Here is a 55,186-nt window from a genome sequence, read left to right on the forward strand (position 1 = left end):
CAGGTGCATCCGTTCGTTCTCGGCCTCCTCCATCAGGGTGCGGATCCAGCCGTCGTCGTCTTTCATTCTGCGCAGGCAGGTCAGGTGCTGGATGGTCGCGCCGACCATCCCGGGCACGGCGGCGACTGTCTCCAGTACGATGGCGCGGTGGCCGTAGCGCTTGGCGAAGAAGGTGTCGGCCGAGAAGCGCAGAAGCTTGGTGAATCCCAGGGCGAACCTGTCCGAGAACCCATGTGGCGCGTGATGGATCGCGGGTTCAGCCTTCCGCTCTTCTTCGAGGGCCTGGGAATCGGGGGCGAGGATGGAGTTGACCATGGAGGTACTCGGTTCAGGACAGGGGAGAGGATCGGGGATCGCAGACGATCGACACCCGGGTTCCCGGGGCGGCGTCGGTGATGGCGATGGTGGCGCCGAGCTGGCCGGCGAGGGCCCGGATGATGCCGGTGCCCAGGCCTGGTTTGGCCTTCTCGAGATCTGCGGGCATGCCGACGCTGTCGTCCTGGACGCTCAGCGTCCAGCCGTCGCCCTGGGCGCGATAATCGACCGCGATGGTGCCGTCGCGGTCGCCCGGGAAGGCGTGCTTGAGGGCGTTGATGACCAGTTCGGTGACGATCAGCCCCAGGCTGACGGACTTGCCGGACGGGGCGATGCTGTCGTCGGCCGTGACGGTGAGACGGAGCTGGGTGTGATCCCGGATCATGGAATCGCCGATACTGCGGCACAGGTCGGTGAGATAGGTCCGCAGTTCGACGTCGCCCAGCGTCGATCCGGCCAGATGGCGCTGCACGGCGGCGACCGACAGGATGCGCTGGTGGGCGTCGCGCAGATGGTGCCGGCTCTCGTCGGAGCCGACCTTGCGGACGCCCTGCATCAGCACGCTGGCGATGATCTGCAGGCTGTTGGCGACACGGTGCTGGACCTCCTGAACCAGGATCGCCTTGTCGCGGATCAGCTCGTCCTTCTGGCGGTCGCTGGCGCGCAAGGCGGTGACGTCCGCGACGGTCAGCAGCAGGCGGACCCCGCGCTCGGGGTTATGGTGCAGCCTGCGGGCGTGAAGCACGAGGTGCCGGGCGGCCTTGCCCGACGGCTTGAGGTCCATCTCATAGGCCCGGATGTCCGCCTGGCCATACGCCGTGGCCTTCAGCAGCGACCAAAGCTGGGGCACGTTCCATTCCCCGCCGCCCAGGTCGGCCAGCCGACACCCCGGGACGTCGCCCGGATCGACGTCGAACTGTTCCAGAAAGGACTGGCTGGCCGCGACCACCTCGAGCTCGCCGTCTAGCAAAAGCACCGGCGCCACCGAAGCGGCGACCAGCGACAGCGCCAGATCGAGCGAAATATCGGGAACCGGGGCCGTCATGGTCGTCATTGCAGGCCGATCTCCAAGGGATGACGAACGCCGACCAGGCGGGTCAGAAAGCGTTGCTGCTCCAAACGATAGGGACGTGGCTGCTCCGCCGCCTTGATCCAGATCACCGATTCACGGGGTCGAAGATCCAGATGCGGTCCTTCAGAACAGGCGGGCTTCCGCTCCGGTCGCCAGGGGATCGGCGGCCATCGGACCCGCCGCGTCCCCCAGCGAGAAACACTCCGAGCGACTGCGGCTCTCATGAGCGCTGATGGCGCAGATCAGTTCGGGCTTGATCCGGAACACGGCCACCGAGTCAGTGGCCGGACAATAGACGCTGACGGCTGGCCAGCGCTTGAAGATCATCTGGTTGAGGCGTTCGATCTCTGCCGGATCGACGACTTCATGGGCATGGCCCGCCATAGACACGCCGACGGCGCCCTCGACGGCGGCGACGGTGTGGATGGACAGCGAGACGCGCGTGTCGGCCCTCAGGTTGGCCCGCTTCTGGCTTTCCTGTCCCGTCACGAAATACAGGTTCAGTCCCTCGTTGACATAGCCGACCGTGGTGACCTGGGGCCAGCCGTCGGGTCGGTTGACGCCGAGATTCATCAGCCGCTCTCGGGACATAAGCCCGACCACCGTTTCGACGGCGGAGCCGTGGATGGGGGGATAGGCCTGGCGGTCGCGGTCGGCGGTCATCGGTGTGATCTCCAGTCCATCTTCTGATAGGACCTCAGCGGCATCCCGACCTTGATCTGGCTCAAACGCGGACGGTCACACCTCGCCATCGGCATGGGCGCGAAGCAGGTCGGGTCGTTCGACGATCAGATCGCTCTGCGACGGCATGGAGATGATGCCTTTGGCCTTCATCCGGGTCAGGACGCGGCTGACGGTCTCGATCGTTAGTCCCAGGTAGTCGGCGATCTCGCCGCGCTTCATAGGCAGACGGACATGACCCGGGGCGGTCGGACGGGCGGGATCGTGGCCTGGCAAGTCGAGAAGGAAGGAGGCCAGCCGCTCGATGGCGGTCTTGCGCCCCAGCAGGAGCATCTGGTTCTGGGCGGCGGCGAGCTCGTGGGAGGTTCGGTGCAGAAGCATGTGTTCAAGAGGCGACGAACTTTCGACCAAGGCGCGGAAGGGCCCTTTGCGGAAGCGGCAGACCGTGGTGGGTTCAATGGCCTCGGCCGAGAAAACATAGTGTTCACCGATCGCTAGGCCGAGAAAGTCGCCAGCGAACAGAAAGCCCGTGATCTGGCGGCGTCCGTCGGGCAGAAGCTTGTAGACCCGCAGCGACCCGGAGGTGATGTTGAACACGTAGGGCGCGACATCGCCTTCGCGTGTCAGTACAGCACCGGCCTTCAGGGTGACGACTTCGGCGAGCGAGCCCAGGCGCACCAGATCGGCATCCGCCACGCTGCCGCATACGCTCAATGCCCGCGCGCCGCAGCTGTCGCAGTCGTTAGCCTTTGGCCGATCGGCACATCCCTGAGGAGGCGACCGCAACGCCAGTTCGGAGCTCTTGACAGCGATCATGCCGCAGGGGTGCGCTACCCGGGTCAGAAAAGCGAGTAAAATGATATTTTTGAATCAAATAGTAGCAGCAGAACCTCGCATGAAAATTTGTATATGGGTGAAAATAGATAGAGAATTCGAACGGCGGACTATTTATTGTGGCATGTGGCCGGTCTTATCGGCGTTGGTTTCATGAAGCTTTATTGCGGCAAAGCTTCGTGGGGCGGCTTTATATTCGCCTGACGTTTTTGTGGATGAGGCCGCCGTCGCGGGTGCAGGATGTCACGACGGACCTCGGACAGGATCGCCCTATCAGACGAGCCGATACAGGCTTTATCGGGCTTTCGACGCCTGAATAGACTTGAGATAGGCGATCAGATCGAGGTTCCCTGCCGGTGTCAGCTCGAACTGCGGCATACCAGGATCGGGGGTCACGATGCCCTCGGCGAAGGCTTCGGCGAACTGGTCCACGGGGTAGCGTCACCCGAGATCTCGCAGGCGCGGGGCCGTCGGCGACGGACTGTTTCCCGACGGGCCCGAGGCGTGACATCCCGAACATCGGGCCTGGACATAGGCCGCGCCGCGCAGAACGGATGCCGCATCGGGAGTGGCCAGCGATGACGGTCCTGACGGATCGGATGAGGCCCGGACCGTGTCCGGATGGGCGAAGGGCGCGCAGGCGGACAGAACCAGGACCAGGCCAAGAGCTGGGTTCGGGTTCACGGGCGGTCTCCGTCGCTATGGGCGACCATCCTGACGAGGCGATCGATGGCGACCTTTGATCCCGATCAATGCGCGCACGTCCTGCACGCGGTGAAATCGGCGTGAACAGGAGGCGATGCCATGACCCCCTTGCGACCCGGAAAGGATGTCGGATCTCCGCCTGCCGGTCGTCTCCCGACGTCACAGGTCCAGGGTCTGGTCCCGCGTCCTGACGTCCGGCGAGAGCGTCGTCCCGGCCTGCCCGACGTGGCCAGGGCGCTGTCGCTTGAACCCTTCGGCTTGAAGCGACGGGGTGCTGTCGTAGGGGTTGGCCCAAAGACCGACGCTGCGGGGTACGCGGTGCGGCTCGTCGATTCAGACGGTCGGGCGGGGGGCGAGATCGCGCTTCTGTCGATCGATGTCGCTGGCGCGCTGCGCGAAGTCTGCCTGCACTCTCCAGACCGCTCGGGCTTCGAGCTCTGGCAGGAGGGCAGGATGATCCTGAGATTCTATTGTCTGCCCGCCGAAGACGGGACGCCGGTGCAGCCCGTCTGAAACGCAGGAGACGGCCTTGAGGGACGATCCTTCCCAACCCCGGGATCGACCTGAACACCCTTGGACCTCGAAGTGTCTCAGGTCAGGGCGGGGGCGCGCACCCGACGAGGGCCGACAGGCCTCGGCGAAACCACGCCCCCCGGGTCTTTCGGGACGCCAATGGTCGCGTTGGGGGTCGCCAGGAGTGCGTCATACTCGACCAGATAGCGTCGGGCCATCGCCGTGGCTGAGAATCGCAGCTCGAACTGGGAGCGCACCGCCTTTCGATCCAGCCGCCAGGCCTGACGGGTCGCCGCGATGGCTTCGTCGAGGGTGTCGACGAGAAAGCCCGTCTTGCCGTCCTCGACGATCTCGCTGGTGGATCCGCAGCGGAAGGCGACCACGGGCGTCCCGCACGCCATCGCCTCGATCATCACCAGGCCGAAGGGCTCCGGCCAGTCGATCGGGAACAGCAAAGCCTCGGCGCCGCCCAGGAATTCGGACTTCTGGTGGTCGCCGATCTCGCCGATGAATTCGATCAGTGGATTGTTGTCGATCAGGGGCCTGATCGTGTCTTCGTAGTAGACGCGGTCGGCCGCATCCACCTTGGCCGCGATTTTCAGCCGCTTGCCCAGGCGGGTGGCGATCTCGATAGCGCGATCCGGGCGCTTCTCGGGCGAGATCCGCCCCAGAAAGGCGAGATAGCCGTCCGACCGGTCGGTCCAGTCATAGAGCTCCGCCGGCATGCCGTGGTGGACCGTGGCCTGCCAGTTGGCGGACGCCAGCGGGCGGCGCTGGTCGTCGGAGATCGACACCAGCCCATATTCCGGCCAGCGGCGGTAGACGTCCGCGAGATCCTTCATGTCCAGCCGGCCGTGCAGGGTCGTCAGCGTCTTGTGCGCCGAGGCTTGGAACATCGGGAACTGGATCATGTCGGTGTGGAAATGGATGACGTCGAACTCGTCGACGCGCTTCAGAACCTCCGACAGCATGGAAAGATGGGCCGCTAGATCCGACTTCAAGGGCGACGGATCCAGACGGATGGCCTGATCGCGCACCGGGACGAGCCTGGCGCGGGTTTGGGCGTCGGCGCTGGCGAACAGGGTCACGTCGTGGCCGAGGTCCACGAGGGCGTCGGTCAGGTGCGCGACCACGCGTTCGGTGCCCCCATAGAGACGAGGCGGCACGGCCTCATAAAGCGGCGTGACCTGGGCGATCCTCATCGGGCCGACCCTGCGTTCCGGGAGAAGGCGAGGCGCGCCCGCGTCTTGGCTGGCGGCTGGGCGGGGGGCAGGGATGTCATGACGCGCGGTTCCGTCGGTTGGGACGATCACCCTGCTCGCAGGATCGCGCCCGATCCTTGATCCCGATCAATGCGCGGCACTCGGCGAAGGGCCCAGGTGGCCCCGAACCGGAGCCCAGCCCATGACCTATGCGAGCCTGATGGTCTATGTCGACCAGGGAGAAGAGACCGAGGCGCGTGTCGCCCTGGCCTGCGATCTGGCCGAGAGGTTCGACGCGCGGGTGATCGGTATCTCCGCCAGTCAACTCGATGCGCCCCAGGTCGATCCGTATGCGGGCGGTGCCATGCTGGGCGAGATGCTCGGCCTGTTCCGCGATTTGGCCGAGTCCGACGTCAAACAGGCCGAGGCCACATTCTGGAAGGCTGCCGGAGCCCATGCCGGCCGCTGCGAATGGCGCGGGCGGGTCGGCTTTCCCTCCGATGTCGTGAGCCAGGAGGTCCGCGCCGCCGACCTACTGATCCTGGGCCGTCTCGATCCGGCGCGCGGCCCGCACCGGTCGATCGACCCCGGCGACGCCCTGATGGCCCTGGGGCGACCCGTACTGATCGTCCCGCCTACGCCTGTCAGGCTTCCGCAGGGAACGGCGGCGGTGGTGGCGTGGAAGGATTGCCGCGAGGCGCAGCGCGCGGTGGCCTGCGCCCTGCCGATGCTCAAGGCCTCGGCCCTGACCCATGTGATCGAGATCTGCGCCGCGGGCGGCATGGAGGAGGCCAGGGCCCGCACGAAGGACGTCGCCGCCTTCCTCGGACGCCATGACATCATCGCGAGCGCCCAGGTGCTCCAGGGCGACGGCGGCGGGCGGTCCAGCCAGATCCTGAAATTTGCCGACGACCATCAGGCGGGCCTGATCGTCGCCGGCGGCTACGGCCATGCCCGGATGCGCGAATGGGTGCTGGGCGGCGTCACCCATGGGCTGCTGGGCACGTCCCCCGTCTGCCTGTTGCTCAGTCATTGATGTTGGGGATCATGGAATTCCCCGACGCAGGCTCCCGATCAGCTGGTGTCCGATCGTGCAGCGGTGACCGCAGTCGCATTCCGGGCGGTTCAATGATGCCTCCAGCCCTTGGCGTGATCGATGAACGAGCCTGCGCACCTTGATCGACGACGTCACGGTGCCCACGGCCGGGCGCGGGGCTTGCGGCGTCTGTCGGCTCTACATCGGCGTCTGGCTGCGCTTCTTCGGCGAAGTGTCTTGGGAGGGACCGCAGGGCGAGTTCATCTACTGGCAGGGCCGCGTCGCGACCTGGGAAAGATCAGACCATGACTGACCACCGCATCGCCAGCGCCGGACACCGCGCCAAGGTCATGTCCGCCGAGGACGCCGCCCTGCTGATCGCGCCGGATACCACGGTGGGGCTCAGTGGCTTCACCGCCTCGGGTTATCCGACGGCCGTGCCGCTTGCGCTCGCGGCCCGGATCGAAGACGAGCACGCCGCCGGGCGGCCGTTCAAGCTGCGGATATGGACGGGCGCCTCGACCGGGCCCGAGCTGGACGGAGCGCTGGCCAAGGCCGACGGCATCGAGTTCCGGCTTCCTTACAACTCCGACCCCACCTGCCGCGACCGGATCAATCGCGGCGAGATGGCCTATTTCGACATGCATCTGAGCCAGGTCGCGCCGGTCGCCTGGCAGGGCTTCCTCGGCCCGCTCGACACAGCCATCATCCAGGTCACCGGCATCCGCGAGGACGGGGCGCTGATACCGGCCTCCTCGGTCGGCAACAACAAGACCTGGCTCGACAGGGCCGACCAGGTGATCCTGGAGGTCAACCGGTGGCAGAACCCCGAGCTTCTGGGGATGCACGACATCTATTACGGCACGGCCCTGCCGCCGAACCGAGTGCCGATCCCCCTGATCCGCGCCGGCGACCGCATCGGCGAGCCCTGCTTCCGCTGCGACCCGGACAAGATCGTGGCCATCGTCGAGACGGACCGGCCCGACCGCAACGCCGGTTTCACCGCGCCGGGTGCGGACGATCTGGCCATCGCCGGACATCTGCTGGAATTCCTCGAGCACGAGGTGTCGAAAGGCCGTCTGCCGCCGTCGCTGCTGCCGCTCCAGTCGGGCGTTGGCAATACGGCCAACGCCGTGCTGACCGGCCTGATCGACGCGCCCTTCGAGGACCTGAGCGCCTATACCGAGGTCATCCAGGACGGCATGATGGCGTTGATGGACAGCGGCAGGCTGCGCGTGGCCTCCTCGACCGCGCTCAGCCTCAGCCCCGAACTGACCGAGCGGGTCAATCGCGACATGGGCGCCTATCGCGACCGGATCATCCTCAGGCCACAGGAGATCAGCAACCACCCCGAGGTGATCCGACGCCTGGGCTGTATCGCCATGAACGGCATGATCGAGGCCGACATCTACGGCAATGTGAACTCGACCCACATCATGGGCTCGCGCATCCAGAGCGGCATCGGCGGCTCCGGCGACTTCGCCAGGAACGCCTATATCTCGATCTTCATGAGCGCCTCGACCGCCAAGGGCGGCAAGATCTCGACCCTGGTGCCCGCCGTCTCCCATGTCGATCACATCAATCAGGACGTCCAGGTCATCGTCACCGAACAGGGCCTGGCCGATCTTCGCGGCCTGTCGCCCAAACAGCGGGCGCGCGTCGTGATCGACACCTGCGCCCATCCGAGCTTCCGCCCGATGCTGGAGGACTATTACCAGCGCGCCTTCAAAGGCTCCTATGGCCTGCAGACGCCGATGCTGCTGGACGAGGCCCTGTCGTGGCACGCGCGCTTCGTTCGGACGGGGAGCATGGTCGCGAACTGACGGCCAGACCGCCTCAGGGCTTGGCGAGCGCCGTCAGGGCGGCCTCGATCCGCGCCATCTGGCCCTGGTTGAGCCTGAGACGGTCGTGCAGCCGCATGATCTCCAGCTCGGCGCGCAGATTGACCGTGTAGTCGTGCTCGGCCGCGAGACGGTCACGCACCGCCTGGCGCTTCTGGCTCATCATGATCACGGGGGCCTGCAGCGCCGCGACCGCCGATAGCATCAGGTTGAGGAAGATGAAGGGGTAGGGATCGAAGGCCGAGGCGAACCGCGCCAGGGCCAGGTTGAGGGCCGCCCAGCCGAGCAGGACGCCGCCGAACACGCCGATGAAGGTCCAGGACCCGCCGACGTCGGCGACGGTGTCGGCCAGCCGTTCCCAGAAGGTCCGGTCGTCGGTCTGCAGGGTGGGGCTGACGCCCGACGGCGCCTCGCTGATCATCAGGTCGACGACGCTCTTCTGGACCGGGCTCAGATCGGCGTAGGGCGTCCCGAGCAGGCCCTGGGAGAGCTCATCCTGGCGAATCTCGAGGGTCATGACGAGCGGGTCCGTTAGTGAAGGCGATCGGGCGTCGCCGTGGTGCTGAGAGCCGCTCCAGACACGGCGAGCGGCGCGCCGGCATTGATCTGGCGCAATCGGTCGCGCGGACGACCCGTCCCGGGCTAGGCGCGGTCGAGGTCCGGCTCGCGCCGGTCCGGCCCCATCCTGGCGGCCGCGACGGCGAGCACCCCGGCGACGCCTGCAGCGATCCACAGCCCGCCGACGCCGAGGCGGGAATAGCTCAGGGCACCCGCTAATCCGCCCGCGGCCAGTCCCATCCAGAGGAACAGATAGGGCGTCCAGCCGAACCGATCTCCGCCCAGCAGGGCGGCGGTGATCTTCTGACCCAGCTTGACCAGGGTGCCGGTCATATAGGTCAGGCCGATCCGGACCTCGCCGTTCAGTTCGAACACGGCGTTCTCGGCTCCCATGGCCAGGGCCATGGCGACCGCCGCCAGCAGCGGTTGGTCGGCCGCGCTCAGCCCGGCCGCGCAGGCGAGCAGCAGGGTGACCAGGACGAGGACGGCGGGCTGGCGGCGGGCAAGGCACAGATGGCCGGTGAGCGAGCCGAGGATGACGCCGACGACGAAGGTCACGAGCAGGTCCGCCGCCAGCGCCGCTTCCGGAGACCCTTCAGCCAGGCTGACCCCCAAACGGGTGGTGTTGCCGCTCATGAAGGAGACGAAGAACCCGCCCAGATGGATGTAGGCTATGGCGTCCACGAAGCCCGCGAGGGCCGAGAGACAGGTCGCCAGGGTCCGGGCGCGGGCGGTGTAGAGGTTCATCGGCCTGGTCCAAGCCGGCTCGCGGGTGCCAGGCAGGGCCGTTTATTGGTCCGGCCGCGGCGGGAGCCATCCTCTGGCCTCGCGATGCAGAAGAAGGGTTGGTCGGCATCGCCGGACCACAGCGGTTCCGTGGCGCGAACTCAGTCGATCTCTGGCTACGGTTTGCTCGTTCCACCGCCGGCCGCGCGCAAAGTATCGAGGTAAGCCGTCAGGTCGTGGATCTCATTGGCCCGGAACACATAGGGGGGCATGGCGGGATGGGTCGTGACCAGCCCCTGTTCGAAGGCGCGCGCCAGATCGTCGGAGCCCCGGCGCTGGACAATCTCCCTGAATGGTGGGGCGATGGCGCGCGGACTGTCGCCGGCGGGGTCGATGGCGTGGCAACTCGCGCATCCCAGCAGGGCGATGGCGCGGCCCCGCGACGCGGCCTCGAGATCCATGGCGGTCGACATGGCGGGCGCTGTCAGGGCCGCCTGGCCTGCGCCCGTATCCGGCGCGGTCGTGGCGACAGGGGTGCAGGCGCCCAGGAGGAGGACGCCGATGATCTTGAAAGCTCGCATGACAGGACTCCGGCGCTTGAATCTTCAGTTGACCGGCCCGGAGGGTTGCGGTCCTTGACTCAGGTCAAACGTCACCAGAGGGCGCTCGACCGGCGGCGGGGACCAGAACAGGCTGGGCAGAACGGCGACGTTGGTGGCGAGCACCTGGGCCGCCACTTCGAGGGACTGGCCCAGCGGCCGGATCAGACAAAGGGTCTCGCACCCCACGGCGACGGACAGACGCACGACCTCCGAAATCAGTTCGGACGCCACGCGGCGGGCGTCGAGCACATCGAAGCCGACCAGATGTTCGATCTGCAGGCTTCTGCGCCCGTCGGGCTGGTCGGTCAGGACATAGACCACGAGCCCACAAGGCCGGGCCTCGAGATCGCGCGCCAGAAGCACGCCGCCCGCGCGCGCCAGGCCTTCAGCGTCAGGCCGGCGTCGCACAGCCGGGCGAGGACATAGGCCTCGTCGATGTCGCTGCTCGACAGGAGCTGGATGGAGACGCAAGCCATGCGCTATTCAGGCGATCCTTCGCGATCGGGCCTTGATCTGGGTCAAGCGGCGAGCCGCGCGCTGAGACCAGGGAGCGGAACGCCCCCGATGGAAGGCATGGCGGAGCCGTCTATCGACGCGGTGCCAAGGGCCTGGGAAATGGTCGCATCCAGAGGCAGGTCGCGCGGGCGATCCCCGGCCGGAGCTGTGCGCAGCAAGTGCAAAGACGGACTCTACAGGCCGGCCACCATGAGCATCGCCGACGCGCCGCGTTCGGCGCCGTCCGATCCCCGTCGCATGAAGGCGAACAGCTCACGGCCCGTGCCGACCGCCTCGGCATGTGGGAGCTCCGGGCTTCGCGCTTGCCATTCGGCGGTCTCTACCAGAGCCGCCAACTCGCCGCGCACGGCGCAGATGCGGACATGATCACCGTCACGGAGCCGCCCGATCGGACCGCCGGTCTGGGCTTCGGGGGTTACGTGGATCGCCGATGGGACCTTGCCGGACGCGCCGGACATGCGTCCGTCCGTAAGAAGCGCGACCTGATGCCCTCGATCCTGCAACACGCCAAGAGAGGGCGTCAGCTTGTGCAGTTCAGGCATCCCGTTCGCCTGCGGCCCCTGGAACCGCACCACGATGATCACGTCACGGTTCAACTTGTCCGCCTTAAAGGCGGCAAGAACATCATCCTGATCCTGAAAGATCGCAACCGGGGCCTCGATCGTGAGCCTGGAAGTGTCTACCGCGCTGGTCTTGATGACCGCGCGGCCCAGATTACCCGTCAGCAGACGCATGCCGCCGTCCGGACTGAACGGCGCGCCGACAGGCCTCAGGATTGATTCGTCTCGCGAAGCCTCGTGAGGATCGATCCAGGTCAGGGCGTCGTTCTCAAGAGTCGGGGAGGTGGCGTAACGTGAGAGATCATCGCCCGCGACCGTCAGGACGTCCTGATGAAGCAGGCCTGCAGCAAGGAGTTCGCGAATGACGAAAGCCATGCCGCCGGCGGCGTGGAAATCGTTCACGTCACTCGAGCCGCTCGGATAGATGCGCGTGATCAGTGGGACGGCCTGGGACAGCGTGTCGAAATCCTCCCAGTCGATCGTGATGCCGGCCGCGCGGGCGATCGCCGGGAGGTGCAGGGTGTGATTGGTGGAACCACCGGTGGCGAGAAGACCCACTGCCGCGTTCACGATTGCTTTCTCATCAATGCAACGTCCGAGCGGACGGTAGTCGTCGCCGTCCCAACCGATGGCGACGACCCGGTGCGCCGCCGCCCGCGTCAGCTCCTGGCGCAGCCGCGTGCCCGGACTGACGAAGGCTGCGCCGGGCATGTGCAGCCCCATCACCTCCATCATCATCTGGTTGGAGTTGGCGGTACCGTAGAAGGTGCAGGTGCCGGGCGCGTGATAACTGGCGGCCTCCGCCTCCAGGAGTTCCGCCTTGTCCGCCTTGCCCTCCGAGTACAGTTGGCGGACCCGAGCCTTTTCCCTGTTCGGGAGACCCGAGGGCATCGGGCCCCCCGGCACCAGGATCATGGGCAGATGCCCGAAGCGGAGGGCTCCCATCAGCAGGCCGGGGACGATCTTGTCGCAAATTCCCAGAAGCAGGGCACCTTCGAACATCGCGTGGCTGAGCGCGACGGCCGTGCTCAGCGCGATGGTGTCCCGGCTGAACAGCGACAGTTCCATCCCGCTCTGGCCTTGGGTGACGCCATCGCACATCGCTGAAACGCCGCCCGCCACCTGGGCCGTCGCGCCGACCTCGCGGGCGGCGATCTTCAGGATTTCGGGATAGCGGCCGTAAGGCTGATGCGCCGACAGCATGTCGTTGTAGGCGGTGACGATACCGATATTGGGCGACCGACCGGCTCGGATAACGGGCTTGTCCTCGCCCGAAGCGGCGAAGGCGTGGGCGATGTTTCCGCAGGACAAGGCCTTGCGGTTCACTCCATGTTCGCGCTGAGCGGCGATGAGGGCGAGATAGGACGCCCGGCCCTTGCGGCTGCGGCCGATCACGCGGTCGGTCACTGCGGACACGGTGCGATTGAGTTGGTTCATCGTAGGGGGCGTCTGCTCCGGCATGGGGCGGCGTTTCGACTGAGAGTCCGCCGCAGGTACGAGCCTGTAGGCCCGCCCAAGGCCTGCGCCATTGATCCAGGTCAAGGGCGAGCGCCGGCGGGGCCTTGATCTCGGTCAAGGGCCGTGGCTTGCCCGCCTGACCCTTTACGCCGACCCTCGATTGTCAGGCTTCGGCCGCGCCGCGCATCAGTTCCCGCCTTCGCGACCGCCTACCGCCCTGAGAATATCCGCCAGTGGCTGTCCGCGTAGTCGGCATCGGGCGATCACCCGGTGATGATTGACGACCCGTCGGCTGTGCCCGCGCACTGCAGGACAGGTGAGCGAGGTGCCACGGTCAGGCGCACACGCCGCTCCGGTCGGTCCGGCCGGTCGCGCTTCGCAGTTCGAACGCTTTGTAATCCGCAAGCCGGACCTCGGTCCGAGTTCACGGATCCGTGCTCGGACCGACGCACAAGCTGTCGCCGTCCGCGACATAGTGGACCAGGCCGGTGAAGACCGTGCCGTCCCGTTGCGGAAGGGGGGCCTCGCAGGGGTCGGCCCAGGCGGTGGCCGGAGCGACGACGAGCCCGGACAGGAGGAGGAGCCAATTCATCGATCCAAAATGAAGCAGGCTGGTCGGGTCGTCAAACATAGGGGCCGATCCTGAAGCGGGAAAGGAAGGGCGCGGGCGGTCGATCGCTCCACGGAGGAGCGGAACCCCCGGAGGCTGCCATGAGATCGATACCCACCTATTCGCCGCAAGAGACCCGCCTTTCGCAGGAGCCTTTCCGACCGAAGCCTACGGCGTCGACCCTGGACGCCCTGGACGATCACACCTTGCTCGGCCTGTTGCTCGATCGCGTGCTGGAGGCTCCGGACGCGGAAAGGATTGCGTCAGATCTCCTCGACCGGTTCGGCAGCCTGGGCGACATCGCGGCGGCGGATGTCCCGGAACTCGGTAAGGTGACGGGCGTGCGCCCGGCGGTGATCATGGAGCTGAAGCTGCTTCGTCAGCTGAGCATCCGACTTGCGCGGAGCGCGGCGTGCTGCCGTCCCGTCCTGTCGTCCTGGGAGGCCCTGCGGACCTATGCGGTCACTGCCCTGGCCCATCTGCCGAGGGAGCAGTTTCGCGCGCTGTACCTTGACCGACGCAACATCCTTCTCCGTGACGAAACCGTCGCTGACGGGAGTGTCGATCACGCCCCCGTCTATCCGCGGGAAGTCATCCGGCGGGCGCTCGAAGTCTCCGCCTCGGCCATGATCCTGATCCACAACCATCCGTCCGGCGATCCGACCCCATCCCAGGCCGACATCACCGTGACGCGTCAGATCGTGGACGCGGCCAAGGTCTTCGGCCTGCCCGTGCATGATCATCTGATCGTCGGCCGGGAAGGCACGGCGAGCCTGCGGGCCCTGGGCCTGATGTGAGGCCGTCATGACCTTGCACAAGCTTGTCGCCGCGCTGGGTGGCGACCTCTATGCTGGCGGGTACCGGGCCAACGTCCCGGCACCGGGCCACAGAGGCATGGACCGGTCAGTGTCGCTCCTGCTGACGGAGGGACGTGTCGTCATACATGGCTTCGGGGGCGCGGACTGGCGCAGCGTCAGGGATTGGCTGCGCGATCAGGGCTTCATCGACGCCCAGGGTCGGCTGGCCGATGGCGGCCAAGGCCCTCCGGAGCGGACCAGACCGGATTGTACGCTGCGACACGAGACGGCCTCGCGGCTCTGGGAGGGTGGCCTTGCGTTGCAGCAGGGAACGCTCGCCCGACGACACCTTGCCCTGCGCGCGGTGGCGGGTGGGGCGAAAATGCATAATCTGCGACATCATCCAGCCGCCCCGACCTCGGTCTATCAGCCCGGCCGTCACACCCGTCCGGCGCTCATGGCCCGGATCAGCGACGACGCGGACCGGCTGACGGCCGTAGAGCTGACCTATCTCGATCCGAACGGGAGGCGCGCGTCAGGGCTTCGTCTGTCGCGCAAGACGGTCGGTCATGTTCCGGTCGGAGCCGCTGTCCGGCTCGCCCCAGCCGCGCCCCAGATGCTCGTCGGGGAGGGCGTGGTCACGACCCTGGCGGCGATGCAGCACTTCGACCTGCCGGGCTGGTCGCTTCGATCGGCCAACAATCTGGCGGCCTGGACGCCCCCCGACGGCGTCCGCCATGTGTTGATCGCCGCAGACAACGGACCCGTCGGGATCGGCGCTGCGGCCCGACTGAGGATGCGTCTGACGCGCGCGGGCGTGTCCGCCAGAGTTGGCGCACCCGATCATCCGTTCGCGGACTGGAGCGAGGCTGCCGTCGCGGTGGCCGAGGCCGGGAGAGTGGAGGAAGGGCGCTGAGGGGTGCCGGAGCGGCGGGGATGGCCCCGTCGGCCGGCGGGAGATCTTCCATGACCGACCTCGTTCCCGTCATCACCCCCGCCGTCGTCGTCGCGCGCGACGAACGAACGGTGCCCCTGCGCAGTCTCGGGATCGCGCGCGAGAACCTGCGCTTCAATCAACCGCCGGACGACGACATTCCTGTCCTCGCAGCGACCTTGAAGGCCGCCGGACAGCTGGAACGGCTCACCGTGCGTCCCGGACGCGGTCGCAAGGAGCAGGGCTTCATGGCGCTGAACGGTCGTCGTCGCCTGTTGGCGCTGGGATTGCTGCTGGAGGCTGGAGAGATCGACGGCGATCATCCGGTCGAGGTCTATGTCGAGACCGATACGGCGCGCCAGGCCGCCGCCGTCCTGCTGACCAACACCGCGGTTCCCGTCCATGTCGCTGACATCATCATCGCCATTGGCCGAATGCTGAAAGCCAAGCTGACCATCGAGACCATGGCCCGAGCGCTCGGCTATGCGGAGATCGAGATCCGCCGCCTGGCCGCTCTGTCCGGACTGCCCTCGGCCGCGCTTGAGGCCCTCAAAACGGGACGACTGACCCTCAAACAGGCACGGTCCCTGGCGCGGCTCACGAACCGCAAGGAACAGGTCGAACTCGCCGAGGCCGCCCTGGCCGGATACGGCTTCCAGGACTGGCGGATCACCGAGCGTCTCGGCGCGGGCAGGGTCACGATCCGCGACCGGCGGTGCGCCCTGGTGTCCCCTGAGCAGTATGCGGACGCGGGCGGTCGGATCGAGACCGACCTGTTCGACGAACTGCCGGCGGTGCTGCTGGATCCCGACACCTTGTCGCAGCTCTGGCTCGCGCGCGTCCGCGCCATCGCGATGACGTTCGAGGCCGAGGGTATCGATGTCCACGTCACCGCCGGGGCCGAGCCGGAGATGCCCGAGGACCTGGAGCCGCTCGGTTATCGCAGCAACGGGCTCGATGAGGGGGAACTGGTGGCCTGGCGCGAGGCCCGGGACCGGTATCTTGAGGCGGTCGATGGGGCGCGTGACGCCGACATCACCACCGACCAGACGGACGACCTTCTGGTCGGCCTGATCCGGGCCAAGATCGCCCTCGACCAGGCCGGTGTCGGAGGACGCGCGGTGTCGGCGGCGATCGTCTGGCCGGCCGCATCCTGCGGCATCGATCTGCGGTGCTACGCACCGGTGGAACCGGAGCCGGCAATCGATCCGGACGTGGACGCCAGGGAGGGGGACGCGATGACCCTGACGGTCCGATCGTCCCATTATGAGGCTCCGCGCGTCGAAGCTCCGGTGCCCGAGACCGACGGCGTCACCCACGCCCTGCATGCTGTCCGGACCGATGTCGCGACGCGCGGTCTGATCCGGGCCCTGGCGGACGATCCGGGGGCGGCGCTCGCCGTTCTGATCGCGCGCCTGTTTTCGGTGCTGGTGGCGGGGGTGAATGCCGCCCGATCCGACTCGATCTCGACGGTCACGGCCACGCCGTTCGGATCGCGGACCGACCCTGCGATCGAGACGCTCGACGGGGTCGTGCGCGAGCGGCTCGATGCGCGCCGGGCGGCCTGGCAGGCCTCTGGCCAGACCGTCCTCGGCTGGGTGGGCGCTCTGCCCCACGGCGAGAAGATGGCGTTCCTGGCCGAACTGACCGCCATCAGCCTGGATGGGCGGGAGGCGCGAACGGACCTGATCCGCAATCGGGCCAGGGCCGAGGCCGCGGAGGTCGCCGATCTGGTGGGGGCCGACATCGCCCACTACTGGACCCCCGACGTCCGTTTCCTGCGCCCCCATTCCAAGACTCTGCTCCTGGGCATGCTGGTCGAAATGCAGGTCGAGGACGTCCGGGCCGGGTCGCTGAAGAAGGACGAACTGGTCGATTGGGTCGCCGAACAGGCCGCCTCGCACGCCTGGGCGCCCTCCAACCTGTCGTGGTCGCTTGGAGCCGACGAGCCCGGTCTGGATCCGAGCGCTGAGGACGAGACCGTCGCGACCGGCAACGGCGGGTCTGACCTCCCGGTCGACGGTCCGGACGACGACCTGGGCGACGGATCCGGAGCCTTCGTCGTCACGCCTGCGGGCGAGGCGGTGTTGGAGACCGCCGCCGCCTGATCGATCTCCGATCGCGTTGCGTGTGAACGCCGCCTCGGCTGTCGCCGGGGCGGCTTTCTGTCGTGGCACGGCCGCGCCTGGGAGGCGGAGGAAGGGCGAACGAGGACGAGCCTGAAGGACCGTGAGGGAGGTGCCCTCCGCTGCAGGCGCCCGGAGCCCTCGCCATGTCCTCGATCCGCAGCCTGTCCCTGTTCGCCGAACCCGTCGCCTCGGACGCGCCCGCCAACCGCCTCGCGGCGGCCCGCGCCCTGGCGATCCCGCTGGCGCGCTCGCGACCGCTTGACCGTCGTCTCGTCGCGCAGGTGATGACCACCGCCTTCGGCGCGTCGGACGTCGACGGGGCCTGGTCGTGGCGCGACGCCTATGACGCCATCGAGGCGGCGACCGTGATGCAGATCCGTCGTCTGGCGGCGCAGGTCGGGCGGCTGGAGGACGCGCCGGCCGAGATCGCGGCGCTGCTGGCCGGGGTGTCCGCGCTCGGCCTGACGCACAGCCGGCGCAGCGAGGAACAGGTGGCGCTGGACCAGTTCTCGACACCCCCGGAACTGGCCGCGCTCGTGGTCCTCGCCGCGCAGGTGCGGCCCGGCGACATCGTGCTGGAGCCCTCGGCCGGGACCGGGCTGATGGCGGTGGTCGCCGAGGCGTGCGGGGCGGTCCTGACGCTGAACGAGATCGCGCCTGGCCGGGCGAGCCTGCTCGACGGCCTGTTCCCGGCCGCGACCCGGACGCGGCATGATGGGCGGCACCTCGCGGATGTTCTGGCCGAAGCGGGCCGGTTCGACGTCGTGGTCTGCAATCCCCCCTTTTCCGACCTGCAGAGCCATCTGATCGCCGGCCTGAAGGCGCTGGCCGACGGCGGCCGGATGGCGGCGGTGGTGCCCCTGACGGCGCTGATCGACACCGGGCTGAGAATTGCCCTCGAGGCGCAGGGCACCATCGTCGCCGCGATGGCCTTTCCGTCTCGGGCCTTCGCCCGGCACGGCACGTCGGTGGAGACCGGACTCCTGGTGGTGGACAGGGGACCGGCCAAGGACTGGGATGGAAGCGTCCATCAGCCGGAGGATCTGCCGGCGGCGGCCCTGATCCTTTCGGGAATCGCGCCGAGGCCGACGGCGCGACCGCGCGTTCGGCTGGCGCTGGAGGCCGGGGCCTGGCTCGCGCCGCGCGCGCGCAGTCTCGCCCTGCCGTCCGGCCGACTGGCCTTCCTCGCCGGGGCGACGGCGCTGAACTACCAGACCCGCGCCTGGACCGGAGAGGGGCGCGACGTGGGCCTTTATCAGGCCCACGCCCTGGCGCGGATCGTCCTGTCGGAGCCACGCCCTCACCCGTCGCCGCTGGTGGAGTCCGGCCCCATGGCGTCGGTCCCGCCGCCGGCGCCGACCTACCGTCCGTTCCTGCCCGCGCCCCTTCGCGATGAAGGACGGATTTCCGATGCCCAGACCGAGACGGTCATCTACGCCGGCGAAGCTCACGGCGGGCACCTGCCCGGAGCGTGGCTGCCGGATCAGGCCTCCCACCAGCTGGTACTTGTGCCGGACGATAGGGAGGGCGCGGTTCGACTGCGTCGTGGGTTCTTCCTCGGCGACGGAACGGGCTGCGGCAAGGGTCGCCAGATCGCAGCCGTCATCGCCGACAACATGGCCCAGGGTCGTGTGCGGGCCGTCTGGCTGTCCCGCAACGACGCCCTGCTCGAAGACGCGCGGCGCGACTGGGCGGCGATCGGCGGTGGCGCGCACGACCTCGTGCCGCTCGGCCGCTGGAAGCAGGCGGACGCCATCCGGCTCGACCGCGGCATCCTGTTCACGACCTACGCCACCCTGCGCCAGTCGGCGCGAGGCGGTCGGCCGTCCCGGCTCGACCAGATCGTCGCCTGGCTGGGGGCCGAATTCGACGGCGTGGTCGCCTTCGACGAGGCCCATGCGATGGCCAATGCGGCGGGCGGCGGCAAGGGCGCGCGGGGCGCGAAGAAGGCGTCGCTTCAAGGCATGGCGGGACTGGCGCTCCAGAACCGGCTGCCGGACGCGCGGGTGCTGTATGTCTCAGCGACCGGGGCGACGACGGCCGAGAACCTGGCCTATGCGTCGCGCCTCGGCCTGTGGGGCGGACCCGACGCGCCGTTCATGTCCCGCGCTGACTTCCTGGACGCCATGGACCGGGGCGGGGTGGCGGCGATGGAATTGGTCGCGCGCGAGCTCAAGGCGCTCGGTCTCTATGTGGCCCGCAGCCTGTCGTTCGAGGGCGTGGAGTACGAGCCTCTGATCCACCCACTCGCGGAAGACGACATCGGAATCTGGGACGCCTGGGCCGATGCGTTCCAGCTGATCCACGCCAATCTGGCCGAGGCGCTGAAGGCCGTCGGGATCAGCGATGACGAGGGCAAGCCGAGGAGCCCGCAGGCGGCGGGCGCGGTTCACTCCGCATTCGAGGGGGCCAAGTTGCGGTTCTTCGGTCATCTGCTGGCTGGCCTGAAGGCCCCCAGCCTGATCGCCGCGATCCGCTACGATCTCGCCCATGAGCGATCCTCGGTGGTCCAGATCGTCTCGACCAATGAGGCGGTGATGGAGCGCAGGCTGGCCTCGGTCCCGCCCGAGGAGTGGAACAACCTGTCGATCGACCTCACACCTCGCGAATACGTCCTCGACTATCTGCGCGAGGCCTTCCCCATCCAGCTGCTGGAGGCGATCGAGGGCGAGGACGGGGAGGTGACGATGGTTCCGGTCATGGACGATGGCCGGCCCGTGGTCAGCCAGGACGCCCTGGTCCGTCGCGAAGCCCTGATCGAGCGGATGGCCTGTCTTCCGGCCGTCCCGGGCGTGCTCGACGCCCTGCTGGAGGCGTTCGGTACCGATGCCGTGGCCGAGATCACGGGCCGGGCCCGCCGGGTGGTCGCGCGGGACGGACGCCGCGTGGTCGAGCGGCGCGGCGCGTCCGCCGCCCGCGCCGAAACCGACGCCTTCATGGGCATGCGCAAGCGGGTGCTGATCTTCTCGGACGCGGGCGGGACAGGGCGGAGCTATCACGCCGACCTGGCGGCGGCGAATCGGCAACGACGCGTCCACTACCTGGTCGAGCCCGGCTGGCGGGCCGACGCGGCCATCCAGGGCCTGGGTCGCAGTCACCGGACCCATCAGGCCTCCGCGCCGCTCTTTCGGCCCGTCACGACCGACATCCAGGGCGAGAAACGGTTCACCTCGACCATCGCGCGGCGGCTGGACTCCCTCGGCGCGCTGACGCGCGGGGAGCGCCGGACGGCCGGTGCCGGGTTGTTCCGGGCTGAGGACAATCTGGAAAGCCCTTGGGCTCGCCGGGCCCTGCTGGTCTTTTACGGAGCGCTGATGTTCGGAGAACTGGCCTCAATGACCCTGGAGACCTTCATGGCCAAGACCGGCCTGAAACTGCTCGATGCCGAGGGCGGCATGAAACCGTCCGACGACCTGCCGCCGATCCACACCTTCCTGAACCGGCTGCTGGCGCTGCGGATCGCCGACCAGAACGCCCTGTTCGATGACTTCGACCGCATCCTGACCGGCATCCTCGAGCGTGCCGCCGCGTCCGGAGAGCTGGACCGAGGGCTGGAGGACATCGAGGCCGAGGAACTGGAGGTGCTGGATCAGGTGATCATCCGGACCGACGTCGCCACCGGAGCCGAGACCGCGCTGGTCACCTTCAGGCTGAAGGTCCGGCGAGAGATCCTGACGTCGGACGACGCCCTGGCCTGGACCGGGACGGTCGCCCATTCCCTGGTCGTCAACGAGAAGTCCGGTCGAGCCGCCATCGCCGAACTGGGCCTGACCACGGCGACCGACGAAGACCGACTGGTCGCGGCCATCCGGCTCGTCCGGCCCGACGCGCACCAGACGATGCCGGAGAAGGTCTTCGCGGAATCCGCCTGGAAACCGGTCGTGACCGTCGACTGGCGCGCGGTCTGGGATGCGGAGGTCGCCGCCACCGACCCGTGGCGCACGCGCGACCTGACGCTGGCGACGGGGCTGCTTCTCCCGATCTGGGGCAAGCTGCCCGCGCGCGGCTGTTCGGTTCGGCGCGTGCGCGCGCCGGACGGTCGGCGCTGGCTCGGGCGGGTGCTGGACGAAACCCAGGTCCGGACGCTGAAGACGGCCCTGGGTCTGACCGCGATCGGCGCGGGCTGGGCCGACGGGGCGAAGACAGCCTCGACGCTGCTGGACCGGAATGTCCAGCTCTCACTGGAGGGCGGCCTGTGGTTGAAGCGGGCGCGGGTGATGGACCGTTGGCGGATCGAGGTGGTCGGCGGCCGGACGGACCGCGACGCCCTGATCGCGCTCGGCTGCTTCGTCGAGATCATCGCCTGGGCGCCGCGGGTGTTCGTGCCGGTCGATCGCCCGGAGATCGTGGAGGCGGTGCTGCGTCGCCATCCCGTCCAGATGGTCCTCGACGGCGCGGCGGCTTGAACGGTCCGGGGGGGGGGGCGGAGGCCCCGCCCGGTCGAGGGAGGTCGGGAGGAAGGGAGGCCCCGGGTGAAGCAGGATGGGAGATCGGCTCCCGGGCGCTTCAGATCCACAGGAGACGGATATGCAGACCATGGTGTTCACTGGCCGACTGGCGGCCGACCCTCAAATCAGCGAGGACTTCGCCAAGGCGGTGTTCCGGCTGATCGAGAAACGCGGCGTGGACGGAAACGGGAAGGACCGGCTCGTCGGCGTCAACTGCGTGAGCTGGTCCAAGGGCCTCAACGAGAAGGTCATCGCCCGCGGGCTGGCCCAAGGCTGCGAGGCCGTGGTCGTCGGGGCCTTCATCGACACCGCCTATACCGCCCGCGACGGCACCGAACGGACCGCCAAGGAGCTGGTGATCAACCGGCTGACCGTCCTGGACTGGGCCGAAGATCGCGACGCCGAGACCCAGGACGAAGGCGCGTCCGACCGCGCCGCCGCCTGACCCCTCAACCTCATCTCATCACAAGGAGACTGACCATGCAGACCCTCGTCCTGGAAGGCTATCTGGCCGCCGACCCCTCCATCCTATCCGCGCAGGCCACGGGCAAGAAGCGCGCGAGCTTTCGTGTTCTGGAGACCACCCGCTTCCGCCGCGCCGACGGCACGCCCGGCGAGCGCACCACCGGCTTCAACTGTATCTGCTTCAGCGAGGCCACAACCGAGAAATACATCGAGGCCTTCGCCCGGAAAGGCAGTCGCGTCGTGATCCAGGGCCATGTCGAGAATGACAGCTGGACCGGCAAGAACGGGGTCGAGCACTACGACCTGCGGGTCGTGGTGGCCGACATCCGGCTGAAGAACCGCCGCGATCGGACGACGACCGACGACGAAGCCGGTGATAAGCCTGTCGACCGGCAGGTCCAGGAGCCCGCCAGCGGCTATGATCTGAACGACGACATCCCGTTCTGATCATCGAGATCGACAGGCACGGTCCGGCGCTCGCGCGCCGGGCCGTTTCTGCGTGTGGTCCGGGAGCGAAGGCGGAGGGAGGGCGAACCGGGCGAGCCGATCAGGCTCGATCAGCCGGAGACAGACCCATGACCGCCTCACCCTGGACAGACGACAGGATCGACCGATTGAAAGCCCTGTGGCGGGAGGGCCGGACGGCTGAGGCCATCTCTCTGGACCTCGGCTCGGGGATCAGCCGGAACGCGGTGCTCGGGAAGGTCCATCGCCTCGGGCTGTCGGCCGGTGGCCATGGCGCCACGCCGGTCATCAAGACCCTGGTCTCAAAAAGACCGACGCGATCCGCCCCGAAGCCGACGGTGAAATCGCTATGTCTCGCACCCGTCGAACACCCTGAGTTCGACGTTCCCGCCGAGGGGCTCACCACGATCCTGTCCGTTCGACGCCTGGAGTGCCGTTGGCCATATGGCGAGCCGAAGGATCACGACTTCAAGCTCTGTGGACGACGTGTGGAGCGAGGCTCTTTCTGCGGCGCCCATGCCGGCATCGGATACCGACAGTCTCCGGGTGGACGGCAGGCGCTGATGGCGCTCGCGGGGCTGGCGTGATGACAGACCCCCGCACGAACCAAGGCCTCACGGCTCTGACGGCGATCTATGCTCAGGGTCGGGCGGCCCATCACGTCGGTCTTGCCTTCGAGACCTGCCCGCCTCGCTTTGAGGACCATGATCGAGCGGACTGGCAGCGCGGTTGGCTGGGTGGTGCCGCGGAATGGGCGGCAGCTTATCGGCAAAGCTGGCCGGACGACCTTGGACTTTGATCGATGCTTGGAAACGGACGCCCGACGATGGGCTGCCTGAGAAATGCGCGAACCACGGCGATCCAGATGGGATCGCCGTTTTTCTTTTGTGGCGCTGCGCGCGTGTCGGGAGGCTCTTTATCAGCAAAGCAGAACGGAGGCTGATCAGCCGACCGAAAATGCGGTGGTGCCTCGACCAGGCACGCAGGGCGATCGGTCATGTTGATGACGAAGTCTGGCAGCTCAGGCGCCGGTGTGGCGTCGGCGGCGTGGCCGCCGACGGTCGGACCGAAGATCGATGCCTCGCTGTTCGTATCGGCGCGACGGCGCCGAACGGTGTCCTCGCCCCGAAGGCGGGTCGAGGACTTGCCCCCACACAACGCCCTCCGATTTTGTCACGGCACCCCGGAAGTCAACGGCTGCGCCGTTCCCCTGCGCGGCCCGCGAAGGGCGGGCCGCTCCGGTGACTGCCGGGGACCCCGCCGTGGCCAAAACCGGGGTCGTTGCGCATGGGGCGCTCGACATTTCAGAATACGGAATGACACCATGCAAACCTACTCATCCCCCTTCTCCGCTAAATCCGACTCCGCCTTCGATGACCTGACCGGTTCGCTGGGCGATCATCGTCCGCATCCGACCGAGGACGCCCTGATCCAGCTCGGGCGAGCGCTCATGACCGAGCTTCTGGACGTGATCGGCGACACCGCGCTGGAGGATTATCAGACGATCCTGGGTGAGGGACTGATCGGTGCCTTTCACTCGATCGCGAACCGGATCGAACGCGACGCGGACCGGGCGCGGGACACGATGCGTTCGCTCGACCGCGACTTCGACGGATCGGAGGCTGCGGACACCGAGCTTCAGGAGGCGACGGCCAAGGCGCGAGCCGGCGACGCGGCGACGCAGGCAGCCGAGCTTATCCGGGACGCGGCGGCCGAAACCTGGACGGTCGCGACCGGGGAGGTCTGGACGGCCTGGCGGGGATCGCGGCGGGGCACGCATCTGACGGCGGCCCAGCTGGAGGCGAAGACGGCGATCCGGGCGATCCGGAAACGACGGGACGGAGAAGCCGATCCGGGTGGAACGATCGTCGCCTTCCGAGGCGCGCCGACGGCAGACACCCAGGGCGACGCGGGCCGGATTTTCGATGCCTTGAACTGGGCCCTGAAGCAGTGGCCGGACATGGCGCTCGCGACGACCGGGGCGAAGGGCTCCGAGAAGCTGGCGATCAAATGGGCCGGTCAGAAGGGGGTGAAGCTGATCCTCGCCCGGGCGGATTTCGAAACGCACGGCAAGGCCGCTCCCTTCCGGGCGAACGACGAACTGATCGCGCTCGAGCCAGCCTGCTGCCTCACCCTGGTGCATTCGGTGGATCGGGCGAGGTCGGAAGACCAACGGCCGTTCGGACCGGCGGCGAACTTCGGTCAGAAGGCGATGGAGTCCGGGCTTCGGCACGTGCCGATCAAGGCGAAGGCGGCCTGATCGATCGAGACTGGATGACAGACCCGCTCGGCTTCGGCCGGGCGGGTTTTCGTTCGTCGTCCGGCGGCGTGCTGCAATCTGGTCGTCTAATTTCTTGGGCGGCCTGTTCGATTGAGCGCGTGTTGATGACTGTTGATCCGATGCGCGAGCATTTGCGGGCGACGTCTGGAAATCCGCGAAAAGGGCTGGAGGGCAAGATAAAAGGGTGTGTCGGGCGGGTCTCGTTTCTCTTATACTTTCAGCCTCTTGGGAGCCGTCGTTTTCGGTCGAGATGACTTGGAATGAGTTGTCGGCCGCCGGCGTCCGGGTGACGGGATTGGAGCCATCGTCATGCTCATTCGCGAGGCCATGGAGACCCGGTTGTCGGCGGGCGGCGACCATGCGCGGCAGGACGTCAACCTCCGGCTTCCCCTGCGCCTGAAGGTCGAGCGTGACCCCGTCCGCACCGGGATGATGAAGCGTCTGGCCAGCTCCCGGATGTTCGCCCTCGGAGATCGAACGGGGGTGCTCCGCGCGGCCCAGAACCGATCGGGCCGCGCCTTTCGCCTGGATGTCCGCCAGCGGGTCATCGTCAAGGCCATGGTGTCTCGCCACACGGGCAAGGGCGCCGACCGGGCGGCGGCCCTGGCCTCGCATGTCGCCTACCTGGGCCGAGCCGGCGCCGGGATCGAGGGTGAGAGGCCGCAGTTCTTCGACCGCGAAGGGGAGGGGTCGGAGCTGACCGCCGTCACGAAGGCATGGAACGGGGACCGGCACCATTTTCGCTTCATCGTTTCGCCAGAGCACGGGGACCGGATCGACGACATGAAAGCCTATGTGCGCGAGGTCATGGGGCGGGTGTCGGCCGATCTCGGCGAACCCGGACTGAACTGGATCGCGACCTGCCATTACGACACCGACCAGCCGCACGCCCATGTCCTGGTGCGCGGGCGGCGCGCCGACGGTCGCGACCTGGTCATTCCGCGCGACTACATGGGTTACGGCTTCCGGGCGCGGGCCCAGGAGGTCGCGCAGGAGCGGCTGGGCGACCTGTCGCGGGTGGACGCCGAGAAGCGGGTCTGGCGCGAGACCACGGCGGATCGGTTCACAGCCTTCGACCGCCGGCTGCTGGGGGCGATGGGCGCCGATAGTCTGGTCGATGACGGCGTCGGCGGGACGGACGCCTGGACGGCGCTCACGCGCGGTCGGCTGCGCCATCTCGAGGGGCTTGGGCTCGCCGTTCGGACTGGGCGGCGCTACCGGCTCGACGGGGAGATGGAGACGAAACTCCGGACGCTTCAGGTGCGGAGAGATGTCATCCGAACCCTGAACCAGCGGCAACTCGAGGGGGCCAAGGACGTGCGGCCGCTTGGGCATGCGCCGGTGAGGGGCAGGGTGGTCAAGACCGGCTTTCACGACGAAGCTGGCGCGATGCCGTTCGTGATCGTTCGGGACCGGGACGGGACCGAACACTATGGCCGCCTCAGGGCCGGCGCGGCCCGCGTCGAGGCCGGGCGAACGGTCGTCCTGGCTCCGACCGGCAACGGCCTGGCGCAGGTGGTCCAAGGGCGCGGCGCGGCTCTGGAGCGCTGATCGGGCCAGCTATCGTGGGGCCTGGTCGGCCTTCTTCGCCGGCCGGGGTCTGCGGGGCGCGGGGGCCTTCGACGTCGAGGGGGGAGACTGCGCCGGGGGCGTCGCGGCGCCTTCGGATTCAACGGCGGGTTTGGCTTCCGGGGCGGCGTCCCACTGTGTCTTGGGCGGTTCGTCGAGGCTGTGCCGGGCTTCGGCCTCCTTCGCCGCGACCAGCGCCTGTTCCAGCGCTTCCCGCTCGGCCTTGGTCATCCGGTCGATCTCGACCGGGGTGACGGCCGCCGCCGCCTTAGCGTCGAAATAGAGGGCGAGCGCGACGTTCTTCACGTTCTCGGCCTCCAGCACCATGAAGGGGATTGGATCCCGCCGGGGAACCTTGGTGCGCTTCACTTCTGTCGCCTGGAGATCGATCACGAAGGCCTGCACATCGCGCAGGGTCGCGGAGAGGAATTTGCCGGAGGCCTCCTGTCGCAGGTCCAGCAGGGTGCCCTCGTAGCCGAGCGAGAGATGATCGTGGGTGACATCGGTCACGACGAAGGCGTTGATCGCGTGGTAGCGCGTCGGGGCGCGATTCGTCAGCTCGTCGGTCCAGCCGTAGAAGAACGACTGGAAGGAACGATAACCGGACGCGACCTTCATGCCGCCCCAGCCCAGTCCGAACCCCAACAGAGCGACGAGCGCCAGGTGCAGCAGCGCGATCATGAGGGAGACGCCGGGCGCGCCCATGGCCGCTGTCGGGTCGATCAGGGTGACGTAGGGGTTCGGCTGGAAGACCACGGGAATGCAGCGGACTGCCGAGCAGACGCTTTCCTGGATCGCGTAGGGGATGGAGGACAGGCCGTGGGCCAGCAGGGCTCCGACGGTCACGAGCGCCAAGGCGAGGAGGGAGCCCGGCGCGGCAGGCGCGGGCCGGAAGGGGCGTCTCAGGCCGGTGAAATAGACCCCGGCGAAGGCCCCGAACCCGGGGGCCAGCAGGAAGAGGGCGGTTAGGAGGTTCAGACCCGCGTTCAAGCGGCCCGGTCTCGTCGCAGACGCTTCAGCGCTTCATCGACCGCCTTGTCGTCCATATCGACCACGAAGACACCGTCACGCGTCACGCGCGATTTTTCGCGGACGTTCGACCAGCTGCCATGGGAACGAACCAGCTTCTGGGCGGTCTCGAGCGATTCGGGCGAGTTCACCTTCATGACGCCAATATGGGTGATTTCCGCGATCTCGCCAAGGACCTCCATCTCAATGGCCGTCGGCGGTATCCTAGGATGCTAGGCGATCAATGTTTCCGTGGCAGTGTCATATGAAGTCTGAAAGCCGCAGCAATCCTTTCCCACCGGCATGGTCTCGGATTTACTCCCTGAGGAGATCGACCGCTCTCACACCGAGCGCTCCTGCTATCCGTTCAACGACCTTGAGGGTTGGATTGCGCTTCCCGCGCTGCAACTCACCTACGTAGCTGTACGAAAGTCCGACCTCATTGGCTAAGCCTTCTATGGTCATGCCCTTCTCCGCCCTTACGCGACGGACATTCTTCCCAAAGATTTGAGCTAACTTCATGAGCGCAACCGCGCGTGAAGCTCATTCGCGAACCAGTCACGATAGTAACCATTCGGCCAACATGCCCAGGTTCGTGCTCAGCGGAAGGTTCAACTGTGCTTGCAGGCCTAGCGATCCTTGTCGACTGACGAAGTTCGGGAAGTTAGATGAGCAACTCTGCAGGGGAGACGCCTAAAACCTCAGCGAACCGTCCAATGACGCGAAGGCTCGGATTCCGTTTGCCGCGCTCCAGCTCGCCTACGTAGCTGTAGGAGAGGCAGACTTCGTCTGCCAGCGTCTCAATCGTGAGGCCCTTTCCCTGGCGGATCAGACGCACGTTCCGACCGAAGGTTTGCGCCAGCTTCATTGAAGCAAGCGGCGTGAAATCGACAATTTGAACCAGTCACTATAGTGACCATTCGTCCTGTGGGTTACGCTGATTTGGCTGCATCGATTTGGTGGATGCAGCGGGCAGGAGCGGAAGGCGGAGTGTGGCTAACGGGGCGGATAGCTTTGCCGGAGGAAAATTCACCGGGATCAGCGCGCTGCACCGACGCTATGATCGCTGGCTGACGGCAGCCCTTCGCCGGCGATTTGGTTGCCAGGACAGTGACGACCTCGCGCAGGACACTTGGTTGCGTCTCGCTTCGATCGAAAACCCTGCTGAGCTTCGGCATCCGAAAGCGTTCTTATTGCGGGTCGCTATGAACCTAGCGGCAAATCGTCATCACAGACGCAGATTGAGGGTGAGAGCCGAGGGGCTGGCCGCCCCTCTAGATCGGTTCGAGGCGGACCAGGCTGACCGTGTATTGCTCACGCAGATTGTCCTCAGCTTGCCAGAACCCCTTCGCGATGTCTTCTTGTTGTCTCGCCTCGACGGTCTGACCAACGCCCAGATCGGCGAGAGACTGGGGATCTCCCCAAAGACCGTGGAGTGGCGCATGACCCGGGCCCTGGCCCACTGCGCCGCTCAGCTCCGGCGCTAGAATGGGGCGAGATATGTCCAACCCGAATGTGCGGGTTGAAGCGGCGGAGAAAGAGGCGGCCGACTGGCACGCCCGCCTCGGCACGACCGTCGTTGCGACCAAGACCATCGAGGACTTCTTCGAGTGGCGATCCAGGCCCGGCAACGCCGACGCCTACCGGCGCGTCGAGCTGGTCTGGAAGCAGGGCAGGGGCCTTGGCGCGGATCCAGACATCGCCGCCGCTCTCGAAGGCGCGCGCCAAAGGGGACATCGACGCCTGGCGCCAGGACGGCGATCCGTGATCTTCGGAGGGCTGGCCATCGCTACCGCCATCGCCCTGGTGATCGGCGGGGCCTTCTGGTGGAATGGGCGCGGCGTGTACGAAACCAGCGTGGGCGAACAGCGGGTGGTGCAACTCGCGGACGGATCCAGCGTCAGCCTCGACACCGATTCCCGGATACATGTCCGGTTCGAGAACGGTGAACGCAGGATCGATCTGGACCAGGGCCAGGCCCTGTTCGACGTCGCCCACGACGCGGGCAGACCATTCGTCGTCCACGCCGCCGGGACCCGGATCACCGCCGTCGGCACCGTCTTTGACGTCCGTCGCACCGGCCCGAGGGTCGATGTCACCCTCGTCTCCGGCGTGGTCGATGTGGTCGCGGCGGACGTCGCGGCTCCGCCGCGCCGCATGGCGGCCGGTCAGAAGACGCAGGTGTCCGCCCGTGGCGTCACGACGAGAGACGTGAACACCGCCGCCGAGACCAGCTGGACCACAGGACGGCTGATCTTCACGGACGTGCCCCTCGAGGAGGCCGTCTCTGAAGTGAACCGTTATCTGACCGCCAAGATCGAGATCGACGATCCCGCCATCCGCGCGGTCGCGGTCAACGGCGTGTTCCGGACAGGAGACCGCGACGCCTTCGTGGCCGCATCGTCCGATGTGATGGGATTGGACGCCGTTCCGAAGGCCGACGGGTCGATCGGTCTGTCGAGACGTGAAAATAATCCGGGTACGGCTCCGGGGTAACCCGGGGTCTCGACGGTCTCTTCCTTTGACGCCGCGGGGCGCCGAGGGGAAAACCGAACCAATGAGCCGTATCCACCTGCTATCCGGCGTCGCCGCCGTCGCCTGCTTTGCCGTCGTCAGCACGAGCGCGTGCGCCCAGTCGGCGCGGGAGTTCAACATCCCGGCCGGGCCGATGCGCGGCGCCCTGACCGCCTTCGCCACCCAGTCCGATCAGCAGATCTTCTTCACCTCCGAACTGGTCGAAGGCCTGCGGTCGCCGGGGGTGAGCGGGCGGCTTGAGCCGACGGCCGCGTTGGATCGGTTGCTTCAAGGATCCGGACTGACCTGGACGCAGAGCCGACCGCGCGTGTTCGCGCTTCAGCGGACCCGGTTGGCGGCAGGGGAGGGCGAGGCGACCGAGATCGACGACGTCGTGGTGACCGGGACGCTTCTGAGGTCGTCAGGCGACCTCGCATCGCCCGTCGTGATGCTCGATCGGGATGCGCTGGATCGTCGAGGCTTCGGCACCGTCGCCGAAGCGCTCACCACCCTGCCGCAAAACTACGCCGGGTCGGCCACGCCCATCGTCCAGACGATGAACTCGGACCTCGGCGCCTCGAACAACGTCTATGCCACGGGGGTGAACCTCCGCGGGCTGGGTCCCGCTTCCACCCTTGTGCTCGTCAACGGTCGGCGTCTCGCAGGGACCGGGTCGCGGGCCGAGTTCACGGACGTCTCGGCCCTGCCGTCCGCTGCGGTCGAGCGGGTGGACGTTCTGCTCGACGGCGCCTCCGCCCTCTATGGAGCGGATGCAATCGCCGGGGTGGTCAACGTGATCATGCGGCGGTCGTTCGATGGGCATGAGACCCGCCTGCGCGCGTCCGCAGCCAGGGGAGGGGCCGAGGATCTGATCGTGTCCCATCTCGCGGGCCACAGTTGGTCCACGGGCTCGGCCTACCTCTCGTACGAATACCAGACCACGAATGGTCTGAACTCGGCCGATCGGCCGTACACCGCGGACGGCGATCTCCGCCCCTTCGGTGGAACCGACCGCCGGACATTCTACAGCGCGCCCGGGAACATTGTGGCGTTCGATGCGGCGACGGCGGCCTATGTCACGCGGTATGCCATCCGGCCAAACGCAAGCGGAACAGCTCAAGGCCCCGCGGATTTCGCCGCAGGGGACGTCAACCTCCAGTCCACCGCCTTGGGCGCCGATCTTCTGCCCTCGGTGGAGAGGCACAGTGTCTACGGTCGCCTCAGCCAAGGCTTGGGGGACCGTTTCGAGATAACCGGGGACATCCGGTACAATCATCGCAGCAACGAGCTCGCCACGGCGGCGAACGCCGGGATTTTCACGGTTGGCCGTGCGAACCCGTGGTTCGTGTCTCCGACGGGAGCGCCGTCCCACACCATCGCCTACTCCTTCTACCGCGACCTTGGCGCCTCACGCACCCAGGCGACGTCGGAGAGCCTCGGGGTCACGATCGGCGCCCGATACGATCTCTCCGCGGAGTGGACGTTGGAGGGGTACGTTTCCGGCGCGGAGGAGCGGGCGGATTTCGGCGCCACGAACCGGGTGAACAGCCGGTTCCTGGCCGAGGCGCTCGGCAACATCCCCGATGATCCGGCGACGTCCTTCCGGGCGGCCGTGGACGGCTACTTCAACATGTTCGGAAACGGAGCGGCGAACAGCCGCGCCGTTCTGGATTTCATCGGCGGCGGCTACAGCGAGGTCCACAATCGCAGCCGGGCCACCTCGGCGAACATCCTCGCCCAGGGTCCGGTGCTGCGTCTGCCGGGCGGGGATCTGGAGATCGCGATCGGGTCCCAGGCGCGAGACGAGAGCTTCGAGACCGAAGGGGTCCTCCTTCTGTCGACGGCGTCGCCGATCCGCATGTTCACCCCCAAGCGCGAGCGGTCGATCACGGCCGTGTTCGCGGAAGCCCGCATTCCCATCATTGGAGAGGCCAACGCCCGCCCGGGCATTCGCGCCCTGGACATATCCCTGGCCACGCGCTTCGAAGAGTACAGCGACTTCGGATCGACCACCAATCCCAAGATCGGGCTGATCTGGTCGCCGCTCGAGGGTCTCGGGGTTCGAGCCTCCTGGGGCACGTCGTTTCGGGCCGGAGCCCTGCCTCAGCTGTTCGACCAGGGCGGCGTCTCCCCGACTTTCCTGACCCGTGCTGACGGATCGCGGGCCCTGACGCTGTTCCTGTCCGGGGGCAACCCGGATCTTGCGCCCGAGACCGCGGAGACCTTGACGCTCGGCTTCGACTACCGCCCACGGCGCGGTGTCGCGTTCAGCTTCAACTATTTCGACACGCAGTTCTCCGACCGGATCGCCCGGCCCGTGAACGAGAACGCCTTCGCGGCCCTGACGGACCCGAACCTGTCGAGCTTCGTCCGGTTCATCAGTCCCGCCACCAACCCTGCGGACCTGGCGCTCATCGAGAGCTACGCTGATCGACCGGGCTTCTCGACCCTCTATCCGACCAACACCTACGCCGCCATCGTCGACTCACGATGGGTCAACACGGGCGCGGTGCGGATCCGGGGGCTGGACGTCTCGGCACGCCACGGCTGGCCCCTCTACGACGGCTTGCTGAGCCTTGACGCCTCGGCGTCCTACGTCCTGGACTACGAGACGCAATCGACGCCGACAGCGCCGGTGCGGTCTGTCGCCGGGCTGCTCGGCTATCCCGTGGAGCTTCGCGCGCGCACGGGGGCGGTATGGTCACGCGGCGCCTTCGACGTCGGCGTCCATTGGTCCCACGTGAATGGCTACGAGGATCGCCTCGGCACGCAGATCGAAGCCTGGGACACGCTCGACGCCCAACTTAACTGGTCGCCCGTCGCCTTCCCGGGACTGAGGGTGATGCTGAGCGCGGACAACCTGCTGGACGAGACGCCGCCCTTCTATGACGGGCCAACCGGTTATGGCTTCGATCCCGGCCAGGCCAGCCTCCTGGGTCGCGTCGTCTCCCTTCAGCTGACCCGCCGCTGGTGAGGCCGGATCATGCGAGGAACGATCCGAGCCCTTGTCGGGGCGTTGATGGCGCTCGCCTGTCTGGCGTCAGCCGCCCAGGCGGAAGACGCGGTTTCCGGTCGGCCGGTCACGATCGACGATATCGTCGAACTGGAGGCCTTCGGACGCGCCGCCATCTCTCCCGACGGCCGTTGGGCGGTCTATGAGAAACGGGGAGCTTACGACACAGCCACCCGCTTCGATCTCGCAGCACGGGCGCCATGGACCATCATGGACCTCTGGCTGGTCGATCTGTCCGCGCCCGACCAGGAGCCTCAGCGACTGCTGCCGGAAGAGGGGTTGGGTCTTCAGGTCGTCGCCTGGTCTCCCGACGGCGGTCGGCTGCTGATCTCACGGCTTCGCGGCGACGAGTACGAGTTCGGCGTGGTGACGATAGCCGACCGATCTGTGATCTGGACAGGCCTGACCCCGGAGACTCCCCCGGAGGGGGCGTCCGCCGAATGGGTTTCGGCGCACGAGGTTGTCGTCCTGACGCGACCGGACCGGTCCCTGCCGGTTCTGATCCGCCGGTTCAGCGGAGCACAGGCCCGAATGACCGAAGCCTGGCGACGGAGCGCGCTCGGGCGGGAACCCTCCAGGACCCTGATCGACGCCCGCGACGGCGTGGTTCGGCCGGAAACGCCGGACGAAGGGCAGGCTCTGGTAGAGCTGGACCTGGAGACTGGGCGACGGAGGCGGCTGGCGGAAGGTCGGATCAGCGATTTCGCAGTCGCGCCGGATGGCAGCGCTGTCGCCGTCGTGCAAGCGACCGACCGGCCCACCGTCCTAGGCGCCCCGCGGGTTCAGCTCGAGGGCGACGAGCGACAGACCCTGGTCCTCATCGGACTGGACGGCGATCGTCGGACAGAGGTCACCGGCGATTGGGATGTCGCCTCGAACCTCCTGCGCTGGTCCCCCGACTCCCGAGCGGTCCTGATCTGGGCGCGAAGAGATGGCGCGGACTGGACGGCCGGCCGGCTGCTCATCGCAGGCTTCGATGATGTGGCTGTTCCGGATCTCGGCGATCTGACGCCTGGAACCGCCGAGGCGATCGTCGCTGGCGTCCGCGCGGACTGGCTTGGCGACGCGCCCGTGATCTACGCCCGCCCAAGAGCCGGCGCCCGATTCGACTGGGCCGCGGTGGGAACCGGAGCGGCGCCGAGGGCCTTGACGGCGACGCTGGCGACTGCGCCGCCGCGCCTAGCCGCGACCTCGGCCGAGGCCCTGCTGGTCGTCGCCGACGGCGCCGTCTGGCGGGTCCAGAGGGACGGTACGCCGGAGCGGACGTCCGGGCGAACCGCCTTTCAGGAAGCGATTCCGAGCGACGCGGAGCGGGTCGGCCGGTTCCGCGGCAACGACGCGCCTCGGCGGAGCTGGGCGGCGGTGCTGGACGCTGACGGAGAGAGCTTCGTGGCGGAGAGGGGCGGGGTCCGCAGTATCGGCGCCGGCGCGGACGCCCGACCTCGTGTCCTGGCCGTCTCCGGCGACGCGGCCCTCGTACTCGAGCGGGTCGGGCTCGCGGAGACCTTGATGGTCCGCCAGGGCGGCGACGCTTGGGCGATCGATGCAGTCAACACCGACAAGCGGGACATCCGCCTGATCGAACCCATGGCCATCTCCCATCTCGACAACGAGGGTCGTGCGACACGAAGCTGGCTCTACCTGCCGCCGGGTCCGATCCGGGGACTGATCGTGCGCGTCTATCCTGGAGCGGCGGACAGCTTCGTCTGGTGGGATCCCCTGACCCTGACCTATGGGACGCGGTCCACCGTCCTCGCGGCCGCGGGATTTGCGGTGCTCAGTCCGTCCATGAACGTCGACGCCTCGCCGGGGGAGCGGGGCGACCTCTACGTCCGGGCCGTCGATCTGGCCGTCGACGCCGCCCTGGCGGCTCATCCCGAGCTCCCGTCCGGACGGATGGCGATCTATGGCCACAGCTTCGGCGGCTACGCGACGCTGGAAATCGCCACTCGCTCGAACCGCTACCAGTCCTACATCGCCTCCGCCTCGCTCTCGGACTTCCCGGGTCATTGGGGCGGGTTCGCGCCGACGGCCCGAATCCAGCCTGAAGACAGGATGTCGTTGCAGTCGGGTCAGGCCTTTACCGAGGCGGGACAGGGTGGCTTTGGCGTGCCGCCGTGGCTGGATCTCGATGCTTACCTCCAGTCCAGCCCGTATCTGCGGGCGGATCGCGTGACGGCGCCGGTCCTTCTATTGACGGCCGACCTCGATTTCGTGCCGCCGACCCAAGCCGAGCAGATGTTCAGCGCCCTGGCCCGGGAGGGCAAGACGGCCCGGATCGTCACCTTCTGGGGCGAACATCACCATGCTTGGAGCCCGGCAAACATCCGAGAGCGCTATCGGCTGATCTTCGACTGGCTCGATGAGACCCTGCCCAGCGATGGCGTCACAACGGCGGCTTCAGCCGGGCCTCCCACCGGCGCACCCAGCTCTCAAAAGCCGCCGCCACCATGATTGTCGAGTAGCGTCCGCCCCACACAAGCGCCTCGCGGGAGAGGGCACGGTCGGCAGCCTCGGGGTCGATCACCTTCAGCGCAGCCAGTCGGCCCTCGATCAGCCAGGGCCTCAGGACGTCTAGTCCGTCCAGGATCATCCGGCCATAGATGCGCGTCATGTCGCCCTTCGATCGACGGTCGATGATCTGGGCGGGCAAACGATCCCTGAACGCCCGGCGGGCCAGACCGCGCTCTCGCCCGCCTGCTGTGAGCAGCACTGTCGGCAAAGCGAGGCAGGCCTCGATGACAGGCTGGGCGCAGAGTGGGTGTCTCACGTCGATACGTGCGGTCAGCTCCGAAGGACCGTGGCGTGCGACGTTGTCGACGACGCCGGCGAGATGCATCGCCTTGGCCGGCCCGAACTCATCCCAGCCTTCGAGCCACGGGTGGCGCGGGCCGGCGCCGGAGAGCGCCGGCAGCATGGGGTGATCCCGGCGGGGCGCCGGATGCGGCGCGCGTCGGCGGCGGCGCGCGTCGGCGATCATCGTCCAGACGGAGATTTCGTTGGAGGCGGCCAGTTCGACGACATCCGGGGCGAACAGGTCGCGCCAGGGGCGAGCGCGCCAACGATCCACGAAGACATCCATCGTCGCGCGCTGAAACAGGACGGAGTCTCCGCCTGCGCCGGTCATCAGGCCGACGATCCCGGCGCCTTCCAGGCGGCGCGCCCAGTCCAGATCATGAGGGCGGTCAAGCGCGGTGAGGCCGGGACGGAAGCCCGGCGACAGCGCTTCCAGCCAGACCTGCGCTAGCGGCTCGGCCGCGTGAGGCACGCAGTGAGGCGCAATGCCGAGCGTATTCGCAAGGGCCTCGACGTAGGTCCGCTCGTCCGCCTCCGGCGCGGCGCCGAAGGCGTTGAGCCACATCGCCACCCCGTTCGGAGCACCGGTCACAAGGCTGGCGGCGACGATGCTGGAATCCAGACCGCCGGAGACCTCGGCTGCGAGAGGGGACGATACGCCCGCCAGGCCCGCCGTAGCTTCGTCGACCGCGGACCTGAGCTGGTCCGCCGCGTCATCCAGATTGGGGGCGCGACCCAGGCTGCGTCGGGCGAAGTCGGCGGGCGTCCAGAGCTCGTCTGGCGGCCGGTCGGACGACAGGTCCAGCACCGATCCGGGTTCAAGTGCAATCGGGCCGTCCAGCAAGAGGGCGCCTGTCGCCGGAACCGGGTCGCGCAAGGCCTCGGCGATCCGTCTGACGTTCAGCCGCCATGCGGGCCGGAGACGCCTCAGAACAAAGTCTTCGGCGGCGCCGCAAACGACCGCCAGGCCATCCTGGCGCCAGGTCACGCATTCCAGCGCGCCCGAGGGATCTCTAAGGACGGCGGCAAGCTGGTCGCCGGCTCCGAAGCGCACACCCACGTAGCGCCCCCAGCACCGAGCCATCAGCTTTCGCTCATAGTCCCAAGGATCGTCCAATCGAGGCGATGGAAGCACAGGCGATCGTCGATTGAAGACGTCGCCGATCAGTGTCCACCCCCCGACGTCGATCCGTCGAGGGACGCCCGGTCCCCGGACGGCAAGCCAGGCGTGGGCGTTGAGTTCGACAACAGAGAACCCAAGGCTGCGGGCGTCCTCTTCCAGTGCGCGGGACAGCGCCGCGGCCTGGTCATCGGTCTGACGGCGGCTGACGACAAGAAAGCGTCCCACTGTCAGGCCCTCATGATCGGGGTGTAGCGATTGACCCGGTCCAGCCGATCTCCGACCACGAGGTCGCCGATCTGCAGCCAGCAATGGGCGGAGAACGGCCACGTCCGAACCCCGAAGATCCAGTCGGTCCGCACACCGCGCCCCGCCAGGAAGGCGCGAAGAAGATAGGCGCGTTGCAGGCATTCGCCCTCATTCGGAACCCAGGGGCGCGCCGTCCGGGCAGCGCCCAGCAGCAATCCGAGCGCGGCGACGTCCGCGTCTTCCGACGCGTGCGCCGAGGAAGCCGGGGGATGCAGAAGTTCCGAGAAGGATTTGCGGCGGAAGGCGAGCGTGGCCGTGAGCAGGATGATCGCCGCCCTGAGAACGTCGGAGCGCGTCGGCGTGGCGGACGGCGTGACTTCGCGCCGCGCCGGGATGATGACGGGGCGGGTCAGTTTGCAGGGTGAGCGTGAGGCAAAGGATGCGCCAAGCAGGCTTTCAGCGACCTCTTCGTCGGCCGCCAGGATTGCGCCGGCCGGACCGACAGAGAGATGGGCGTTCGCTTCCAGCAGGCAGCTGTACCGATCCGCCGCGACGTCGAGCACGATGATGTCCTCGTCGAGCGCCGCGAGATGGATGTGCGATGGGCACCAAAGCCTGACCATCCGGCAGCTCCTGTGGCTCGATGCGGCCGGTGGAAACGCCGCAAATCCTGGTTTCGCAGTGAGGCTCCGATCCCCGCCCGTCGGCAAGCGGACGACCGCTGCGCGGCCGCCCGCGAGGCCGTCAGCCTGCCGGCGGATACAGGCTGTCGGCGATATGCACTTCGTTGTAGTCGCCCGGGATGCCGTCGCGGGTCAGCGCCTTGGCGCTGCCGAAGCTGATGAGGCGAAGTTTGAGGTTTTTCATGACTTGATGTTCCTTGCCGTGGCCGAAATCCGGCCGGTGAAACGAGGCCTGCGAATGCGGCGGACGACCGCGGACGGCCTTCCGCGACGCCTTCAGCCGGCGGGCGGATAGAGGCTGTCGGCGATCTTCACCTCGTTGAACTCAGTGCCCATGCCGTCGCGGGTCAGCGCCTTGGCGCTGCCGAAGCTGACGAGGCGCAGTTTGGTCGTCTTCATCTCGGTCTCTCCTTGGTTGATCGCCACGGGCGTGGCCAAGGCAATGAGCGCTCGCGTGAAGCATTCGCCAAACTATATCCGAAGTATATTTCTCAGCGGCCGGGCTTCGGTCGAACGGACGACAGATCGGCGACGCCGCGTTTCAGCCATCGCGTCGCCAATTGCTGTTCATCACTATGGGCGACAAGATCGTCAAACATGTCGCAGACTGTTGCGATGACGGCCCGGGCCTCAAGGTGATAAATCCGGTCGCCCAGGACGTGATCGAACCTTTGGGAACCGACGGTCAGGATCGTGATCAGCTTGTTGTCGGCGCACCGTGGCGCCAGTTCGGGCGAGCCGATCGCGACCGCCATGATGATGGCGTAGGGATCGCTGTTCGTGGCGATGGCGAAGCGGTGGACGTAGTCGATATTGAGGCGACTGCCTCCGGCCTCGAACCGTTCGTAGGTTCGCAAGGCCATCCGCATGGCCGAGGCGACCTCGGCGGCGGTCATGCCGCGATGCCTGCGAACCAGCTTCAGGGCCAGAGAGAGCAGGTCGTTGTCGCGTTTGGCCTCCACGGGCGAGGAACTCACCGGCACAACCTTTCCGCCCTTTCAGGAAATTGAACCGCCAAGATGATCGGCGATAACGAATCCGGCCACCCCAAAAATTCTCCGGAACGCCTGAATTCTCGCGATTCCCGCCGCTTTGTGGCGGGTTGACCGTCGATTTCAGGCGGTTAGGGATCGGATCAACCTGCAACCTGTTGGCGAGCGATCAGGACTCGTCCACCGGTGAGTCTGTTGGACCCGGAGACCGTCATGGCCAAGAGTCGCGACCCGTTCTTCCTGGCCTTGGACCGCATCCGGGACCGGGTCCAGGCGGGCGGCTACGCCTCCGGACGGCCAATCGTGATTGTCGAGGAAGCCCGGGGGCTTGGCGTCTCCACCACGCCCGTGCGTGAGGCCCTGTCCTGGCTGTGCGGGGAGGGTCTGATCGAACGCGGCCCGTCTGGCGGCTTCCTCGCCGTTCAACTGGACGCCGGGGCGGTGCGCGACCGATACGGCTTTCGCCTGACATGCCTCCTGGCCGGGCTCGATCTGACGACCGGCTTGCCGACCTATGGGCGGACGCCTCGTCGGGATGGCGCGCCCGTCCTCGAGCTGCACGGCCTGTTCGACGGGCTGGTTCGCCGAACCGGCAACACCGCGCTGATGGACGCCTATGACCGGGTCGGCGGCCAGCTCCTCCAGCTTCGGGACGCCGAGCGCCGGTTGTTCGCGGACATCGACGCTGAGGCCGATCGCCTGTTGGCTGCCGCCTCCGCCAACGGAAACGGCGATCTGCGTGAAGCGCTTCGGGCCTATCATGACCGTCGCGCCGGGGCGGCGGCGATCCTGTCGCTGGAGGTCGCGCGTCAACTGACCACCGGTGGAGCGGGAGCGGATCACCCATGATCGCGCGGCTGGTCTTGCTCGGCCTGGGTCTGCTGGCCGGTCTCCAGATGGCCACCCAGGTGTTCGCGTGGACCTATGGGTTCGATCCCATTCTGGGGTCCGGTCTGCCGTTGCATGGGGAGGCCTGGGCCTATCCGCCCTGGCGCATTCTCGTCTGGCGCAGGGCGTTCGGCGAGGCGCAGCCCGAGGCCTTTTCCTCCAGCGCCCTGCTGATCATGCTGGGCGCGATGGCCGGGCTGGGGGTCGGCGCCCTGACGCGCGGTGATGCAGGTCGTCGTCGCATCCGCGGCTGGGGCGGCATGGCCGAGGCCCGCAAGGCCGGCCTGCGCGCCGGGGCCGGATGCGCGCTCGGTCTGATGGAGGGCAGACTTCTCGCCACAGTCGACATGCGTCCGACCCTGGTCACGGGCGGCACGCGGTCAGGAAAGGGCAGGGGCCATGTGACCCCGACGCTCCTGCTCTGGAGCGAGAGCGTCCTGGTCCATGATCCCAAGAAGGAGCTTTGGCGCGTGACGGCCGGCTGGCGGTCCCGCTTTTCCCACGCCCTGTATTTCGATCCGCGCGATCCCGCCTCGGCGCGCTGGAATCCCCTTTCGGAAATCCGGCCCGGCCCCGGCGAACTGGCCCAGGTCCAGAGGCTGGTCTCGATCCTGTCCGACCCGGGCGGCGTCCGCGACGACGAGGCCATCTGGGACAAGGCCGCGTCCGAGATCCTGGAGGCGGTGATCCTCCACGTCCTCTACACGGCTGACGACGCCGACAAGACCCTCCTGACGGTCCGCGAATTGCTCGCCGACCTCGACGACACGGCCGATGTGATGGTCAAGACCCTGCATCGCGCCGGCCCCGACGGGAAGGCAGAGACCCACCCCTTCGTCCGCACGGCGGTCAAGGGCTATGCGGCCATGCATGACCGCTTCCGCACCTCGGTCCAGGGCACGGCGCGGTCCTACCTCAAATGGCTGGCCGGCGACGACCTCGAACGGGCCCTCTCCACATCCGACTTCGCCTTGGGCGATCTGACGAGCGCGCAGGCCCCGGTGTCGCTCTATGTCCAGGTCGCGCCGGCGGACGCGGCGGCCCTGCGGCCGCTGGTGCGGCTGCTGTTCTACGCCGCCGCCCAGGCCCTGACCGTCCATGAGACCGAGGATGCCGTCGGACGGCCGAAGCGGCACCGCCTGCTGATGCTGATGGACGAGTTTCCTCTGCTGGGCCGCGTCAGCTTCTTCGAGAAATCCCTGCGGCTGCTGAGCGGTTATGGGGTCAAGGTGATGTTCGTGGCCCAGTCGCTGAACGACATCGTCGAGACCTACGGGCCCAACAGCACCATCCTCGACAACTGCGCAGTTTACACCGCCTTCTCGGCCCTCGATCCCCTGACGCAGGACAAGGTCTCCAAACTGACCGGGACCATCGGCGAGACCCGGGAAAGCCGCAGCACACCCGCCGGCTTCGCGTCGGGACGGAGCACTGTCTCGCGATCGCAAACCGATCGGCCCCTGCTCGAACCGGGCGAAGTGCGGGCGCTGCCCGACGATCTACAGCTGATCTTCGTCGCCGGCCAGCGACCCTTGCGCACCCGCAAGCTCCAGTACGATCGGCGCAGGCCCTTCCGCGAACGGGCGGATGCCCCGCCGCCGGATCAGGCGGTGCGGATCGACGCTCCGCCGCCGTCGCCCCATCCGTGGGCGGGGCGACGCAGTCTCGGCGAGGACTCCGAGGCCACCCTGCCGCTGTTCAAGGAGATCGTCGCGGCCATGGACGACAAGAAGGTCGCGGCCCGCGCCGCCGATATCTACGGGCGGGTCGCGCAGGAGATGGCCGCGCAGGACGCCGCTCTCGACCACTTGAAAGGACAGGCCGATGGCTAGACGCGCGTCCGTGCAGAGCTGCCGCGTGCAGGTCTATCTCAATGATCCCAAGGTCATCGCCAGTCTCGGGCGCGAGGCCCGGTCCGGCAAGGTCTCCGTCAGCCAGGCCGCCGGCCACGCCATCGCCCGTGGGCTGCAGAACAGTCCGCGCGCCGATCCGGAGGACCGGCTCCAGACGCTCGAGCAGTCCTTGAGGGGACATATGCGCTCGACGCGCCAGGACATGCAGATCATCCAGGAACTGGTGGTCGAGGTCGCCAGGGCGCTCTTCGTTCGACTGCCCGATGCGGTCCACGATCAGGATCCGACCGTACAGGCCGCCGTCGATCGTCGCATCGAGCGGATGCTCGACGATACGGCGGCGCGGATCGTGTCTGGGCGACCTGATCGCCTTGAGGCGCAGCGTGCGCCGGAAGACCGCTCGTTCGGTTCGGCGAACTGACATGGCCGCCCATCCGCTGATCGCCGAGCGCAAGCTCGAGGCCCTGCGGCACGCGCTCGGCGAGACCGTGCTGGCGGCGCTTGTCGATCCCGACGTCGTCGAAATCCTGGCCAATCCGGACGGCCGGGTGATCCTCGACCGGGTCGGCGCGGGACGCTGCGACACCGGGGCGACCCTGTCTGCGGAGGCGCGCGATCGGTCGGTGCGCCTGATCGCGGACTACGTCGGCGAGATCGTCACGCGCGATGATCCCCGCCTCGCGGGCGTTCTGCCGTCGACCGGAGAGCGCTTCCAGGGCCTGCTCCCGCCCGTGGCGTCGGCTCCGGCCTTCTCCATTCGCAAGCGGCCGAGCGTCATCTGGCGGCTGGCGGACTATGTGCGCGACGGGGTGATGACAGAGCGTCAGGCGGACGCGCTGGCGGAGGCGGCGTCCAGTCGCCGCAACATCCTTATCTCCGGCGGCACGGGTTCGGGAAAGACCACCCTGGCCAACGCCATCCTCGCCGAACCGGCTTTCGCCGAGGACCGGGTCTTCCTGATCGAGGACACGCCGGAGCTTCAATGCTCGGCCTGGGATACGGTCTCGGTCCTGACGCGTCGCGCGCCGGTGGCGATCGGCGTCGTCGAACTGGTCCGGGACGCGCTGCGCATGCGCCCCGACCGTATCGTGGTCGGCGAGATGCGCGACGGCGCCGCCGCCCTGGAGACGTTGAAGAGCTGGAACACCGGCCATCCGGGCGGGCTGTCGACCCTGCACGCCAACTCCGCGGAAGACGCGCTGCGCCGGATCGAGGACCTCGCCCTGGAGGTCGTCGCGGCTCCGCCGAGGCGAACGATAGGCCAGGCAGTCGATCTGATCGCCCATATCCGCCGGACGAAGGACGGGCGGCGGCTCGATGCGGTGATCGCCGTGAACGGCGTGTCGGGCGAGGGCTACGACGTCGTCGCCGTCGCCTGAGCCGCAATGGAATGGGTCGGCTTCGCGGCGAAGCGAATTTCGGAAAGCTTTTCAGAAGATTGTGATGCCGATGCGTGAGTTGTTCCGACTTCATTTTGGCTTCGATGGGCGACTTGCTTCAAGTCATCATCTGACTTGGTAAGAGTTGTAATGTAGTCGCCGATAAGTCGTGTATTTATTGGATATTTTACTGTTGACAAGACTGGGTTGGATTTGCTTGCAATGAGTCGCGGCGCGGTGAAACGCGCTGAACACAAAGGAAGCAAACCATGCGACGGAGACTTGGGCGCCGCCTGTTCGGCGCGATGACGACCTGCGGCCTGTTGTTGGCCGGACCCGCCCTGGCCGGGGGCTCGGGCATGCCCTGGGAAGGGCCGCTCCAGCAGGTCGTCCAATCCATCACCGGGCCCGTGGTCCAGGCCGCCGCGGTCGTGGCCGTGGTCATCTTCGGCGCCGGCATCGCCATGAGCGAGAACGGCTCGTCGATGCGCCGGGGCTTGGGCATCATGTTCGGCCTTTCGATCGCCTTCGCGGCCTCGACCTTCTTCCTGGACTTCTTCGGCTTTGCCGGCGGGGCGGAGATCGGGTGATGGCCGAGCTGCGTCCCGACGGCTGGGATCTCCCGGTCGCCCAGGCCCTGGCCGAACCGGTCCTGATGGCCGGCATGCCCCGCGACTATGCGATCGCCATGGGCACCATCGCCGTGGTGCTGGGCCTGGCGCTCAGAATCTGGTGGCTCGGCCTGCTGTGGTGGGCGGTCGCCCACGCGATCGGTCTGTGGGCCGCCCGGTCAGACCGTCGGTTCTTCGACGTCCTGCGCCGCCATCTGGCGACGCCCGGACACCTGGATGGGTGAGGGCGCGATGCGGTTCCTCGACGAACATCGCCGGCGTCCGGCCGCGCTCGCCGATCATCTCCCTTGGGCGGCCCTGGTCGCGCCGGGGGTCGTCCTCAACAAGGACGGCTCCTTCCTGACCGGATTCCGTTTCCGGGGACCGGACCTGGAGTCCTCGACCGATGACGAGCTGATGGCGGTGCGGGCGCGGCTCAACAATGCGCTTCGCCGTCTGGGCTCCGGCTGGTGCCTGCATGTGGAGGCGCGCCGGCGCGGGGCGTCGCCCTATCCGGAAAGCGACTTCGACATCGACGTGGCCTGGCTGCTGGATGAGGAGCGCCGCAGCCGCTTCGAGACCGCCGATCCGGCGTTCGAAACCGATTTCCGGCTGGCCCTGACCTGGCTGCCGCCGGCCGACGAGACGCGCCGGCTGGAGCGCTGGCTATTCGACGGTCTGCAGAAGGGCGGGCAGGATTGGCGCCTCGCCCTGGGCGCCTTCGCCCGGGAGGCCGACACCACCCTGGACCTTCTCGCCGACGGTCTCCCGGAGATCGAACGCCTCGATGATGGCGAGCTCCTGACCTGGCTCCATGACTGCGTGTCGCCGCGGCCCTTCGCGGTCCGACCGCCGGAGACGCCCATGTTCCTCGACGGCTGGCTGGCCGACGCCGCGCTGACGGGCGGCGTCGCCCCGCGGCTGGGCGACCGGTGGCTCAAGGTCGTCTCCGTGAGGGGATTGCCGTCGGTCACCCGGCCGGGATTGCTGGACGCCTTGGGGGCCCTGCCGTTCGACTATCGCTGGACCGCCCGCTGGCTGGGGCTCGACAAGCCCGAGGCCGAGCGGGAGATCGTCAAGCTGCGCAAGCGCTGGTTCGCCAAGCGCAAGGGCGTCGGCGTCCTGCTGCGCGAAGCCATCACCAAGGAAGAGGTCCCGCTCCTCGACACGGACGCGGCCTCCAAGACCGAGGAGTGCGACGGGGCCCTGGCCGCGCTCGGCGCCGAGGCCTGCGCATTCGGCTATCTGACCCTCACCGTCTCCGTTCTCGACAAGTCGGAGGATGGGGCGATGGCCAAGGCGCGGGCGATCGAGGCGGCCCTGAACGCCCAGGGGCTGATGGCCCGGATCGAGGATCTCAACGCGGTCGAGGCCTGGCTCGGCTCGATGCCGGGCGAGCCCTATGCGGACATCCGGCGGCCTCTGGTCTCGACCCTGAACCTGGCGGACCTGCTGCCCGTGTCGGCCGTCTGGGCCGGCCCCTCGGTGGATGCCTGCCTGGCCGGACCGCCTCTGGCCACCGCCCGGACGACCGGTTCCACCCCGTTCCGTCTGGCCCTGCACGTCGGCGACGTCGGCCACGCCATGGTCGTGGGGCCAACCGGATCGGGCAAGTCCGCCCTGCTGGCCTTCCTGTCGCTGCAGTGGTTCCGCTACCCCGACGCCCGGGTCGTCTTCTTCGACAAAGGGCGCTCGGCCCGGGCCGCGACCCTGGCGGCCGGCGGGCGCTGGCGCGCGATGGAGCCCGGCGCCGGTCTGTCGCTACAGCCGCTGGCGCGGATCGACCGCGATGATGAGCGGGCCTGGGCCTCGGAATGGATCGCCGAAACGGTCCGGCTGGCGGGCCTTGATCCCGTGCCGCGGGTCCGTGAGGAGATCTGGGCCGCTCTGACGGCCCTGGCCGAAGCGCCGACGGGCCAGCGCACCCTGACGGTCTTCTGCGCCCTGGTTCAGGACAAGGCGGTCGCAGCGGCGCTTGAGCCCCTGACGCTCAAGGGGCCGCATGGATCCCTGCTGGACGGGGAGGGGGCGACGCTGGCGATCAGCCGGTTCGACACCTTCGAGCTGGAGACCTTGATGGCGACGCCGTCGGCGGTGGCGCCGGTGCTGTCGGCCCTCTTCCATGAACTGGAGCAGAGCTTCGACGGACGGCCGACCCTGCTGGTGCTGGACGAGGCCTGGCTGTTCCTCGGGGAGACAGCGTTCGCGGCCAAGATCCGCGAATGGCTCAAGACCCTGCGCAAGAAGCGGGTGGCCGTGGTCTTCGCCACCCAGAGCCTCGACGATGTCGCCGCCTCCTCGATCGCCTCCAGCCTGATCGAGAGCTGCCCGACCCAGGTCTTCCTGCCCAACCCCCGAGCCATGGAGCCGTCTTCGGCGGAGCTTTATCGCGGCTTCGGCCTCAACCGGCGCCAGCTGGAGCTGATCGCCTTCGCCACGCCCAAGCGCGCCTACTACTGGCGTCAGCCCCGGGGGCGGCGGCTGTTCGACCTGCGCCTGACGGGCATCGCGCTGGCCCTGTGCGGCGCGGGCTCCCCCGAAGACCAGACCCTCATCGACGACGTCCTCGCCAGATCCGGCGAGGCCGGCTTCGCCCGCGAATTCCTCAAAGCCAAGGGAGTGCAGAATGTGGATTCCGTTTTCGACGCCTTCGCCCGTCCGCTTGCGGCGGCGTAGAGCTTTCATCCCCGCTGTCGTGGCGGCGGTCCTGCTCACGGCTGAGCCGGCCGGCGCCCAGCAGGTCGTGTTCGATCCGCGCAATCATCTGGAGAACGCCCTTCAGGCCGCGCGGCAGCTGGAAAGCCTCGCCAACGAGGCCCGCAGCCTGGCGGCCTCGCCCTACAGCCACCTGACCGGCAGCAGCCAGTCCCTGCGCGACATGGCTGAACTGGCGCGGACCGTTCGCGGCGTCGCCTCGTCCGTCAGCGGGCTGGAGCGCCAGTTCGAGAGCCTCTATCCCGACGATCTGACCGGGACCGACGCCTTGCGCCTGCTGGAGCAGAGCGAGGCGCGCACGGCCAACGCCCGGCGCACCGCCGAGGACCTGGCCCGGACCGCGGCCGAGCTCGAGCGTCTCGGGGGTGGTCGCGAGGGCCGCCTCGCGGGCGCGCTCGACGCCAGCCAGGCGGCCCAGGGTCAGACGGCGGCCGTCCAGTCGACCAACCAGATGCTGGCCGTACTCGCCGAGGATCTGGCGGCGCTGCGCACCATCATGCTGGCGCAGTCGCGCTTGATGGCCGAGGCGACGGCCCGGGATGCGGCGGACCGTGCCTCGGGAGAGGAATCGCGCCGTCGTCGCTGGGCCGGAACCGGGACGACGCCGAGCGCTCCGGCCTTCGATCCGTTCTCGCGCGCGCGGGACTGACGGCCATGGCCTCGGTCAGCATGGAGACGCCCAACGAGCTGATGGTGGTGTTCTCCAACACCATCTCGGCGGGCTTCGACGCCCTGCAGGGCGCGGTCAACGGCGTCTTCGGCCTGCTCATCGTTCTGGTGGTGGCGCTGACCGGCGTCCAGTGGGCGCTGTCGTCGAACCGGGAGGTCCTGGCGGCCGGCTTCGGCAAGGTGTTGTTGATCGGCGCCTTCGCCTATCTGATCAACGACTGGCAGCAACTCTCTGAAACCATTTACGCCGGCTTCCTCGAACTGGGTCTGACGGCGGGCGGCGGTTCGTTGAGCCGGGAGGAATTCCTCAATCCCGGCGCCGTGCTCCAGCAGGGTTGGGAGATCGTCAAGGCCTTGGGCGAGACCCCGGCGCCGGTCGACAATCCGCTCGACGTCGTCGGCAATATGGCCGACGCCCTGATCCTGGGCCTGGCCATGATCGGCATCATGCTGGCCTTCGCGCTCCTGGCCCTGCAGATCATCGTCTCCCTGCTGGAGTTCAAGATCGTCACCCTGGGCGGGTTCGTCCTGCTGCCCTTCGGCATCTGGTCAAAATCCGCCTTCCTGGCCGAACGACCGCTCGGCTACGTCGTCTCCTCGGGCCTCAAGGTTCTGGCCCTGGCGATCGTGGTCTCCGGCGCCCGGACGGTGTTCGACCAGCTGCAGCCCTCGGCCAACCCGGACATCTACGAGGCCCTGACCATCCTGGTCGCCGCCATCCTGTTGGCCATGCTGGCGATGTTCATCCCCAACCTCGCCTCCGCCCTGGTGACGGGCGGGCCGGCGCTGGGCGCGGGCGCGGCCCTGACCGGCGCTCTGGCCGTCGGCGGCGCGGGAGCCCTGGCCGGCGCAGGGATCGCAGGCGCCGGGGCAATGGGGGCCGGCGGGGCGGCACGAGTGGCGGGACCGGCTCGTGCGGCGGCGGGCGCCGGCGGCGGCCGACCGCCTTCCGCACCGCCGCCATCCGGAGTCGGACCGCGCGGGGGTGGAGGGACGCCGCGTCCCACGCCCTCGAACGACAACCCGTCGCCGCGACCGGCCGGGGCCGGCGTGAGACCGGCGTCGGGGACATCCCCGGGCGTGGCGGAGCCGGCGCGGGCGTGGACGCCTCAGCCGGTCGAGGAGGGCGCCGGGACGCCCATAGTCGACGCGGCCGGCGCCGCGCCGCCCGCTGGAGGCGGACTCCAGGGCGGCGCGCGTCCGGCTTCGACCGTCGCCAGGGAGGCCGAGGCCGCGCGTCGCGAGTTCCATCGGGCTGCGGGCGGGCAGGGCGGTGGATCGGGCCGGCCGCCGGCGCGGGCGGCTGCGCTCCAGGCCTTCTTCGTCGCCAACGCCGGGCGCGGCCTGATGCCGGCCGGCGAGACCAGCGGCGTCCTGTCCCCCAACCTGAAGAGCGAGGAGAACTGACATGCACCCCTTCTTTCGACCGAAGCGGGCGATGGCGGCCGCGCCCGAGTCCACCCCCTATCAGCGCGCCGGCCAGATCTGGGACGACCGGATGGGATTGTCCCTGGCCCATGCCCGAAACTGGCGCCGCATCGCCTTGGCGAACCTGGTGTTGGCGGGCTTCCTCGGCGCCGGGTGGTGGGTCCAGGCCGACCGGGCCGTGGTCAAACCCTTCGTGGTCGAGGTCTCCGACTGGGGCGAGACCCAGAGGATCACCGCCATCGGCGGGCGTTACGAGCCCAATGAGGCCCAGATCGGCCACGCCCTCGCGGGCTGGATCCGGGACGTGCGCTCCAAGTCGATCGATCCGATCGTGATCCGGCAGAACTGGCTGCGCGCCTACGACCTGATGACGCCGAAGGCGGCGAGCTTCCTGAACGCCTGGGCCCAGACCCACGACCCCTTCGCCGATGTGGGGCGCGAGGCGGTCAATGTCGAAATCCTCAATGTCGTCAGACGGACAGAGCGGACTTTTGATCTCCAGTGGCGAGAGACCCGCTTCGTCAACGGCCAGGCGGCCGGGACCGAACGCTGGCGCGCCCTGATCACCACCACGACCCAGCCGCCCCGCACGGAGGCCGAGCTGATGAAGAACCCCCTGGGCCTGAAAATCGAGGACATATCATGGACCCCCGACGCTTCCTGATCTTGGCCGCGACAGGCCTGCTGCTGTGCGGCTGCGCGGTGTTCCGCGGCGAGGCCGTCGCGCCGGTCATTCTGGCCTCGGCGCCGTGGCCTGCCCCAGCGAGCGCCCTTGAGCCGCCGCCGCTGGCGGCTGGGACCGCGGACACAGAAATCGACGTCGCGGAGACTGGCGACAGCGCGCGGCCCTACCTTGCGGAGATTGAAGTGGCACGGCCCACCGCGCCGGCGCCCGCCACGGGACGCGCCGCCATAGCGGCCGCCAATGCGCAGGCCAGCGCCCCGTCGCGATCCGACGCCTTCGTCGGCGGGATGCAGGTCTTCGCCTGGTCGCCCGGGCGGGTGTTCGAGGTCTGGACCGCCCCGCTGCGTGTCACGACCCTGACCCTGGCCGAGGGCGAGACCCTCGTCGCCAAGGCTGCGGGCGACACCGTGCGGTGGCAGATCGGGGAAGCGTCGTCGGGCGAAGGCCCTTCGCGCCGGACCCATGTCCTGCTCAAGCCGCTCGAGCGCGGGCTTGAGACCAACCTCGTCTTGACGACGAACAGGCGTGTCTATCTCATTGATCTAAAGAGCGGAACCCCCGCTGCATTCAATGCGGCTGTCGCTTGGGATGCACTTGGGACTGATAGTCAGGCGGCGCGGCCTGAATTGATCTTGATAGAGCGCGACGTCCGGATTCCGGATCCGGTCGTCATGCCCGAGGGGCCGCTCGACGCCCGGTATCGGCTGGAGTTCCGCGGGCGAGCCCCGCGATGGACGCCGAGCGCCGTCTTCAACGACGGTCGCCGCACCTTCATCGCCTTCCACCCCGACCTCCAGGTCGATGAGGCGCCAGCCCTGTTCATCATCGCCCCCGACGGCGAGGCCCAGCTGACCAACTACCGACAGGCCGGCGGCCTCTTTATCGTCGATCGCGTCGTCGACCGGGCGGAGCTGCGGCTCGGGGACCGGCGGCCCCAGGTCGTCCGCATCCGTCGTCTTGAAGGAGCCCGTCCATGACCGGGGATCTGAATGCCGGCCCCAGCACCCCGGATCCGACCGATGCCGGCCCCGGGGTCGGTTCGCTGAAGGAGCCGGCGCCGGGCCTGTCGATGCGGGCGCCGCGGCCGGCCGCCGTGCGCCTGAGGAAGTCCGTCGTCCAGGTTATCGTCATCGGCGGGGTGGTCCTGATCTCCGGATCGCTCGCCTGGGCGTTCGTGGTGCAGCCGGAGCTGCGAGACGGCGCCCGCGCCCGAGCGGCCGAGGCGCGCGAAGACGAGGCCCGGGGCGTGGTCCGCCCGGCCGAGGTCGTCACCGACCAGCCCGCCAGCTACGACCGTCTGCCGGAGCCTCGCGGGCATGAAGGTGAAGAGGCCGTCGAACCCGTGGCTGAACCCGTCGCGTCCCCGCGGTCGACGTCGGCGCGGGCTTACCGCTCGACACAGGCGGCTGCGGCCCGCGGACCGACGCCGCGGGAACTCGCGGCGCGCTCAGGGCTGTTCTTCGCCGAGTCAGCGGGCGCCCCGGCGGCGGCTTCGGCGGCTGCGGATCGTGACCCCGGCGCGGGGGGGCGCGGCCAGGCCGTCGGCGCCGACTATGGCGCGACCTACAATGGCCATGTGCTGACCGCGCCGCTGTCGCCCTATGAGCTGAAGGCCGGGGCGATGATCCCCGCCGCCCTTCTGACGGCGGTGGATACGGCGCGGGCCGGTCCGGTGATCGCGACCGTCACCCAGAACATCTACGACTCCGTCAGCGGCCGGCATCTGGTCATTCCCCAGGGGACCCGGCTGATCGGCCGGCACGAGGGCGAGAGCGCCTATGGCGATCGCCGCGCCTTCCTGACCTGGGACCGTCTGATCCTGCCGAACGGCAAGAGCCTGGTCCTGACCGGCGAGCCCGGCGTCGACGCCCAGGGCGCGGTGGGCGTGCGCGGATCGGTGGACCGACGCCTGTTTCCGCTTCTGGTCGGCACTCTGTTCGCCGGCGCGATCACCACCCTGGGCCAGATCGCCCGCGATGGCGACGACCGGTCCGGCAGCCTGCTGGGCGACGCCGGCGACGCAGCGGCGATCGAGGGCGCTCGGGTGGGCGGTCGTCTGATCGACCGGGAGCTGGAGGTTCGGCCCTCCATCAGACTGCGGGCCGGCGCCCCCGTGCGCGTGATGATCACCCGCGACCTGATCCTGGAGCCCTATCGCCCATGACCCCGCTCGATACTGGAAACCGCTGGGCCGGCCTGGGCTTAGCCTTCTTCACCCTGGGCTGTCTGGCGCTCGTCGCCCGGCAAGGTCCGGCATGGGCCCTGGTCAATGAAAGCCCCAGCCTGCCCAAGGGGCTCTATGCTCGTCTTCCGGGCGGCGACATCGCGAGGGGCGCCACCGTCGCGATCCCGCAGCCGGAGCGAGCCCGGGCCTATCTGTCGTCGCTCGGCATGCCCTCGGACGTGGCTTTGATCAAGCGGGTCGCCGCGACCGGCGGCGACCGGGTCTGTTCGCGGGGCGATCGGGTCTCGACGCCGTCCGGGGTTCGGATCGTCTTTGGCCGGGACCGTCGCGGCGCGGCACTGCCGCGCTGGTCGGGGTGCCGGCGGCTCGCCTCGCACGAACTCTTTCTGCTCGGCGACACGGCCGGGAGCTTTGACAGCCGGTATTTCGGCCCGGTCGACCGGGCCGAGGTGATCGGCGCGTACCGGGAGGTGGTGACATGGTGAGAGCGATCCTGCTGACGACTGCCCTCATGGCTGTCGGCGCGCCCGCGGCGGCCCAGTCGGTTGACTGGCGGCGAGCCGGCGGAGACCTGTTCGGGCGGCCGGTCATCGGGGCCGAGCCGGTTGTCTTCGACACGAACGCGGACATCCCCCGCCTGGCCGCGCTCAGCCAGCCGTTCCAGGAGGCCATCGCCCTGGCGGCGGCGGCCCACGGGCTCGACGAGAAGCTCCTCCACGCCCTCGTTCTGACGGAGTCGGCCTATCGGCCGGATGCGCGCTCGCCCGCGGGGGCGGGCGGCCTGACCCAACTGATGCCCGGGACGGCCCTGGAGCTGGGGGTGGCGAACCGGTTCGATCCCGTCGAGAATCTGCGCGGCGGCGCCGACTATCTGGCCCGGCAGATCCTCAGGTTCGGGGACCTTCGCCTTGCCCTGGCCGCCTACAATGCCGGGCCCGCGCGCGTGGCGCGGCTCGGCCGCGTCCCGGACATCGCCGAGACCCAGGCGTACGTCGTCACGGTCATCGACTGTTACCTGGCGCTGACGGCGGGGCAGGGGCCGCTCAACAGCCGGCAATGCCGGCCCCGGGCAGCGCCATGATCGGGGAGGGCGTGCAGGGCGCGGACGGTCGTATCGACGATGACCTTCTGACCCGGGCCGAGGCCTCGGCCTTTCTGGCCCAGTGCGGCATCCGGCTGAAGCCGGCGACTTTGGCGCGGATGTGGTCGACCGGATCGAACGGACCGCCTTGTCGTCATATCCGATCCAAGCCCTACTATCCTCGAACCCTGCTCCGGGTCTGGGCCGACAGCCAGATGACCGAGGTGCGCACAGGCGCGCCGGCGGCGGCCCAGGGGCGGCGTCGTGGATAGGGAAATGGGATCCCTTTCGGCCGCCGACCTCCTCGCGGATCCCACGGCGAGTTTCGCGCTCAAGGCAGTGCTTCGGGCCTGGACGGATCGCGACCGCGTGGACGCGGCCCATGACGCACGGATGCTGTGGAGGGTGCTCGACGGAGAGGCGGAGAGGGCCTTGGGAGGTCGAACGTGACTCCGGACCGCGTCGAGGACACGGTCCAGGTCGGCGGCAAGGATGACCGTCTGCTGTCGTGGGACCAGGTGGAGCATATCGCCAGCATCAGCCGGTCCACCGCCTGGCGGATGGAGCGTGCCGGCCTTTTCCCGGGGCGGGTGCGGATTTCGGCCGGGCGGGTCGGCTGGTGGGAAAGCGAGCTCAATGCCTGGAAGCGTTCCCGGAACGATCCGCTCCCGTCGGCGCCGTCCCGAAAGCCGGCGAGGGCGCCGCGTCTGCCGGGGATGGCGCGGTCGATGCCTACGCCAAAGACAGTCGCCGCACCCGACATCGGCGGGGAGAAGCCCGCATTCCAAAATCACTTGTCGGAGCAGGTTCACCCCGTGAAGCAACGCGGCCGTCGATCGCCCGGGTCAGTCGATCAAATCGACTTCGGCTTCTAGGCCGGCAATTCGCCGGCGGTTGGACGGTGTTCCGCCACTCTGGAGCTCGATCCGGTAGACGTACGGTTGATGAACAGCCGAGCTAGAACGGGATCAAGAGGCGCCTTTCCACCCAGCCGATCGCGATGTCATCGCGGCCGTAGTGATAGACCTCGACCTTGACCCACTCGCCCCGCTCCTCGACGGCGCGTAAGCGTTGATCGGGGTAGATCTGCAGGATCCTCGTCTCGTCACGGTCCGGGCCCGTGCGTAGCGCCGTTGAGGATGACACCCGGCGCGCATCCAGGGAGGCCTCTTCCGAGGCCTGGAGTTCGGAAAGCTTCCTCCTGATGGCGTCCTGGCTAGACGCGATGATCTGTACGTTCTCGCTCTGCTTTCGCGATTGCCGCAACATGGCGTCGTCGTGAGAATGATCCAGGAGCGCAGCGCCGGCGAGAACCGCGCCGACAACGCCGGCCGCGACGCCGATCAGACTGACCACGCCGTGACGCCCCAGGACATCGGCCGTCGTGCCGAGTCTGGCGATGAGCGCTGCAGCGCCTCGATCGACAATTGCAGCCGCCTCTTCAGCCGAAAGGTCCTGGGCCGTGTCCAGGGCGTGAAGGTCGGCGATGACTCTGCCCAAGGGCGCGTCGTCATCGAGCGCCTCGTCGTCATAGGTTGTCAGCAGCGCCGACCCCGCGCTCGCGGATGCCCCTGAGAGCACCGCCAGCGATGTCAGCTCCCAACCGGGTCTGAGATAGGCGTCGAGGACCGCCGGCCGCGCCACGCCGCTCCCTGCTCCGATATCTCGCGCCATCGCTTCGTATCGATCGAAGACATCGAGCGTGCTGGAGGGAAGATGCAGCCCTGCGCGCGCATTGATCGCGCTCAGCCAGCTGGGTTCCAGGGCCGTGCTTGAAATCGCGGCTGCCGCGGCGGCGATCAGGCCGGCATTGACGGTCGCCGAGAGCACCCCCGAGCTTCGCAGGATGTCCCAGTGATCGCGGCCGATGCCGGCTCCGATCGCATTGCGGAGGGCGCCGCTCGCCACGCCGGAAAGCTCAAGATCGCGGAGCGCTCGCGTCGTGCCCAACAGGGTGTCGGCATTCATCGCACTGAGCGACGCCGCAAGGACGCCGGGATAGACATCGCTGATCCGGCTTGCGTGGGTCAGCCGGTTGACCGCCTCAGCCGCCTGGAACGTCGCTCCGAGCCGGCTGCCGCGCGCGGCGTCCAGAATGGTCGACGCCGAGCCGGAAAGCGGGTCCGACAGCCGAGAAAGCGCACTGGCTCGCGCCGCGATCCCGTAGGGCTCGGCGCCGAGGCCGCCGGCGAGTTTCTGGGCCTTCAGGATCGGCTCCAGCCCGGCTGCGATCTCGATCGCCGACCGCACGCTGTCAGGCGGCAGATGCGCCTCTGCGTCCTGGCGGAGTTTGGCCTGCCTGAGGTCGCCGTCGTCCGCCTTCAGCGTCGTCAGGCGCAAGAGCCGAGCGACGGGCGGTTCGTCCACCAGCGGCTGCGTGAGCGACTCAAGCTCAGCCTTGCGTCGGTATTGGACTTTCTTTCCCTTTATCGCTTCGAACTGCGGTCGGAATATCCCCTTGGCCTTGACCAAAAGGCTCGCAGCGAGCGTATCGAGTTCGGCGTCGTTGAGAGCGTTAACCTGGCCGGCCGTCGGCGGCTCGCCGAGTTCCGGGTTTTCCGCCTGGGCATGGCCCGTCACGACCCGTCCCTGTTCCCGCAGAAGACCTCGCACCAGCGCTTCGCCGGTCGTCCAGCGGCCTTCCTTGATCCCTCTCGCCAGCCACGGTTCGAACGGTTCTCCCATGACGTCCATGGACACCTCGCCGATGCGGGGTACGTCGATGAGGATCGGTTTTATGAGGTGGCTCAGGTCCATGAGGTTTTATGGGCCCGGTCGTCGCTCGCCGCCAGAGAGCGGCGGCGTCGCCCGGGCTTTGTGGATGCATGCTACGCTGTAGCGATGAGCGAACACGTCATTCTCTGGGAGTACAAACCTTTCGCCGACGGGTGGGAGGACGAGGCGCCGGACGCGGTCGTCTGGGTCGATGTCGCCGCCTTTGATCGGGCGTGGCGTCTGACGGAGCAATATGTCCTTCCCGGCGGGGCGAACGGACAGGAT

The 55,186-nt window shown here is 68.2% G+C and carries 57 protein-coding genes (2 of these 57 only partly in view); 34 read left to right on the forward strand and 23 right to left on the reverse strand.

Annotation, left to right across the window (positions count from 1 at the left end; genetic code table 11):
* The 5 genes from ABN401_RS03260 to ABN401_RS03280 form a co-directional block, all read right to left on the reverse strand.
* Nucleotides 1–315 carry the beginning of an alternative oxidase gene (locus ABN401_RS03260; RefSeq protein ID WP_349683403.1) on the reverse strand. 411 nt of this gene lie to the left of the window's left edge, so only the first 315 of its 726 coding nucleotides appear in the window; its start codon is at nt 313–315; the stop codon falls past the left edge of the window.
* Between the two features lie 13 nt (nt 316–328).
* Entirely contained in the window at nt 329–1,369 is a 1,041-nt protein-coding gene (locus ABN401_RS03265) for a sensor histidine kinase (protein ID WP_349683404.1), read from the reverse strand.
* 141 nt (nt 1,370–1,510) lie between these two features.
* Complete coding sequence (locus tag ABN401_RS03270) at nt 1,511–2,050, reverse strand: pyridoxamine 5'-phosphate oxidase family protein (protein ID WP_349683405.1); 540 nt, start codon at nt 2,048–2,050, stop codon at nt 1,511–1,513.
* Between the two features lie 75 nt (nt 2,051–2,125).
* Nucleotides 2,126–2,764 (reverse strand): cyclic nucleotide-binding domain-containing protein, encoded by a 639-nt coding sequence (locus tag ABN401_RS03275; RefSeq protein ID WP_349683406.1) that lies wholly within the window; start codon nt 2,762–2,764, stop codon nt 2,126–2,128.
* Nucleotides 2,765–3,196: 432 nt separating this feature from the next.
* Nucleotides 3,197–3,334: a hypothetical protein gene (locus ABN401_RS03280; protein WP_349683407.1), complete on the reverse strand. Its 138-nt coding sequence runs from the start codon at nt 3,332–3,334 to the stop codon at nt 3,197–3,199.
* Nucleotides 3,335–3,925: 591 nt separating this feature from the next.
* On the opposite strand from ABN401_RS03280, the gene ABN401_RS03285 reads away from it, so the two are divergent.
* A complete protein-coding gene (locus ABN401_RS03285) occupies nt 3,926–4,120 on the forward strand; it encodes a hypothetical protein (protein WP_349683408.1) in 195 nt (64 codons plus the stop codon).
* Between the two features lie 77 nt (nt 4,121–4,197).
* Here ABN401_RS03285 and ABN401_RS03290 read toward each other — a convergent pair whose 3' ends face one another.
* Nucleotides 4,198–5,322 (reverse strand): glycosyltransferase family 4 protein, encoded by a 1,125-nt coding sequence (locus ABN401_RS03290; protein ID WP_349683409.1) that lies wholly within the window; start codon nt 5,320–5,322, stop codon nt 4,198–4,200.
* 202 nt (nt 5,323–5,524) lie between these two features.
* Here ABN401_RS03290 and ABN401_RS03295 point away from each other — a divergent pair, with 202 nt between their 5' ends.
* The 3 genes from ABN401_RS03295 (at nt 5,525) to scpC (ending at nt 8,181) form a co-directional block, all read left to right on the forward strand.
* Nucleotides 5,525–6,358: a universal stress protein gene (locus ABN401_RS03295; RefSeq protein ID WP_349683410.1), complete on the forward strand. Its 834-nt coding sequence runs from the start codon at nt 5,525–5,527 to the stop codon at nt 6,356–6,358.
* Nucleotides 6,359–6,497: 139 nt separating this feature from the next.
* Nucleotides 6,498–6,671 (forward strand): hypothetical protein, encoded by a 174-nt coding sequence (locus tag ABN401_RS03300; RefSeq protein WP_349683411.1) that lies wholly within the window; start codon nt 6,498–6,500, stop codon nt 6,669–6,671.
* Nucleotides 6,664–8,181 carry a succinyl-CoA:acetate CoA-transferase ScpC gene (gene scpC / locus ABN401_RS03305; protein WP_349683412.1) on the forward strand — a complete coding sequence of 506 codons (1,518 nt, stop codon included), beginning with the start codon at nt 6,664–6,666 and terminating at the stop codon, nt 8,179–8,181. The genes ABN401_RS03300 and scpC overlap by 8 nt, the downstream gene beginning before the upstream one ends.
* Nucleotides 8,182–8,194: 13 nt before the next feature.
* Here the strand turns inward: scpC and ABN401_RS03310 are convergent, their stop codons facing one another.
* The 7 genes from ABN401_RS03310 to ABN401_RS03340 form a co-directional block, all read right to left on the reverse strand.
* Nucleotides 8,195–8,716, reverse strand: coding sequence for a DUF1003 domain-containing protein (locus ABN401_RS03310; protein WP_349683413.1), 522 nt, complete (start codon nt 8,714–8,716; stop codon nt 8,195–8,197).
* Between the two features lie 125 nt (nt 8,717–8,841).
* Nucleotides 8,842–9,504: a YoaK family protein gene (locus tag ABN401_RS03315; protein WP_349683414.1), complete on the reverse strand. Its 663-nt coding sequence runs from the start codon at nt 9,502–9,504 to the stop codon at nt 8,842–8,844.
* Nucleotides 9,505–9,659: 155 nt separating this feature from the next.
* On the reverse strand, nt 9,660–10,064 hold the full coding sequence (locus ABN401_RS03320; protein WP_349683415.1) for a c-type cytochrome: 405 nt from the start codon (nt 10,062–10,064) through the stop codon (nt 9,660–9,662).
* 24 nt (nt 10,065–10,088) lie between these two features.
* Nucleotides 10,089–10,406, reverse strand: a complete 318-nt coding sequence (locus ABN401_RS03325) for a hypothetical protein (RefSeq protein ID WP_349683416.1) — start codon at nt 10,404–10,406, stop codon at nt 10,089–10,091.
* Nucleotides 10,391–10,561, reverse strand: coding sequence for a hypothetical protein (locus tag ABN401_RS03330; protein WP_349683417.1), 171 nt, complete (start codon nt 10,559–10,561; stop codon nt 10,391–10,393). Before ABN401_RS03330 ends, ABN401_RS03325 begins: the two co-directional genes overlap by 16 nt.
* Nucleotides 10,562–10,774: 213 nt before the next feature.
* Nucleotides 10,775–12,598 (reverse strand): phosphogluconate dehydratase, encoded by a 1,824-nt coding sequence (edd, locus tag ABN401_RS03335; RefSeq protein WP_349683418.1) that lies wholly within the window; start codon nt 12,596–12,598, stop codon nt 10,775–10,777.
* A gap of 445 nt (nt 12,599–13,043) precedes the next feature.
* The gene (locus ABN401_RS03340; protein ID WP_349683419.1) at nt 13,044–13,211 is read right to left on the reverse strand and encodes a hypothetical protein; all 168 of its coding nucleotides are present in this window, start codon (nt 13,209–13,211) and stop codon (nt 13,044–13,046) included.
* A 119-nt stretch (nt 13,212–13,330) separates the two neighbouring features.
* Between ABN401_RS03340 and radC the strand changes: the two genes are divergently transcribed.
* The 9 genes from radC to ABN401_RS03385 all read left to right on the forward strand — a co-directional run bounded on the left by radC (nt 13,331) and on the right by ABN401_RS03385 (nt 26,299).
* Nucleotides 13,331–14,026 carry a RadC family protein gene (gene radC / locus ABN401_RS03345; protein WP_349683420.1) on the forward strand — a complete coding sequence of 232 codons (696 nt, stop codon included), beginning with the start codon at nt 13,331–13,333 and terminating at the stop codon, nt 14,024–14,026.
* A gap of 7 nt (nt 14,027–14,033) precedes the next feature.
* The gene (locus tag ABN401_RS03350; RefSeq protein WP_349683421.1) at nt 14,034–14,942 is read left to right on the forward strand and encodes a DUF7146 domain-containing protein; all 909 of its coding nucleotides are present in this window, start codon (nt 14,034–14,036) and stop codon (nt 14,940–14,942) included.
* Between the two features lie 50 nt (nt 14,943–14,992).
* Nucleotides 14,993–17,068 (forward strand): ParB/RepB/Spo0J family partition protein, encoded by a 2,076-nt coding sequence (locus ABN401_RS03355; protein ID WP_349683422.1) that lies wholly within the window; start codon nt 14,993–14,995, stop codon nt 17,066–17,068.
* A 164-nt stretch (nt 17,069–17,232) separates the two neighbouring features.
* A complete protein-coding gene (locus ABN401_RS03360; protein ID WP_349683423.1) occupies nt 17,233–21,495 on the forward strand; it encodes a strawberry notch-like NTP hydrolase domain-containing protein in 4,263 nt (1,420 codons plus the stop codon).
* 121 nt (nt 21,496–21,616) lie between these two features.
* Complete coding sequence (locus tag ABN401_RS03365) at nt 21,617–21,982, forward strand: single-stranded DNA-binding protein (RefSeq protein ID WP_349683424.1); 366 nt, start codon at nt 21,617–21,619, stop codon at nt 21,980–21,982.
* Nucleotides 21,983–22,017: 35 nt separating this feature from the next.
* Entirely contained in the window at nt 22,018–22,449 is a 432-nt protein-coding gene (locus ABN401_RS03370) for a single-stranded DNA-binding protein (protein WP_349683425.1), read from the forward strand.
* Nucleotides 22,450–22,577: 128 nt separating this feature from the next.
* On the forward strand, nt 22,578–23,054 hold the full coding sequence (locus tag ABN401_RS03375) for a GcrA family cell cycle regulator (RefSeq protein WP_349683426.1): 477 nt from the start codon (nt 22,578–22,580) through the stop codon (nt 23,052–23,054).
* Between the two features lie 737 nt (nt 23,055–23,791).
* Entirely contained in the window at nt 23,792–24,727 is a 936-nt protein-coding gene (locus ABN401_RS03380; RefSeq protein WP_349683427.1) for a DUF2493 domain-containing protein, read from the forward strand.
* A 330-nt stretch (nt 24,728–25,057) separates the two neighbouring features.
* On the forward strand, nt 25,058–26,299 hold the full coding sequence (locus tag ABN401_RS03385; RefSeq protein WP_349683428.1) for a DUF3363 domain-containing protein: 1,242 nt from the start codon (nt 25,058–25,060) through the stop codon (nt 26,297–26,299).
* A gap of 9 nt (nt 26,300–26,308) precedes the next feature.
* On the opposite strand, the gene ABN401_RS03390 is transcribed toward ABN401_RS03385, so the two are convergent.
* The 4 genes from ABN401_RS03390 to ABN401_RS03405 all read right to left on the reverse strand — a co-directional run bounded on the left by ABN401_RS03390 (nt 26,309) and on the right by ABN401_RS03405 (nt 28,193).
* On the reverse strand, nt 26,309–27,307 hold the full coding sequence (locus tag ABN401_RS03390; protein ID WP_349683429.1) for a hypothetical protein: 999 nt from the start codon (nt 27,305–27,307) through the stop codon (nt 26,309–26,311).
* Nucleotides 27,304–27,528, reverse strand: coding sequence for a hypothetical protein (locus ABN401_RS03395; protein ID WP_349683430.1), 225 nt, complete (start codon nt 27,526–27,528; stop codon nt 27,304–27,306). Before ABN401_RS03395 ends, ABN401_RS03390 begins: the two co-directional genes overlap by 4 nt.
* Before the next feature lie 112 nt (nt 27,529–27,640).
* Nucleotides 27,641–27,847, reverse strand: coding sequence for a helix-turn-helix domain-containing protein (locus tag ABN401_RS03400; RefSeq protein WP_349683431.1), 207 nt, complete (start codon nt 27,845–27,847; stop codon nt 27,641–27,643).
* A gap of 142 nt (nt 27,848–27,989) precedes the next feature.
* The gene (locus ABN401_RS03405) at nt 27,990–28,193 is read right to left on the reverse strand and encodes a helix-turn-helix domain-containing protein (protein ID WP_349683432.1); all 204 of its coding nucleotides are present in this window, start codon (nt 28,191–28,193) and stop codon (nt 27,990–27,992) included.
* Nucleotides 28,194–28,317: 124 nt separating this feature from the next.
* On the opposite strand from ABN401_RS03405, the gene ABN401_RS16310 reads away from it, so the two are divergent.
* The 4 genes from ABN401_RS16310 to ABN401_RS03420 all read left to right on the forward strand — a co-directional run bounded on the left by ABN401_RS16310 (nt 28,318) and on the right by ABN401_RS03420 (nt 35,306).
* Complete coding sequence (locus ABN401_RS16310; protein WP_432763515.1) at nt 28,318–28,812, forward strand: RNA polymerase sigma factor; 495 nt, start codon at nt 28,318–28,320, stop codon at nt 28,810–28,812.
* A 13-nt stretch (nt 28,813–28,825) separates the two neighbouring features.
* Entirely contained in the window at nt 28,826–29,821 is a 996-nt protein-coding gene (locus ABN401_RS03410) for a FecR family protein (protein WP_349683433.1), read from the forward strand.
* A gap of 61 nt (nt 29,822–29,882) precedes the next feature.
* A complete protein-coding gene (locus ABN401_RS03415) occupies nt 29,883–32,813 on the forward strand; it encodes a TonB-dependent receptor domain-containing protein (protein ID WP_349683434.1) in 2,931 nt (976 codons plus the stop codon).
* Between the two features lie 9 nt (nt 32,814–32,822).
* Nucleotides 32,823–35,306 carry a S9 family peptidase gene (locus ABN401_RS03420; protein WP_349683435.1) on the forward strand — a complete coding sequence of 828 codons (2,484 nt, stop codon included), beginning with the start codon at nt 32,823–32,825 and terminating at the stop codon, nt 35,304–35,306.
* Here the strand turns inward: ABN401_RS03420 and ABN401_RS03425 are convergent.
* The 5 genes from ABN401_RS03425 to ABN401_RS03445 all read right to left on the reverse strand — a co-directional run bounded on the left by ABN401_RS03425 (nt 35,239) and on the right by ABN401_RS03445 (nt 38,677).
* Complete coding sequence (locus tag ABN401_RS03425) at nt 35,239–36,732, reverse strand: asparagine synthase-related protein (RefSeq protein WP_349683436.1); 1,494 nt, start codon at nt 36,730–36,732, stop codon at nt 35,239–35,241. The genes ABN401_RS03420 and ABN401_RS03425 overlap by 68 nt on opposite strands.
* Nucleotides 36,733–36,998: 266 nt before the next feature.
* Entirely contained in the window at nt 36,999–37,640 is a 642-nt protein-coding gene (locus tag ABN401_RS03430) for a lasso peptide biosynthesis B2 protein (RefSeq protein ID WP_349683437.1), read from the reverse strand.
* A 121-nt stretch (nt 37,641–37,761) separates the two neighbouring features.
* Nucleotides 37,762–37,884, reverse strand: coding sequence for a hypothetical protein (locus ABN401_RS03435; RefSeq protein WP_268865007.1), 123 nt, complete (start codon nt 37,882–37,884; stop codon nt 37,762–37,764).
* A 92-nt stretch (nt 37,885–37,976) separates the two neighbouring features.
* Entirely contained in the window at nt 37,977–38,099 is a 123-nt protein-coding gene (locus tag ABN401_RS03440) for a hypothetical protein (protein ID WP_268865008.1), read from the reverse strand.
* A 92-nt stretch (nt 38,100–38,191) separates the two neighbouring features.
* Nucleotides 38,192–38,677: a helix-turn-helix domain-containing protein gene (locus ABN401_RS03445; RefSeq protein WP_349683438.1), complete on the reverse strand. Its 486-nt coding sequence runs from the start codon at nt 38,675–38,677 to the stop codon at nt 38,192–38,194.
* 228 nt (nt 38,678–38,905) lie between these two features.
* On the opposite strand from ABN401_RS03445, the gene ABN401_RS03450 reads away from it, so the two are divergent.
* The 16 genes from ABN401_RS03450 (at nt 38,906) to ABN401_RS03525 (ending at nt 53,061) form a co-directional block, all read left to right on the forward strand.
* Entirely contained in the window at nt 38,906–39,541 is a 636-nt protein-coding gene (locus tag ABN401_RS03450; RefSeq protein ID WP_349683439.1) for a GntR family transcriptional regulator, read from the forward strand.
* Nucleotides 39,538–41,412, forward strand: coding sequence for a type IV secretory system conjugative DNA transfer family protein (locus ABN401_RS03455; protein WP_349683440.1), 1,875 nt, complete (start codon nt 39,538–39,540; stop codon nt 41,410–41,412). Before ABN401_RS03450 ends, ABN401_RS03455 begins: the two co-directional genes overlap by 4 nt.
* Nucleotides 41,405–41,854 (forward strand): hypothetical protein, encoded by a 450-nt coding sequence (locus ABN401_RS03460; protein ID WP_349683441.1) that lies wholly within the window; start codon nt 41,405–41,407, stop codon nt 41,852–41,854. The genes ABN401_RS03455 and ABN401_RS03460 overlap by 8 nt, the downstream gene beginning before the upstream one ends.
* A gap of 1 nt (nt 41,855) precedes the next feature.
* Nucleotides 41,856–42,812, forward strand: coding sequence for a P-type conjugative transfer ATPase TrbB (trbB, locus tag ABN401_RS03465; protein WP_349683442.1), 957 nt, complete (start codon nt 41,856–41,858; stop codon nt 42,810–42,812).
* A gap of 269 nt (nt 42,813–43,081) precedes the next feature.
* Nucleotides 43,082–43,402 (forward strand): TrbC/VirB2 family type IV secretion system protein, encoded by a 321-nt coding sequence (locus ABN401_RS03470; RefSeq protein ID WP_154726497.1) that lies wholly within the window; start codon nt 43,082–43,084, stop codon nt 43,400–43,402.
* Nucleotides 43,402–43,668: a VirB3 family type IV secretion system protein gene (locus ABN401_RS03475; RefSeq protein WP_305641990.1), complete on the forward strand. Its 267-nt coding sequence runs from the start codon at nt 43,402–43,404 to the stop codon at nt 43,666–43,668. Before ABN401_RS03470 ends, ABN401_RS03475 begins: the two co-directional genes overlap by 1 nt.
* On the forward strand, nt 43,661–46,099 hold the full coding sequence (trbE, locus tag ABN401_RS03480) for a conjugal transfer protein TrbE (RefSeq protein ID WP_349683443.1): 2,439 nt from the start codon (nt 43,661–43,663) through the stop codon (nt 46,097–46,099). The genes ABN401_RS03475 and trbE overlap by 8 nt, the downstream gene beginning before the upstream one ends.
* Complete coding sequence (locus tag ABN401_RS03485) at nt 46,050–46,787, forward strand: conjugal transfer protein TrbJ (RefSeq protein ID WP_349683444.1); 738 nt, start codon at nt 46,050–46,052, stop codon at nt 46,785–46,787. Before trbE ends, ABN401_RS03485 begins: the two co-directional genes overlap by 50 nt.
* A 5-nt stretch (nt 46,788–46,792) precedes the next feature.
* Nucleotides 46,793–48,214 (forward strand): P-type conjugative transfer protein TrbL, encoded by a 1,422-nt coding sequence (gene trbL, locus ABN401_RS03490; RefSeq protein WP_349683445.1) that lies wholly within the window; start codon nt 46,793–46,795, stop codon nt 48,212–48,214.
* Nucleotide 48,215: 1 nt separating this feature from the next.
* Nucleotides 48,216–48,899: a conjugal transfer protein TrbF gene (gene trbF / locus ABN401_RS03495; protein ID WP_349683446.1), complete on the forward strand. Its 684-nt coding sequence runs from the start codon at nt 48,216–48,218 to the stop codon at nt 48,897–48,899.
* Nucleotides 48,878–49,897, forward strand: a complete 1,020-nt coding sequence (locus tag ABN401_RS03500; RefSeq protein ID WP_349683447.1) for a TrbG/VirB9 family P-type conjugative transfer protein — start codon at nt 48,878–48,880, stop codon at nt 49,895–49,897. Before trbF ends, ABN401_RS03500 begins: the two co-directional genes overlap by 22 nt.
* Nucleotides 49,894–51,084 (forward strand): TraB/TrbI/VirB10 family type IV secretion system protein, encoded by a 1,191-nt coding sequence (locus tag ABN401_RS03505; RefSeq protein WP_349683448.1) that lies wholly within the window; start codon nt 49,894–49,896, stop codon nt 51,082–51,084. Before ABN401_RS03500 ends, ABN401_RS03505 begins: the two co-directional genes overlap by 4 nt.
* Nucleotides 51,081–51,590, forward strand: a complete 510-nt coding sequence (locus ABN401_RS03510) for a S26 family signal peptidase (RefSeq protein WP_349683449.1) — start codon at nt 51,081–51,083, stop codon at nt 51,588–51,590. Before ABN401_RS03505 ends, ABN401_RS03510 begins: the two co-directional genes overlap by 4 nt.
* Nucleotides 51,584–52,186 (forward strand): lytic transglycosylase domain-containing protein, encoded by a 603-nt coding sequence (locus ABN401_RS03515; protein WP_349683450.1) that lies wholly within the window; start codon nt 51,584–51,586, stop codon nt 52,184–52,186. The genes ABN401_RS03510 and ABN401_RS03515 overlap by 7 nt, the downstream gene beginning before the upstream one ends.
* Nucleotides 52,183–52,458, forward strand: coding sequence for a hypothetical protein (locus ABN401_RS03520; protein ID WP_154725984.1), 276 nt, complete (start codon nt 52,183–52,185; stop codon nt 52,456–52,458). Before ABN401_RS03515 ends, ABN401_RS03520 begins: the two co-directional genes overlap by 4 nt.
* 174 nt (nt 52,459–52,632) lie before the next feature.
* Nucleotides 52,633–53,061, forward strand: a complete 429-nt coding sequence (locus ABN401_RS03525) for a helix-turn-helix transcriptional regulator (RefSeq protein WP_349683451.1) — start codon at nt 52,633–52,635, stop codon at nt 53,059–53,061.
* Between the two features lie 82 nt (nt 53,062–53,143).
* Here ABN401_RS03525 and ABN401_RS03530 read toward each other — a convergent pair whose 3' ends face one another.
* The gene (locus ABN401_RS03530; protein ID WP_349683452.1) at nt 53,144–54,943 is read right to left on the reverse strand and encodes an SH3 domain-containing protein; all 1,800 of its coding nucleotides are present in this window, start codon (nt 54,941–54,943) and stop codon (nt 53,144–53,146) included.
* Between the two features lie 84 nt (nt 54,944–55,027).
* Between ABN401_RS03530 and ABN401_RS03535 the strand changes: the two genes are divergently transcribed.
* Nucleotides 55,028–55,186, forward strand: the 5' portion of a protein-coding gene (locus ABN401_RS03535; RefSeq protein WP_349683453.1) for a plasmid fertility inhibition factor family protein. Its footprint extends 252 nt past the window's final position; only the first 159 of its 411 coding nucleotides appear in the window; it begins with the start codon at nt 55,028–55,030; the stop codon falls past the right edge of the window.

This window comes from Brevundimonas aurifodinae (assembly GCF_040195595.1).
GTDB classification, from domain to species: Bacteria; Pseudomonadota; Alphaproteobacteria; order Caulobacterales; family Caulobacteraceae; genus Brevundimonas; species Brevundimonas aurifodinae.

Bases quoted from the DNA above. Each gene is read 5' to 3' on its own strand.
- ABN401_RS03530 (WP_349683452.1), bottom strand. From the start codon at position 54,943: ATGGACCTGAGCCACCTCATAAAACCGATCCTCATCGACGTACCCCGC.
- trbF (WP_349683446.1), top strand. From the start codon at position 48,216: ATGCACCCCTTCTTTCGACCGAAGCGGGCGATGGCGGCCGCGCCCGAG.
- ABN401_RS03265 (WP_349683404.1), bottom strand. From the start codon at position 1,369: ATGACGACCATGACGGCCCCGGTTCCCGATATTTCGCTCGATCTGGCG.
- ABN401_RS03320 (WP_349683415.1), bottom strand. From the start codon at position 10,064: ATGCGAGCTTTCAAGATCATCGGCGTCCTCCTCCTGGGCGCCTGCACC.
- ABN401_RS03455 (WP_349683440.1), top strand. From the start codon at position 39,538: ATGATCGCGCGGCTGGTCTTGCTCGGCCTGGGTCTGCTGGCCGGTCTC.
- ABN401_RS03415 (WP_349683434.1), top strand. From the start codon at position 29,883: ATGAGCCGTATCCACCTGCTATCCGGCGTCGCCGCCGTCGCCTGCTTT.
- ABN401_RS03395 (WP_349683430.1), bottom strand. From the start codon at position 27,528: ATGGAGGTCCTTGGCGAGATCGCGGAAATCACCCATATTGGCGTCATG.
- ABN401_RS03500 (WP_349683447.1), top strand. From the start codon at position 48,878: ATGGACCCCCGACGCTTCCTGATCTTGGCCGCGACAGGCCTGCTGCTG.
- ABN401_RS03385 (WP_349683428.1), top strand. From the start codon at position 25,058: ATGCTCATTCGCGAGGCCATGGAGACCCGGTTGTCGGCGGGCGGCGAC.
- ABN401_RS03510 (WP_349683449.1), top strand. From the start codon at position 51,081: ATGACCCCGCTCGATACTGGAAACCGCTGGGCCGGCCTGGGCTTAGCC.
- trbE (WP_349683443.1), top strand. From the start codon at position 43,661: ATGGGTGAGGGCGCGATGCGGTTCCTCGACGAACATCGCCGGCGTCCG.
- ABN401_RS03515 (WP_349683450.1), top strand. From the start codon at position 51,584: ATGGTGAGAGCGATCCTGCTGACGACTGCCCTCATGGCTGTCGGCGCG.
- trbL (WP_349683445.1), top strand. From the start codon at position 46,793: ATGGCCTCGGTCAGCATGGAGACGCCCAACGAGCTGATGGTGGTGTTC.
- ABN401_RS03460 (WP_349683441.1), top strand. From the start codon at position 41,405: ATGGCTAGACGCGCGTCCGTGCAGAGCTGCCGCGTGCAGGTCTATCTC.
- ABN401_RS03435 (WP_268865007.1), bottom strand. From the start codon at position 37,884: ATGAAAAACCTCAAACTTCGCCTCATCAGCTTCGGCAGCGCCAAGGCG.
- ABN401_RS03440 (WP_268865008.1), bottom strand. From the start codon at position 38,099: ATGAAGACGACCAAACTGCGCCTCGTCAGCTTCGGCAGCGCCAAGGCG.
- ABN401_RS03430 (WP_349683437.1), bottom strand. From the start codon at position 37,640: ATGGTCAGGCTTTGGTGCCCATCGCACATCCATCTCGCGGCGCTCGAC.
- ABN401_RS03505 (WP_349683448.1), top strand. From the start codon at position 49,894: ATGACCGGGGATCTGAATGCCGGCCCCAGCACCCCGGATCCGACCGAT.
- trbB (WP_349683442.1), top strand. From the start codon at position 41,856: ATGGCCGCCCATCCGCTGATCGCCGAGCGCAAGCTCGAGGCCCTGCGG.
- ABN401_RS03375 (WP_349683426.1), top strand. From the start codon at position 22,578: ATGACCGCCTCACCCTGGACAGACGACAGGATCGACCGATTGAAAGCC.
- ABN401_RS03370 (WP_349683425.1), top strand. From the start codon at position 22,018: ATGCAGACCCTCGTCCTGGAAGGCTATCTGGCCGCCGACCCCTCCATC.
- ABN401_RS03290 (WP_349683409.1), bottom strand. From the start codon at position 5,322: ATGAGGATCGCCCAGGTCACGCCGCTTTATGAGGCCGTGCCGCCTCGT.
- ABN401_RS03350 (WP_349683421.1), top strand. From the start codon at position 14,034: ATGACCTTGCACAAGCTTGTCGCCGCGCTGGGTGGCGACCTCTATGCT.
- ABN401_RS03365 (WP_349683424.1), top strand. From the start codon at position 21,617: ATGCAGACCATGGTGTTCACTGGCCGACTGGCGGCCGACCCTCAAATC.
- ABN401_RS03360 (WP_349683423.1), top strand. From the start codon at position 17,233: ATGTCCTCGATCCGCAGCCTGTCCCTGTTCGCCGAACCCGTCGCCTCG.
- ABN401_RS03355 (WP_349683422.1), top strand. From the start codon at position 14,993: ATGACCGACCTCGTTCCCGTCATCACCCCCGCCGTCGTCGTCGCGCGC.
- ABN401_RS03470 (WP_154726497.1), top strand. From the start codon at position 43,082: ATGCGACGGAGACTTGGGCGCCGCCTGTTCGGCGCGATGACGACCTGC.
- ABN401_RS03405 (WP_349683432.1), bottom strand. From the start codon at position 28,193: ATGAAGCTGGCGCAAACCTTCGGTCGGAACGTGCGTCTGATCCGCCAG.
- scpC (WP_349683412.1), top strand. From the start codon at position 6,664: ATGACTGACCACCGCATCGCCAGCGCCGGACACCGCGCCAAGGTCATG.
- ABN401_RS03330 (WP_349683417.1), bottom strand. From the start codon at position 10,561: ATGGCTTGCGTCTCCATCCAGCTCCTGTCGAGCAGCGACATCGACGAG.
- ABN401_RS03400 (WP_349683431.1), bottom strand. From the start codon at position 27,847: ATGAAGTTAGCTCAAATCTTTGGGAAGAATGTCCGTCGCGTAAGGGCG.
- ABN401_RS03520 (WP_154725984.1), top strand. From the start codon at position 52,183: ATGATCGGGGAGGGCGTGCAGGGCGCGGACGGTCGTATCGACGATGAC.
- ABN401_RS03450 (WP_349683439.1), top strand. From the start codon at position 38,906: ATGGCCAAGAGTCGCGACCCGTTCTTCCTGGCCTTGGACCGCATCCGG.
- radC (WP_349683420.1), top strand. From the start codon at position 13,331: ATGAGATCGATACCCACCTATTCGCCGCAAGAGACCCGCCTTTCGCAG.
- ABN401_RS03475 (WP_305641990.1), top strand. From the start codon at position 43,402: ATGGCCGAGCTGCGTCCCGACGGCTGGGATCTCCCGGTCGCCCAGGCC.
- ABN401_RS03410 (WP_349683433.1), top strand. From the start codon at position 28,826: ATGTCCAACCCGAATGTGCGGGTTGAAGCGGCGGAGAAAGAGGCGGCC.
- ABN401_RS03380 (WP_349683427.1), top strand. From the start codon at position 23,792: ATGCAAACCTACTCATCCCCCTTCTCCGCTAAATCCGACTCCGCCTTC.
- ABN401_RS03425 (WP_349683436.1), bottom strand. From the start codon at position 36,732: ATGGCTCGGTGCTGGGGGCGCTACGTGGGTGTGCGCTTCGGAGCCGGC.
- ABN401_RS03270 (WP_349683405.1), bottom strand. From the start codon at position 2,050: ATGACCGCCGACCGCGACCGCCAGGCCTATCCCCCCATCCACGGCTCC.
- edd (WP_349683418.1), bottom strand. From the start codon at position 12,598: ATGAACCAACTCAATCGCACCGTGTCCGCAGTGACCGACCGCGTGATC.
- ABN401_RS03295 (WP_349683410.1), top strand. From the start codon at position 5,525: ATGACCTATGCGAGCCTGATGGTCTATGTCGACCAGGGAGAAGAGACC.
- ABN401_RS03315 (WP_349683414.1), bottom strand. From the start codon at position 9,504: ATGAACCTCTACACCGCCCGCGCCCGGACCCTGGCGACCTGTCTCTCG.
- ABN401_RS03485 (WP_349683444.1), top strand. From the start codon at position 46,050: ATGTGGATTCCGTTTTCGACGCCTTCGCCCGTCCGCTTGCGGCGGCGT.
- ABN401_RS03310 (WP_349683413.1), bottom strand. From the start codon at position 8,716: ATGACCCTCGAGATTCGCCAGGATGAGCTCTCCCAGGGCCTGCTCGGG.
- ABN401_RS03420 (WP_349683435.1), top strand. From the start codon at position 32,823: ATGCGAGGAACGATCCGAGCCCTTGTCGGGGCGTTGATGGCGCTCGCC.
- ABN401_RS03340 (WP_349683419.1), bottom strand. From the start codon at position 13,211: ATGAATTGGCTCCTCCTCCTGTCCGGGCTCGTCGTCGCTCCGGCCACC.